38 protein-coding genes and 2 pseudogenes (1 of these 40 running past the window's edge) are annotated in these 57,671 nt (G+C 61.3%); 15 read left to right on the top strand and 25 right to left on the bottom strand.

Going from position 1 to position 57,671, the window contains the following annotated elements:
- The 6 genes from K7H91_RS20795 to K7H91_RS20770 form a co-directional block, all read right to left on the bottom strand.
- Positions 1-834, bottom strand: the start of a protein-coding gene (locus tag K7H91_RS20795; protein ID WP_230722122.1) for a hypothetical protein. It extends 1,587 nt beyond the left edge of the window; 834 of the gene's 2,421 nt are visible here — the first part of the coding sequence; it begins with the start codon at positions 832-834; its stop codon lies off the left edge, out of view.
- Positions 835-978: 144 nt separating this feature from the next.
- Positions 979-1,605, bottom strand: a complete 627-nt coding sequence (locus tag K7H91_RS20790; protein ID WP_230722121.1) for a hypothetical protein — start codon at positions 1,603-1,605, stop codon at positions 979-981.
- Between the two features lie 137 nt (positions 1,606-1,742).
- A complete protein-coding gene (locus K7H91_RS20785) occupies positions 1,743-3,887 on the bottom strand; it encodes a hypothetical protein (RefSeq protein WP_230722120.1) in 2,145 nt (714 codons plus the stop codon).
- A gap of 301 nt (positions 3,888-4,188) precedes the next feature.
- On the bottom strand, positions 4,189-6,603 hold the full coding sequence (locus K7H91_RS20780) for an Ig-like domain-containing protein (protein ID WP_230722119.1): 2,415 nt from the start codon (positions 6,601-6,603) through the stop codon (positions 4,189-4,191).
- 515 nt (positions 6,604-7,118) lie between these two features.
- Positions 7,119-8,726, bottom strand: a complete 1,608-nt coding sequence (locus tag K7H91_RS20775; RefSeq protein ID WP_230722118.1) for a hypothetical protein — start codon at positions 8,724-8,726, stop codon at positions 7,119-7,121.
- 374 nt (positions 8,727-9,100) lie between these two features.
- The gene (locus K7H91_RS20770) at positions 9,101-11,317 is read right to left on the bottom strand and encodes a hypothetical protein (protein WP_230722117.1); all 2,217 of its coding nucleotides are present in this window, start codon (positions 11,315-11,317) and stop codon (positions 9,101-9,103) included.
- A 901-nt stretch (positions 11,318-12,218) separates the two neighbouring features.
- Between K7H91_RS20770 and K7H91_RS20765 the strand changes: the two genes are divergently transcribed.
- Complete coding sequence (locus K7H91_RS20765) at positions 12,219-16,772, top strand: autotransporter outer membrane beta-barrel domain-containing protein (RefSeq protein ID WP_230722116.1); 4,554 nt, start codon at positions 12,219-12,221, stop codon at positions 16,770-16,772.
- 291 nt (positions 16,773-17,063) lie between these two features.
- Here the strand turns inward: K7H91_RS20765 and K7H91_RS20760 are convergent, their stop codons facing one another.
- Positions 17,064-18,557 (bottom strand): hypothetical protein, encoded by a 1,494-nt coding sequence (locus K7H91_RS20760; protein WP_230722115.1) that lies wholly within the window; start codon positions 18,555-18,557, stop codon positions 17,064-17,066.
- Positions 18,558-19,178: 621 nt separating this feature from the next.
- Here K7H91_RS20760 and K7H91_RS20755 point away from each other — a divergent pair.
- The 3 genes and pseudogenes from K7H91_RS20755 to K7H91_RS20745 all read left to right on the top strand — a co-directional run.
- Positions 19,179-19,335: pseudogene (locus K7H91_RS20755) on the top strand (IS6 family transposase); the annotation flags it as partial.
- Between the two features lie 185 nt (positions 19,336-19,520).
- Entirely contained in the window at positions 19,521-19,832 is a 312-nt protein-coding gene (gene scpB / locus K7H91_RS20750) for an SMC-Scp complex subunit ScpB (RefSeq protein WP_419197506.1), read from the top strand.
- A gap of 349 nt (positions 19,833-20,181) precedes the next feature.
- Entirely contained in the window at positions 20,182-22,854 is a 2,673-nt protein-coding gene (locus K7H91_RS20745; RefSeq protein ID WP_230722114.1) for a DNA translocase FtsK, read from the top strand.
- A 166-nt stretch (positions 22,855-23,020) separates the two neighbouring features.
- Here the strand turns inward: K7H91_RS20745 and K7H91_RS20740 are convergent, their stop codons facing one another.
- Both K7H91_RS20740 and K7H91_RS20735 read right to left on the bottom strand, forming a co-directional pair.
- Complete coding sequence (locus K7H91_RS20740) at positions 23,021-24,274, bottom strand: class II D-tagatose-bisphosphate aldolase, non-catalytic subunit (protein WP_230722113.1); 1,254 nt, start codon at positions 24,272-24,274, stop codon at positions 23,021-23,023.
- Positions 24,271-25,230, bottom strand: a complete 960-nt coding sequence (locus tag K7H91_RS20735; protein WP_230722112.1) for a carbohydrate kinase family protein — start codon at positions 25,228-25,230, stop codon at positions 24,271-24,273. The genes K7H91_RS20740 and K7H91_RS20735 overlap by 4 nt, the downstream gene beginning before the upstream one ends.
- Positions 25,231-25,300: 70 nt before the next feature.
- On the opposite strand from K7H91_RS20735, the gene K7H91_RS20730 reads away from it, so the two are divergent.
- Entirely contained in the window at positions 25,301-26,344 is a 1,044-nt protein-coding gene (locus K7H91_RS20730) for a LacI family DNA-binding transcriptional regulator (protein ID WP_230722111.1), read from the top strand.
- A gap of 86 nt (positions 26,345-26,430) precedes the next feature.
- On the top strand, positions 26,431-26,610 hold the full coding sequence (locus K7H91_RS20725; RefSeq protein ID WP_230722110.1) for a hypothetical protein: 180 nt from the start codon (positions 26,431-26,433) through the stop codon (positions 26,608-26,610).
- A gap of 10 nt (positions 26,611-26,620) precedes the next feature.
- Here K7H91_RS20725 and K7H91_RS20720 read toward each other — a convergent pair whose 3' ends face one another.
- From K7H91_RS20720 to K7H91_RS20675, 10 genes are all read right to left on the bottom strand, one after another.
- Positions 26,621-27,628: a TRAP transporter substrate-binding protein gene (locus K7H91_RS20720; protein WP_230722109.1), complete on the bottom strand. Its 1,008-nt coding sequence runs from the start codon at positions 27,626-27,628 to the stop codon at positions 26,621-26,623.
- Between the two features lie 14 nt (positions 27,629-27,642).
- Positions 27,643-28,908 (bottom strand): TRAP transporter large permease, encoded by a 1,266-nt coding sequence (locus K7H91_RS20715; protein WP_230722108.1) that lies wholly within the window; start codon positions 28,906-28,908, stop codon positions 27,643-27,645.
- The gene (locus K7H91_RS20710) at positions 28,905-29,438 is read right to left on the bottom strand and encodes a TRAP transporter small permease (RefSeq protein WP_230722107.1); all 534 of its coding nucleotides are present in this window, start codon (positions 29,436-29,438) and stop codon (positions 28,905-28,907) included. Before K7H91_RS20710 ends, K7H91_RS20715 begins: the two co-directional genes overlap by 4 nt.
- A complete protein-coding gene (fhmpcd1, locus tag K7H91_RS20705; RefSeq protein ID WP_230722106.1) occupies positions 29,435-30,355 on the bottom strand; it encodes a 5-formyl-3-hydroxy-2-methylpyridine 4-carboxylate 5-dehydrogenase in 921 nt (306 codons plus the stop codon). Before fhmpcd1 ends, K7H91_RS20710 begins: the two co-directional genes overlap by 4 nt.
- Before the next feature lie 482 nt (positions 30,356-30,837).
- The gene (locus tag K7H91_RS20700) at positions 30,838-32,451 is read right to left on the bottom strand and encodes a GMC family oxidoreductase (protein ID WP_230722105.1); all 1,614 of its coding nucleotides are present in this window, start codon (positions 32,449-32,451) and stop codon (positions 30,838-30,840) included.
- A 109-nt stretch (positions 32,452-32,560) separates the two neighbouring features.
- Entirely contained in the window at positions 32,561-33,295 is a 735-nt protein-coding gene (locus K7H91_RS20695) for a class II aldolase/adducin family protein (RefSeq protein WP_230722104.1), read from the bottom strand.
- A gap of 70 nt (positions 33,296-33,365) precedes the next feature.
- Entirely contained in the window at positions 33,366-33,821 is a 456-nt protein-coding gene (locus K7H91_RS20690; RefSeq protein WP_230722103.1) for a YbhB/YbcL family Raf kinase inhibitor-like protein, read from the bottom strand.
- Positions 33,822-33,847: 26 nt separating this feature from the next.
- Complete coding sequence (locus K7H91_RS20685) at positions 33,848-34,438, bottom strand: amino acid synthesis family protein (RefSeq protein ID WP_230722102.1); 591 nt, start codon at positions 34,436-34,438, stop codon at positions 33,848-33,850.
- Positions 34,439-34,471: 33 nt separating this feature from the next.
- Entirely contained in the window at positions 34,472-35,611 is a 1,140-nt protein-coding gene (locus tag K7H91_RS20680; protein ID WP_230722101.1) for an FAD-dependent oxidoreductase, read from the bottom strand.
- Positions 35,612-35,651: 40 nt separating this feature from the next.
- Positions 35,652-36,482, bottom strand: coding sequence for an alpha/beta fold hydrolase (locus K7H91_RS20675; RefSeq protein WP_230722100.1), 831 nt, complete (start codon positions 36,480-36,482; stop codon positions 35,652-35,654).
- A gap of 194 nt (positions 36,483-36,676) precedes the next feature.
- Between K7H91_RS20675 and K7H91_RS20670 the strand changes: the two genes are divergently transcribed.
- Complete coding sequence (locus K7H91_RS20670) at positions 36,677-37,348, top strand: GntR family transcriptional regulator (RefSeq protein ID WP_230722099.1); 672 nt, start codon at positions 36,677-36,679, stop codon at positions 37,346-37,348.
- Positions 37,349-37,449: 101 nt separating this feature from the next.
- On the opposite strand, the gene K7H91_RS20665 is transcribed toward K7H91_RS20670, so the two are convergent.
- The 4 genes from K7H91_RS20665 to K7H91_RS20650 form a co-directional block, all read right to left on the bottom strand.
- The gene (locus K7H91_RS20665; protein ID WP_230722098.1) at positions 37,450-37,830 is read right to left on the bottom strand and encodes a carboxymuconolactone decarboxylase family protein; all 381 of its coding nucleotides are present in this window, start codon (positions 37,828-37,830) and stop codon (positions 37,450-37,452) included.
- 18 nt (positions 37,831-37,848) lie between these two features.
- Entirely contained in the window at positions 37,849-39,384 is a 1,536-nt protein-coding gene (locus K7H91_RS20660; protein ID WP_230722097.1) for a GMC family oxidoreductase, read from the bottom strand.
- 205 nt (positions 39,385-39,589) lie between these two features.
- The gene (locus tag K7H91_RS20655) at positions 39,590-40,261 is read right to left on the bottom strand and encodes a GntR family transcriptional regulator (protein WP_230722096.1); all 672 of its coding nucleotides are present in this window, start codon (positions 40,259-40,261) and stop codon (positions 39,590-39,592) included.
- Positions 40,262-40,652: 391 nt separating this feature from the next.
- Positions 40,653-40,976, bottom strand: coding sequence for a hypothetical protein (locus K7H91_RS20650; RefSeq protein ID WP_230722095.1), 324 nt, complete (start codon positions 40,974-40,976; stop codon positions 40,653-40,655).
- A gap of 172 nt (positions 40,977-41,148) precedes the next feature.
- Here K7H91_RS20650 and K7H91_RS20645 point away from each other — a divergent pair, with 172 nt between their 5' ends.
- The 8 genes and pseudogenes from K7H91_RS20645 to K7H91_RS20610 all read left to right on the top strand — a co-directional run.
- Positions 41,149-42,165, top strand: a complete 1,017-nt coding sequence (locus K7H91_RS20645; protein WP_230722094.1) for a putative B6 ABC transporter substrate-binding protein — start codon at positions 41,149-41,151, stop codon at positions 42,163-42,165.
- 8 nt (positions 42,166-42,173) lie between these two features.
- Positions 42,174-43,775, top strand: a complete 1,602-nt coding sequence (locus K7H91_RS20640; protein WP_230722093.1) for a putative B6 ABC transporter ATP-binding protein — start codon at positions 42,174-42,176, stop codon at positions 43,773-43,775.
- Complete coding sequence (locus K7H91_RS20635; protein ID WP_230722092.1) at positions 43,772-44,881, top strand: putative B6 ABC transporter permease subunit 2; 1,110 nt, start codon at positions 43,772-43,774, stop codon at positions 44,879-44,881. Before K7H91_RS20640 ends, K7H91_RS20635 begins: the two co-directional genes overlap by 4 nt.
- A gap of 1 nt (position 44,882) precedes the next feature.
- Positions 44,883-45,818, top strand: a complete 936-nt coding sequence (locus tag K7H91_RS20630) for a putative B6 ABC transporter permease subunit 1 (protein WP_230722091.1) — start codon at positions 44,883-44,885, stop codon at positions 45,816-45,818.
- A gap of 61 nt (positions 45,819-45,879) precedes the next feature.
- Positions 45,880-46,686: a 4-pyridoxolactonase gene (pldA, locus tag K7H91_RS20625; protein ID WP_230722090.1), complete on the top strand. Its 807-nt coding sequence runs from the start codon at positions 45,880-45,882 to the stop codon at positions 46,684-46,686.
- Positions 46,687-46,696: 10 nt separating this feature from the next.
- On the top strand, positions 46,697-47,881 hold the full coding sequence (ppaT, locus tag K7H91_RS20620; RefSeq protein ID WP_230722089.1) for a pyridoxamine--pyruvate transaminase: 1,185 nt from the start codon (positions 46,697-46,699) through the stop codon (positions 47,879-47,881).
- A gap of 35 nt (positions 47,882-47,916) precedes the next feature.
- The gene (gene pldH, locus K7H91_RS20615) at positions 47,917-48,660 is read left to right on the top strand and encodes a pyridoxal 4-dehydrogenase, SDR-type (RefSeq protein WP_230722088.1); all 744 of its coding nucleotides are present in this window, start codon (positions 47,917-47,919) and stop codon (positions 48,658-48,660) included.
- Between the two features lie 312 nt (positions 48,661-48,972).
- Positions 48,973-49,114 (top strand): annotated as a pseudogene (locus tag K7H91_RS20610) (transposase); the annotation flags it as partial.
- A 5-nt stretch (positions 49,115-49,119) separates the two neighbouring features.
- Here the strand turns inward: K7H91_RS20610 and K7H91_RS20605 are convergent.
- Both K7H91_RS20605 and K7H91_RS20600 read right to left on the bottom strand, forming a co-directional pair.
- Positions 49,120-50,292: a TIGR03032 family protein gene (locus K7H91_RS20605; protein WP_230722087.1), complete on the bottom strand. Its 1,173-nt coding sequence runs from the start codon at positions 50,290-50,292 to the stop codon at positions 49,120-49,122.
- A 91-nt stretch (positions 50,293-50,383) separates the two neighbouring features.
- Positions 50,384-57,409: an autotransporter outer membrane beta-barrel domain-containing protein gene (locus K7H91_RS20600; protein WP_230722086.1), complete on the bottom strand. Its 7,026-nt coding sequence runs from the start codon at positions 57,407-57,409 to the stop codon at positions 50,384-50,386.
- Positions 57,410-57,671 lie beyond the last annotated feature (262 nt).

The raw sequence follows: 57,671 nt of genomic DNA, 5'->3' as shown, positions 1-57,671 counted from the left end.
TAATCCTGGCTGCGCCATGCCGCCCAGTTGGTTGCCCGAAAACGTCTCGATGATCGGAGCAAGGCAGTCGTTCCTGATGGCAGTGAAAATCGGGCCTTTGGACGTGTCGCCGTCAATATGGGTGCGTTGGATGACGACGCGCGTGCCAACTTCCAGCGGGTCCTGAAACGAGAGTGACCATGCCCCCGCGTCACTCGCCACAGTGCTGGCAAGCTCCTGCCCTGATCCGACATCGAATAACTGGATGTTGTCGTTCGGCCTGGCGCCGCAGCCGGCAACGCGGTCGACATTCCGGTCTTCGACCGAAAACGCTTCGGCTTTTGTGAAAAACGGCATCGAAGTGTTGCCAATGAGGGATTCCGCCATGACGCAGACTGTGTCGCCTGCTTCTACGGCATCGCCAAACCTGACAGTCCACACACCGTGCTTGCCGAAGACAAAGGACTGGCCGAGAACCCGGCCTGTGGGTCCAAAGACGATAACTTTCGTGCCGGGCCTGCTGTGACCGAAAGCCAGGGTTTTGCTGACATAGATATTGGCAAGCTCAGGGTTGTCTCCGCCATAAATGAACTTGACCGTAGCCGAACAGGCCTTCGTTTCGGGGTCGCAGGCCCGGATATCAAATTGAGTATAAAGACGCGGTGCGTCGTCGAGCGCAATCGCCCAACGGCCATTGATATCATCCGCCGTTGCGGAGAGCACGCGCTGATCAGCGTTGCTGGTCAGAAGAACCGTCTTGCCAGGTTCTGCCGTGCCGGAAAAAACTCCGGTGGCTGCGGTGAATTTCATTGCCGGCGGCAGCAGAGACGTGCTGCCTTTGAAATCCTGAGACATGGTGCTTCTCCGTAACGTTGTTATGATCTGTGTGCTCTGCGTCATTTCTCAACTAAAGAGCCTTGCTCCCCAGCAAATGCTACTATTACGTGCATCCATTGGTGCAATTCCGCCTGTCGGCAGGACGATCTCGGGGCTTCGTCTTTACTCGGTTGCTTCGCTTTTCGGCGCGATCGGCTCGTCGGGCTCAACGATCGTAAAAGGTCTCTCAGCCGATTTCGCGCCGGCATCGGTCTGGGCCCAGGCCACCATCGTTTCGCCAGGGGACCTGCTCGGTGATGGGGTAATGGCCCATGACTGGCCGGTGAGATGACCACTATTGCCAACCGGGGTGCGGCTGATATCCAGTTGAGGAGCGATATACACGGTGGTCATTGCCTGGAGTGAGGGTTGAAGTATGAATTCAGTGCCCTCGACATCATCTGGATAGCTCGTCATGATCTCAGGGCTGGGCGGTACAAATGCGCTGACCGTCTTGGGCTGGGACGGGTCAGAGGAGACCGTCAAATTGCCGTTTTCAACCATCCATGCAACTGCGGTGATTTCATCGCCATCCTTCGGAGTATCGGCGCCTGTTGGTTGGATCTGCCAGCTTCCAAAAAAGACGCTTGCGCCCCCCGGGTTGACATCTCGGCCTTGGGTCACGTTGTGAACGACCACAACCGTGCCTGGTGTCGCTTCCGTGCCGCCAATAACACTCGTCCTGTATGTTGTGATGGCAGGTGCGTCGGGCTTCGACGTTGACGCATTGCCGGTCGCTTGTTCAGACATGCTGCTTCTCCACCAAGTTTGGATTTTCTGTGCCTTTCGCCCCTCCGGTATTGCAGCTCGCACCGCTACGAAAAGGCAGTACATCCTAAAGCGGCAGACCGGCGCCAATCATCGCTGGCGCCGACGCCGGCAACCGGTTACATATCCGGGTTGACATAACCTTCCTGTTGGCGGTTGAAGGGCGTCATGCTTCCTTCGTCGGTATATCCGCAGACAAGCCAGAGCAAATCGCCGTCCTTGAGTTTCTCGCCATCTTCAAATTTAGCGGTGAAGGCGGGGTCGGAGCCCGGGATTGTATAATTGGTGACGATTTGCTTTCCGTCACTTCCGCGCCAGGCCTGGACAACCATCTCTGGCACCGGAGATATTCCGGTAACTTCGGTTTCCGTCACCGTGTTGATGATTACGCCTCCAAGAGTGCTGACGCCCACCTCCTTAATGTATGTCCCTGACGTATCGGTTGAATCCTGTTTATATTGCGCCGTTGCGAAAACCCTTGTCGTTGTCGGAAAGGAGTCCCCATACTCACTTGTCAAATCAATATTCCAGCTTGTGCCTTGTGTAGCTACCGGATCAAATGACTTAGGCTGCTTATTTGGCAGTTCCACGGTCACGACAACCCAGGTGTTAAGCTGCGCCTGCCCGAAAATTTTCGGCGTGGCCACATTCAGGATTTCCGGCGGACAGGGCACGCCCGCGGCCGGTGTCTTCTTCACGGTATAGGGCTCCGATTTATCCGAAGTTGCGCCAGGTGCGTCCGAGCCGATTTCCGTGGCTTGCGCATAGACCTTGTCGCCCACGCTCGGCGGATCGTCAGGAGCCACGATCCAGGAATTGTCGGAGTTAACCGGAACCGGCGTATCATTCACCGCCATGCCGTCTGATTGCTTATAGACGATGATCGTTGAATTCGCGTCTTCTTCGGTTCCGTAAAACGCTCCGTCCGAGTCCTGCCCCGTAATGACGGGCTTCGGCGGCTTTGACCCATCAGCATCAGCATAGCGGCCGGCATAATCTGAGGTCGGCGAGAAGGGATCGGTGTAGATGTTTTCAACCGATACGAAATAGACAACGGTTGTTTTCGGCAGCTGACCGTAGGTAGCGCCCCATTTGAGGTTCCAGGTGCCATCGGAGTCAACCTGCGCCTTGCCAATATAACCATGCTCCGCAGTTGACGCGATGACATATTTCAAAGGTTCCGCTGTGCCCGAAGCTTCACTCTGGTCGATAGACGTCACTTCGGGCGGAGCGAACCGCTCCTGACCGACTTGAATTATCGAACAAAAAAGCGAATCCGCCGTCTCATCCGTCGCCATGGATTTTGCGATGAGAAGATCTCCCGTTTTGACCGGTGTGTCGGTGAATTCGGTTCGCCATCTGCCACTCTCATCCGCTTGGACTGTGTGGCTCTCCATAATGCCTCCGTTGCGACGCAGTGAGCATTGGACAGAGAGCCCGGCCACGGCAAGTCCTGCCAATTCAGCCTCTCCAAGGTACTTGATGAATGGCATCAGGCTACGCTTGAGTGAAGCGGAGAAAGACGGGCCATGTGAGGTTACGCCTGATTTGTCGACGCGTCGGATGGTAATCGGTGTGCCGCGCTTAAGCAGTTTACAGAAAGACACCGACCAGGTGCCGAGGTCGGTCGCATCCGTGCTGGCCAGTAACTCTCCGTTCGAGCGATTGAACAGCTCAACCTTTTCACCCGGCTTGGCTCCGGAACCGGCAATATGCGCGACATTGCGGTCGTCTACCGAGAAGGTCTTGGCTTTTGCAAAGACCGGCAGGGATGTTGCACCAGCAGGTCCGCTCGCGATGACGCAGATCGTGTCACCGGCATTGAGCGGCGTGCGGAAATTCACAGCCCATGTACTCTGTCCGGCAATGACCAGATCGCGCCCGAGAAGTGCGCCGTCAGGTCCGTAAACGCTGATTTCAGCGCCGCCGGTGACTTCGCCGAAGGCGACGGTTTTGCTGGCATAAACATTGGTAGGCCTAGGCTGGCTCCCGCCATAAATGTATTTTACCTTGATCGACGAGATTCCAGTGTGCTGGTCACAAGCCCAGATTTCGAAAATGGTATAAAGCCGCGGCGTATTTCCGAGCGCGATTTTCCAACCACCATCTTGCCCGCTCATCGTCGAGAGCATTTGCTGGTCGACGCTGCTGGTCAGACGAACAGATACTCCGGGCGCGGCGGTTCCGCTAAAAATTCCGCTTGCCGCGTCAAAGTTGATTTCCGGGGGCAGCAGCGAAAGGCTGCCGACAGTCTTATGAGCCATGATCCTCTCCGTGACACTTGTTTGGACTGGTTGCTTCGCTTGGCTGGATAAAAAACCGAATGAGGCGAAGAAAACCAATTATGCATGTATAAGTTGTATAGATCGACGCGATCTGGTCGTAGGCGCGTTCGCGTCGTGTTATTTTTCATGCTGAACGGTCACACCCACCCACACACTCTGGTAGGCACGCCATCTCACCGCAGCGCAATCGCCAGTGTGGTGGCAGAGCGCTTCAGCTGAGGCGGACGACCGGCGGCGAAACGCCGGTTGTCCTGTTCTCATCGCAAGCGATGTTTTCTCGTCAACTGACCTGGTTCCCTTCATAAGTGGAGAAGCAGGCTTCCGGATCGCCGGTATCATTTTGCGAAACGAACCTGATGAAATCGCCGCTCTTGATGTTCGAATCGGCTATATATGTGGCATTGAACGAAGCCGTATTCGTAGGGTAGTCAACGACTTTCAGGCCATCTGATACGCGCCAACCCAGGATGATCTGCGGCAGGTTAGTGGTCGTGCCGCTGAACCCGCTGGTTGTTACTGAAGAATTATCAATTTTAAGCGTTGCGCGCGGTTGGTCGACGACGATGTAAAATGGATCGGACTCGGCGCCAGTCTTTGGGTCAGTGGCAGTGGCGCTCAACTTGGTGTCAGCTGGCGGCTTGTTTCCAATGTCGATTTTCCAGCTTCGGCTCTCCGCATCAACAACGGCGCTGCCTGCAAAGCCATCGTTGACAGTAAGCTTCACGGTTTGACCAGGCACGCCACTCCCTGTGATGATCTCGCTTGACCAGTTGCCGATACTCGGTGGGAGCGGTTTTTCGGCTGCATTAATCTTGAAAGGGCGGTAACCAGATATGGCGCCGGCATCGGTCACGGCCCAGGCAACCATCTCTTCGCCGGCGGTCCGGGGCGGCGCTGGGGAAATGGTCCATGTCTGACCGGTGAGATGACCACTATTGGCGACCGGTGTGTGGCTGATATCCAGTTCAGGAGCAATGTAGATCGTGGTCATTGTCAGGTTTGCGGGCTTGGATATTAGTTCAAGGCCCTCGATATCGTCCGGATAGCTTTTCGTGACCGAAGGCGTAGGCGGTACAAATGAGCTGACATTTTTGGGGACGGACTCGTCCGAAGCGGTTAACAGTATATTGTTCTTGGTAAGCCATGTGGTCGCGATGATTTCATCATTATCACCGGGGATCAGTGGGGATTTAGGTATGACCTGCCAGATTCCGTCAGCGACGAGTGCGCCGCCCGGATTGATATCCTGCCTTGTTGTGTTGTTGTGAACAATGACAACGAGGTCATAGCCGGGGACCGGCGTTTGGGTGCCTTCGATATCGGTTGTCATATATTTAACGATGACAGGTTTGGCGGGCTTTATCCCCGCGAGATCTGCAAAACTCGCGGTGATCATCGAAGTGGGTAACTTCTGGTTTTCCAGCAGTGTGTCATACGCCGCAAAGAACACAACCGTGGTGGTTGGAAGAGAACCGACGAAATCCTTCCAGCCGAGTTGCCAATAGCCATCGCGGCCTGCCTGCGCCAGGGCCACGACGCCGTCTTCTGCCGTCGAGGCGAGGATGAACTTGAATGGCTCTGCCCAGCCGTTGGCGCCATCTGAGTCAATTTTCTCGACCAGCGGCGTGCCGGGCCTTGTACCGTCGACCTTGACATTGGAGGAAAACACCGATTCTTTCGTTCCGTCGGCGCTCTGCGTCGTTGCGAAAATGATGTCACCTTTCTGGAAATCGAAGGCGTAGGGCTCGGTTGCGGCGTCGCTCGACCAGAGACCGTTTTCGGGCACGGTCACAGTGTCGCTGTGGACCATGTTTCCGTCGCGAAGCTGCGTGTAGGTCACCTTCAGTCCGGGATCGGCCCTGCCCGTGATCGTCGTGCCGGAAAATGACGCGATGGCCGGAGACAGGCATTGATTGCGCAGTGCAGTGAATACCGGCCCTGTCGACGTCTCCCCATTCCTGTGAATACGCTCAACGGAGATGCGCAAACCAGCTTCGATCGGGTCGCAGAAAGAGAATTCGAAGCGGCCATCCTCAGCGGCAATGGTCGAGGCGATGACTTGCCCCGCCGCAATGTCATAGAGCTCGACTTGATCGCCCGGCTCGGCGCCTGTGCCGGCGATGTGACCGACATTGTGGTCGTTAAGCGAAAATTCTTTCGCTTCGACAAAGCAAGGCATGGAAGTATTGCCGCTTAAGGCTTCCGCGAGAACACAGATCTTGTCGCCTGCTTCGACGGCATTGCCAAAGCGGATGACCCAGGCGCCATGTTCGCCCAACGCCAGCGCACGGCCGAGGAGCTGACCTTCCGGTCCGAAGGCGCTAACCTTGGTACCGGGGGTGCTACGACCGAAGGCCAGGGTTTTGCTGGCATAAATATCGGAAAGCTTCGGATTATCGCCTCCATAGGTGAATTTGACCTTGTCGGAGCTTTCTCCCTCCGGCCCGTCGCAGACCCAGATCTCGAACGTGGTGTAGAGGCGTGGAGGCTTGCGGAGTTCGAGCGTCCAACTGCCATTGGCATCAGCGGTCGCGGTGAGCATGCGCTGATCGTCGCTGCCGGTCAGACGGACCGTCTTGCCGGGCTCAGCCGTGCCGGTGAAAGTGTGCGTCGCTGCGTTGAACTTCAATGCCGGCGGCAGCGGCCGCGAGGCGGCGGATGCGGGAGCCGTCGGGCTCCCTGTCTCGATAGACATGGTGCTTCTCCGTAAAATAGTGTGCTCTGAAATTCTACCGGCGGCGGCTCTCTCCGGCGCCAGTTCAAGATTAGCCCATGCTATCCTAGGTTGTCTAGATAAAAATACAACCTAAGATTTAATTTTTAGAAGTAAGGCCGTTTGTGATCAACTCGGAAATATCAGATTAACGCTACTTCGCCTCATGAACTGCAGGTCATGGCATTAGTTAAAGGTTTATAAATAGCAATATATTGTCCTGGCGCGGGTCGCAGATGTGCCCTGATCGAAATAGTCTGATTTCTTGCTGGACGTGAGCACAGAAGAGATGAATTACAATTAAAGGTTGCGCTCGACTCCCACAAAAAAACATTCCAGCACGGTCCTTCTTGCTCCGGCTCTGCGTGAATGGGAGATTGCCAAGGTCGAAACAACTGAGAGCTGATCCGGCATTTCAGCCGGAACATTCCCGGCGCAGAAGCTTTCGCATCGGCGCCGGGCTTTATGCATCAGAGGCTTTTTTTGAATTGATGCGCTCATTGAACGTAGTAATACGGCCCCGGATTTGAATTTGTTCCGATGTCACCGCCATCCGTCGGCCTGTTCGCAATTCCATAGCATTGACTGCCGACGGAAACGGCCGAGTAGCTTTCCGCCACCCAGTTCTGGTTTGAAGTGGGCGGGCTGCTTGGACCAACAGGATATCCGGTGGTGTTGTTCACGACGAGAATCGTTGTGCCATCCTCGGTATCTGTACCACTGAATGTTGCATTATTCGCCCCGTTAGGGGGCGTGTAGTCGGTGATCGTGGGCTCCGGCACCGGATCAGCCGCATCATCGGCGTAGCGCATGGCAAAACAGGATGAGGGATTATTGACGCCGGAGCCGGTCAGAGACAGGTAGGTTGTAAACTGGACCAGCATGACTTCATCGCTCCAGTCGGGCATTGCCTGCCAGTTCAATGTCCAGCTTCCGTCTTCGGCGACTCTGGCCCAGGAAAGCACACCGCGGTTGACAGACGAAGCCACAACGAACTCACTGGGATTGGCGAAGCCGGTCGCGCCACTCTTTCCCGATGTCTCGATGTAGGGCATTCCCGGCCTGTATTCGCCGATCGTCAAGGAGGCATGGAGCTGTGATGCCTTTGTTCCATCCTGGCTCGCGGTGGTCACGACAATGCCGTCACCGGACCGAAGGTCGAGGTCGCCAACCTCCCAGGCTGCCGACTTGTCTGACACGGCACTTCCCGAGGCGATGGGCTCATGATTGCGGATCAGGGTGTAGTTGATCTTCAGGCCCGGATTGGCTCTGCCCCGAATATACGTGTCTTCAACCATGTCGATAACCGGGGAAAGGCAATTGTCCGGGGTCACGGAAAATGTCAGATCCTTCGTTGCCATGCCATTCTTGTCGACCCTCATGACTTCGATGCGGGCGCCGGCCTCGAGCAGCTTACGCGGCGAGGTCGACCATGCACCGTCTTCCCCCACCGTGGCGTCTGCAATGAGATTCTGACTTTCTGCGTCGAGCAGCAAGATCCTCTCTCCGCTTTTGGCGCCTGAGCCGCTGATCCTGCCGACATTTCGCTCGTCGATCGAGAATGTCTGGGCTTTCTGAAAAATCGGCATGGCGTGAAGGCCGGTGAACTGCTTTGCGGTAATGCAGACCTTGTCACCGGCGTTGAGCGTTTCGTCGAACGTCACCGACCATGGGCCGTCATCGCCGAAGATAAAGGCCTTTCCGAGGGTCTGTCCCGCCGGCCCGTAAGCGGTGATTTCCGTGCCAGCCTTTCCACGGCCGAATGCCGTGGTCGTACTGGTATAGACATCGTCAAGCTTCAGGCTTTTGCGATCATGCATGAACTTGATCTTTTCCGACTCTGCATTGGTATCGGGATCGCTGGTCCAGACCTCGTAAATCGTGAACCATTTCGCAGGTCCGTCGCCGGATAGCTGCCATCTGCCTTCGTCAGTGGAAAAGCACTGCCGCAACTTCGAGTCGACGCTGCTTTTCATGTTTACGATCAGTCCAGGCTCGGCCGTGCCGGATAACAGCCCCTGGAAGGAATCGAAATTTATCTCGGGCGGCAGTGGTCGTTGGGTATTGGACTTGAGAAACGACCGGTCCTGTGCTTCCTGCGACATTGTGCTCTCCATAAGAATATTTGGGTTGAAGCTGCTCGATAAACCCATGGTGTGGTGCGAACAGGATTTATAATCCCAGGTTGTATTTCGTCGGGCAGTCGTGCCGGGGGCTGCCCGGTGCGCGCCCGTTGCTGTTCCATTGATGACCCGCAGCAGAAGGTCTGTTCGCTGGTCAGCAGATTGACCGGACGGCCCGGTGTGAAAGACAGCCGGCATTCGTGCCGGCTGCTGCCCGAAACGGCGGGCGGTTTTGCTGAACCGCCCGACGCTTTGATCTGTTGGGGTTGCGCATCGGCCCTCAGGTCGATTCTGATGTTCGGGTCGGTGCGCAGGGCCGCAACGGCGGCAGAAGACTGCCGTTGGTCCACATTCGTCTACGCGCCGCGAGGCGGTGCGTCGGGATTAATGTATCCCTCGTCCTGCCGGTTGAAGGGCCCGAAGTTACCCGTTGGGGCGAGGGCCGAAACGACATTGATCTGGTCGTTGGCATCCAGGGTCAGGCTATTCTCGTAATTGAACGTGAAACTTTCGCTACTGCCCGTTTGCTGACTGACGAGCTGCATGCCATCACTGGTGCGCCAGGCCAGAATCCACAGTCCCGCTCTTCCTGCCCTGCCCTTGACGTAACTGGTGGTGACTTCATCAACATAAAGCGGGCCGCCATTCTTGTCCCCGACTGTACGATAATATGTGTCCGATTGGTTCGAAGAACCGGCAAATTCTGCGGTCGCCCACACCTTGCTACCCCCGGACAGAGGGTGCCCGGGTAGATTGTATCTCCAGTTTGTCTTGCTCTGGCCTGCCTGTGTCGCAACGCCGATTTTGGGCGGGTCCTTCTGCTGATTATCATAGCTGTCTACATAGTGCAGGTAGACATAGGTGTTGATCTGAGACACGCCATAGATCGATGAACCGTCGCAGCTGGTGATTTGCGGCGGGACCGGCTTCTTGGTATTGCTTTGGGGCATGCCGACAATGGCAGGGTCTCCCGGCTGTGAGGTCGGCCCCAACCCGTCCCCAATTGTCGGGTCCGAGTAGGTCGCTTGACCATAGACTTTGTGTCCGTTCTCGACCGTATCTTCGATCGTAGTGTTATTTGAATTCCAGGTGTTGTCTGACTGAACAACGATTTCGGGGTCCATAAGGCCTTGGCCGGTGCTCTCGTCGTAGATCTGTACCACTGTCGGCAACGTTGCCTCGGTACCCTCAAACAGAGTGGTTTCAGCAGTGGTGATGACCGGCGGCTCGACGTAGAGCACATTACTTTGATTTCTTCCCGTGAAAGGTGAAGTCACCGCCCACGGCGTGTCATAGTCAGTTGCTGCTTCGGCAACGTTGAAAAGAGCAGTCTCGTTCCTGGGTATACCCAGAGTAGCCGGATCGGGAAAAATGAACGAACCGTCATAATTTGTGCCTGTAAAGGCCTGAACCCCGTTCTGCGGGGATGAAATGAGCACAATACTGCCTGGGCTGGCAAAACCTTTGTACTGCCCATTTTCGAGACCGCCGACCAGAGGCGGGAGAGGGACCGGAGTGCCATATTCGATGCCGGAGTGATAATTGGATGCCGGGCCTATTCCTGATGGTTGCTGAGTTGCCGTGAAAGTGTAACCCGACTGAGGGGGCATCGGCGGTGGAGCTTGCCAGTTACCTCTCGAATCAGCGGTCGCCTGCGAGTACTTACCAGAGAGCGCTGAGTGGCTGTTCTTGGGAAAGACCATAACCATTATCCGGCCGTAGGGTAGCCCGGTGCCCCAAATCTTGTCATATTTGAGGCCGACGATTGTCGGCGCCACGGTACCAGAAGTCAGATAGATTCTGCCCGGCCCGCGGGAAATCGTGCCGTCCTTGTGGATGCGCTGAATCCGCGTGAGCGCATCGGATTCGATCTGATTGGCGAGCTTGAGGGTCCATTTGCCATCATCGTTGGCTTCAACCGTCTCGATCAACGCGCCGCTTTCTTCCTCAAGCAGCTGGATCAGGTCGCCAGGTCGGGCGCCGGAGCCCGCAAACTGGTAATTGCTGGCCTCGCGGACCGAAAATGCGTGCACCTCGGTAAAATGCGGCATGGATGTATTGCCGTTGGGATGTTTCGCGATAATGCAAACGCGGTCCCCCGCCTGCGGCATGTTCTCCTCGAGAAATTTGACGCGCCAGAAACCGCGGCCGAACATTGCCTTCGCACGCGCGAACAGTTTGCCGTTCGAAGCGTAAATGGCAATGTCGCTGTCCTTCGATGCATGGCCGCAAGCCGCGGTTTCGCCGACATAAACATCTTCGAGCTTCGGATTGTAGCCGCCAAGGGTGAACTGTACCTTGTCGGATTCCTGACCGCTTTTGCTGTCGCAGGACCAGATCTTGAAGATCGTGTACCAGCGCGCCTCTTCGCCCAGCACGATCTTCCATTTGCCGTCCTTGCCGACGGTGACGGAAGAGGCCTGCCCGTCGACATTGCTGCTCAGCTTAATCGTCAGGCCAGGCGCAGCCGTTCCGCTGAACGTTGCTGTTGAGGTGGTGAAATTCACCTCAGGTGGAAGAGGCCGATCAGGCCCTGCGAGAGTGGACGCTTTGTCCGGGACGTTCACATTCATGTTGGATCTCCGTAAATTAAAATGTCTGAAAACTTTCAACGGCGGCATGGGGGCCGGCGCATCTACAGAATAGCGATATAAACCTATGGTTGTCTATATTACATTGCAACCTTTGGTATACTTGTCAGTTTTTCAGCCTATAAAGTGTAGAAATATCAGCAGAAATTCCGGGAAATATTGTCATACGAAATAAAATAATACGCATATCAAACAGTATATTATGGGGACGGCGCAGAGATTCCGGGAAATCCTGGATAAATTCTGAAATTGCATGCCATAGTTTTTTTCGGACGACCGACGTGCAGACTGGCCAGCCGCGGCCTGCAGGGAGCGCAACCGTCCCCGGACTCGCTTTTCCGCCGGCTGCGAGACGCCAGAAGCCATGGCGGTCAAAAATGAAACGACATTCTTAAATGGCGCCACCCACTGACACAGGCAGACACCTCCTGACGTTCCCCGCTCCGCCAAGGGCGACGCTGTTGCGCTATAGGCTGTGTTTTTTGTGATCCACCTTCGAAAACTCACAGCCCGCGATTCCCGCAGGAGGGCCCTGCTTCTTTGGAGAGGGGCTCTGGATCGAGCGCCCTTCAAGCCCCGGCAATCGCCAAGCCAAAGCTTTCAGTCATCCAAGCTTTGCGACACGCGCTGGACAAGCCGCCGGAAACTGACGTTTAAAGTCCACCACGAAGCAATATTTATTAGTAAAAACAAGAATTATATTAACATTCTAAATTATTAATATCTAAATTTCTTAAGTATAATAACTAAATATAAAGTATAGTTAAATGCTTGTTAACCAAAAAAGGAGATTGTTGAAATATAAATCCGATAAACATTCAGGAGAAACGGAATGTTGACCTATAATAGAAACCTAATCCTCCTTGGACGAAGGCACGTTTCGATGGCATCGTCCGTTTCCGCCCGGGCGATCATCGCTGCCGCGCTTGCGGCCGGCCTTCCCGCCGGTGCGGCCTATGCTGACAATGAGTGCGGGACAGGCCCGACGGTGAGTTGCAATAGCGGACCTTATGCGTCGGGCATTACTTATACAGGCGTCACCAATCTGGAGCTTTCCGTTACCGACAACACCAGCGTGACGGACGGCGTAAACATCACGCCTAGCAATTCGGGAAGCGGTGCGATCGATGTGAAGGTCGATACGGGGACAGGGACGATAACGTCCAAGCCCAGCACTTTGCTTATTGACAACAAATACCACGCCGCGATCGCCGTTGATCTTACGGGCCAGGCCTATGAGGGCAAAGTCAGCGCCAGTCTGGACAGTGGGACGCTCAAGGCAAATGGCGCTTTGACCGGCGGCGTTTTCATTGGCTCCCAGGACGGCGCTCCCACAGCAGATTACGAATTCGACATGTCGGGAGGGACAATCGACATCAACGGCGATATGTCATTTGGCGCATTCCTGTTCAACGAGGGCAGCGGCTCCTCAACAATCAAGATGACGGGTGGCACGATCACCGGCAATGCCGGCATCGGCGTTTCGCAACAAACCGGCCTTTGGGCGAATTCGTTTCACGATGCCGCCGCCATCACAGCATCGGGCGGCTCGATTACAATGAATGCGGATAACTCCGCCGCGGTCTTTGCCATTTCCGGCGGATCACACGATGCCACGGTCACCGTGTCCGACATGTCAATCTCGACCACCGGGGACGCCTCTGCCACTGGTGCTGACGGAAGTGATGGCACCGGATCGGCCGTAGTTGCCATGAATGACGGCAGCGGGAATGCCTCTGTCACGATGCAATCCGGGAACGTTACAACTTCAGGCGACTACGCCAACGCACTTCAGTCGATCATATTTCCTGTCGACAACACCGTGACCAGCACATCGACCGTAAACCTGCAAGGTGGAACGGTTACGACTACAGGGGCGTCAGCCGCGGGCGTTTTCGCCTATGGTAACTCCGCAGGGCAGGCCTATGCCGACATCGACGGTGGCACCGTAACAACCGAAGGAGACGGAAGCCACGCTGTTATGGCGAAAATGGGAGGATCTGACCAGGCACATATCGATATGAGCGCGGGAACGGTAACAACAAAAGGCGACAACGCCTACGGCCTCTATGCTCAGATCAGGGCTGCCGACAATGCCAACAAGGCAAACATCTACCTTCACGGCGGATCGGTGACGACTGGAGATTCAGGAGATCCGACCAAGGGAACAGGTTCTCACGCCGTCTACGCCACCACCAATGCCGTGGGGAGTCAAGCTTATGCTTTTGTCAGCAAGGAGAATATACCGCTAACCATTAATACCTATGGTGCAAACGCATATGGCATTTACGCAGAAGCCGCCCTATCCGGGGCAACTGCCTTCGCCGGGTTCCAGGGCGGTACGATCGCAACCGAAGGCGCCGGTTCCATCGGCATGGCGGCAACGGCAGTTGATAGCGACGTGACCGCCAAATACTACCAGGGTACCTTGACAACCCTTGGCGACGGCGCACATGGCGTTTACGCCACGACTGGCGGCGCAGGCAATATCAGCATGCTGCTTCAGAATAACGGGGCGGCGAGCGGACAGGAGCTTTCGACCTCGGGAGACGGCGCTCATGGCGGCTATGCCTATTCCAATGGCTCTGGCTCCATTGACCTGTCGGTTAACGCCGGCACGTTCAAAACAAGCGGCGCTGGCTCCTACGGCGCAGCCGCCCTGCTCGACAATGCGAGCAATACGTCGGATATCACAGTCACGGCGAGTGCGGACGTCACCACCACCGGTGATGCTTCTCACGCCATCTACGCGCAAAACGATGGCAAAGGCGATGTAACAGCAACCTTCTCCGGTGAAGAGGTGAACGGGAGCAATATCACCACTTCGGGCCAGGGCGCGCACGGTGTTTACCTTGTGGCTTCACAGGGCGGCTCCGCAACCTTCAAAGGCGATGTTGCGACCTTGCAAACCAGCGGCGACAATTCGCACGGCATTTACGTGACCAATCAGGACGCGGCAAATGCCGGCAACGCCGAGATCACCTATCAGAGCGGCCATCTTACCGTGTCCGGCGACAATTCCTATGGCCTTTATGCCGAAGCGCTTGGGTCTGGCACTGCGAGCGTGACGACGAGCAACAATGCTTTCGCCAACACGATCAACGTCTCCGGTTCCGATGCCTTCGGCGTCAGCGCCTACAGCCAGGGGGGCGAGACCAAGGTTTCACTTGATGCCGTGAAGATCACCGCGACGGGCAACGCCAAGGCGGCGGTCGGCTTTGCCGAGCGCTGGAGCGCCGGTCAGGCGGCGACCCAGGCCACGATCACCTTCGGCGGCGGTCTGGTCATCGATGCTTCCGCTGCCGCCGGCCAGCATGCCTTCTACAATGCCGACGATCAGGCCGGCACCAATATGAACCTCACCACCTGGGGCAACGTCACCGGCTCGGCAAATATGGGCGGCGGCAACTCCACCTTCACGCTGGCGGGCGGTTCCTGGACGGGCGACATTTACGGCGATTTCGATCCGGCGGAAGCGCCGGCCGCCAACCAGGGCGCCGACAACTTCATCTGGTCCGGCGGCACGCTCAACAGCGGGTTCTACGGCCAGGGCGGCAATGATACGGCCACGATCTATGTGCCGGGTTCCGCCAATTTCGCCGCGGCCATTCTGGATGGCGGCGAGGATGGCGGCGCTCCGGAAAGTCAGATCAAAACCGATGTCGACCAGGTCACCTTCGCCGCCAATAACGACAGCGTTGCCGGTCGCAACATCAACAATTGGGAGAAATTCACCGTCAACGAGAATGTCGCGATCAAGTTCATCGATGACGGCATGACGCTCGACGGCTATGACGGCGGCAACGCCAACGGCAAGGGCGACCTCTACATGCTTGCCGGTTCGAGTGTGATGGGCGGCACCCGCACCGGGCAGAGCTTCACCCTCAACGGCAACCTCTCGAACAAGGGCCTGTTGACGATGCAGGATGGCGCCTATGGCGGCAATTTCATCGTCGAGGGCGATTACACCAGCGATGGCGGCAGGCTTGGCCTGGACGTCGACTTCGGCGATCTGAAGGCGGACGTGCTGACCGTCGGGAAGGATCTCGGCGGCGTCACGCAGCTCGAGATCGCCGATATCGGTGCGAACGCCAGTCCCGGCGCGATCCTGATCGTCGACACGACCACGGGGACCGGTATCGACAAGAACGAGTTCACGCTCGACAAGAAGCAGATGACGGCATCGGGCATCTATGCCTATGGGCTGGTCTACAGCCTCGAGGGCGACCCCGGCAACGGCTATCCGCCCGGCGTCTACCTTTCGGCGACCGGCGCTCCGGGACCGACGCCTCCGGGGCCGACACCACCGGGACCGAATCCCCGGCTCCAGCCCTTCGTGCCGCTTTACGAAGGCTATCAGTCGGCGCTGCTGGACATGAACACACTGCCGACCATGCGCCAGCGCGTCGGCAAACGGGCCTGGCTCGGCAGAGAAGTGATTGTTCCGCCGCCGGCGCCGGTGCTGACGCCCAAGGACCCCGGCTACTATTCGCAGGCGAGCGTCTCCGTTGACGGCGACGGCACGCCCAACTTGGATCAGAACGAAAGCGAGACCACCTTCACGATCCCGCTCCAGCAGTCCGCGCCGGCTCTGGAAAACGTCTGGGGACGCATCAGCGGCGACTTCTCGCACCTCGATCCCACAAGTTCCACGACCGGCTACAAGTACGATCTCTCCACCTTCGAGATGCAGGCCGGCGTGGACGGGCTGTTCTATGATGACGGGCCGGGCGCTCTGGTCGGCGGGCTGACGGTGCATTACCGCACGGGTGAGGCCAAGTTCGACTCCGTCCATGGCGACAGCAAGGTCCATCCGGATGGCTACGGCTTCGGCGGCACGCTGACATGGTATGGCGACAATGGCTTCTACACCGACGGCCAGGTCCAGGCGACCTGGTACACAAGCGAGCTCAAGGCGGACGACCTCTACAAGGGGGTCGAGAATTCCGACGCCTTCGGTTACGCGGTGTCGGTGGAAGCCGGTCAGCAGTTCCTGCTGGACAGCAAAGATCTGATCCTGACGCCGCAGGGCCAGCTCGCCTGGTCGTCGGTCGACATCGACAGCTTCACCGGCGCCTATAACGACGATGCGACCTTCGACAATGGCGACAGCCTGAAGGCGCGCCTCGGCCTGGCGGTGGAAAAGGAGTTCATATCGACGGATGCGAATGGCCTCGCCCGTCGCGGCAATGTCTACGGCATCGCCAATATCTACCATGAGTTCATGGGCGAGACGAAAGCGGTGATCGAGCAGTCCTTCACGGCATCGTCCGAACTTGACCCCTGGACCGGCGAGATCGGGTTCGGCGGAACCTATGACTGGACCGACACCAACAACGTCAACTACGGCGTCTACGGCGAAGTCACCGCCGCCACCGGCCTCAGCGGCGGCTCCTACTCCTACGGCGGCAATCTCGGCTTCCGCGTGAAGTGGTAGGCCTGATATCAACCAGGAAAGGCGAGGCATAGGCTCCGGCCCAGATAGTCGCAAAACCCGTCGATTTTCTCGACGGGTTTTGTGTTTGTATGATGAGACGTTTGAGCAGTATTCAGACGAAGACAGGAATATCTGTCCCATTTTAGCGGAACACGTCACCGCGACATCGTCGACAATGTGCCGCTCGACAACGCTCGCGGACCATCTCACGTCTTGTCGTGTGCGAAGACTCGATTGCTGCCATCCTGCCTGCACCCGCTGCGGCGCAGGCAGGAAAAGCGAAATGCCGGCTCAAGACCCTGGATAGCCCTCATATTGCCTGTTGAACGGGGTCATGGTTCCGTCCTTCGGGAATTGCGAGACCACACAAAGCAGGTCGCCGGCGGCCAATTTCATGTCTCTGACATAGGGGGCGGTAAATGTTTTCCCATCGGACGTCGGTGATGCCGCTGGCACCGGGTAAAGGACCATCAGCGCCCCATCGCTTAATCTCCAGGCCTTGATGACCTGCCCGGTGTCCGGCGCCACCCCCGAAACCTGATCCGTTTCGACACTGGTGATCCTCAACGGGCCGGTTTGAAACTGGCCGATCACCTTGACATAGGCATCGGATGCAGTGCTGTCCTTATCCTTGGACGTAACAGCCTGAACCGTCATGCCCTGGGTCAAGGTGTAATCGAGCGTGTAGGCCCAACTGCCGTTGGACTTGGCCTGTGTTTGAACATTCGTGAGCTGATCACCCTCACTGGAGGTGACAATTATGGTCACGTAATAGTTGTACCCGGTAACGCCCGATACATTATTTTGATCCGCGTTATCAATTTCCGGCGGGACCGGGCGATCAGTGGTTGGCGGCGGCGGTGGCGGCGTGGGCTGGCTGGAAGCAAGAGTACTCGTAACAAGGTTACTGTGGCCGTATGGCGTCCACACAGCCCGAAAACCTGTTGAATCCCCACAGAGGGCCGGTGAGTCGTTCCTTGTCTTCATCCCCGATGCGGTTCCTGCCGCCGGCGTCCAAGTCGGGCTATCGGCATCGGCAAGAGTCGATGTCATCAAGTTCCCACTAGGATAGTCCGCCCACATCAGCAACAGTTTTTGGCCGTCGCTTGCCAGTGCGGGCCCGTAATAATTCTGCGCGCCGGGCACCGAACCCGCATTGACCCATTCACTATTGGCATATCGCAACGGAACAAGTCCCGGGGCGGAGAGAGTGGCAATGGCGCCATAAAGCGTATTGTCGAATACGCCCAGAGCCGGCCTGTCCCGAAGCGAATAACTGGTCTTCCGCGGCTTATACCAGTTTTTCCCATCGAACCAGGAATAGCTTAGCGTGTTATCTGTGTATGAATTCCACGCCACATAAAGCTTGCCGTTCCAGCTTGCGGCTGCCGGGCCATAGTACGTATCGGTTCCCGAGAGATGATATCCTGGACCAGTCGTCCACCCGAATCCATCATGAGTTGCATAATTGATACGTCCCCCTCCTATGGCGCTCCAAAATAGGTAAAGCTTGCCGTCATATACCGTGATCGCAGGTGACGCGTTGGTCGAGACGTCATACCCGATTTCCATACCCCAGCCGCTACCGTTGTCAGTGTTATACCAGACATAACCGTCTGAGCTTGCCCGCCAGACGGCCCAGTCGGTGCCGTTAAAGCGGGCGCAACTTGGTGAGAAAGGTGTCCCCATCTCCGTGACCGTGGTGACTGGAGTCCAGTTCGGGGCAGAGACATCGGCGCCGCGGCCAACCGCGCCATGAACTTTATCATCATTACTTTTATTCATTTCACCAATCCTTCAAATTTTACTTATCAATCTACGTGTTATAGATGTGTTAAAAATAACATTGTTTTGAAAATCATGTCTATATTACATATGAAGTATTCTTACATCAATGTAAACTACTTCTGAGGCCTATTGTTATTTATTGTGCTGGGAAATTGCTGTCGGCGAACGCCCGCTGAGAGCACAACTCGAAAAGAACTGAGCAGTTTTAGTGTTTTGTGATTTAGCTTTAGACCGCTCGCCATGCGCATCGCAGGATGACGCCATCCTGCCTGCACCCGTTGCGGCGCAGGCAGGAAAAGCGAAATGCCGGCTCAAGCCCCTGGATAGCCCTCATATTGCCTGTTGAACGGGGTCATGGTTCCGTCCTTCGGGAATTGCGAGACCACACAAAGCTGGTCGCCGGCGGCCAATTTCATGTCTCTGACATAGGGGGCGGTAAATGTTTTCCCATCGGACGTCGGTGATGCCGCTGGCACCGGGTAAAGTACCATCAGTGCTCCATCGCTTTGTCTCCAGGCCTTGATGACCTGCCCGGTGTCGGGCGCCACCCCCGAAACCTTATCCGTTTCGACACTGGTGACCCTTGCCTGCGTTTTAGGTTAGGCGCAAATTTCGACGATTCAGACAGCCGATATCAGTTTCAAGCGTCATCGTTTTCCGCCACAGATCGTTGCTCACGCGGTTTGCTTACCTTTGGTTCAATCTGAGCCTGCGTGAAGTTGAGGAAATGCTACTCGAGCGTGGGATCGACGTTTCCTATGAGACGGTCCGCCGCTGAATCGCCTGGCCGCGTCGTTTCCCGACGATCTGCGCTGGTATCTCGACGGTGCCGGACACCACCTGCTTGAACCGGTCCTTCTTGCGCTAGACTTCACGGCCTTTCTTCAGATGATCGAGCCAAAGTTTGCAGCATCGACCTGCTGATCGACGATCTTCAGCAGGAGCTCGCCGGCCGGCCCTATGGTGCTGATGGCCGTCGCCTACTTCCAGCCCATCACCCGCGCCGAACTGTCAAAGATCTTTGGCAAAGAGGTCAGCCGCGACACCATCGCGTCCCTCCGCAGCGCTGCCCTCATCGCTTCCCGCCGCCGCAGTCCGACGCCCGGCGCGCCGTATACCTATGTAACAACCAGACATTTCCTCGCGGCGTTCGGGATGGAGACGCTGCGCGATTTGCTGGATATCGAGGCGCTCGAGGATGCGGGACTGCTCAGCAGGGCCGCAGCCCAGGTGGAGGCGATCCAGGCGGAGGCGGAAAGCGAGGAGGAATAAGAGCATTGCCACGGGCTTGGGGAAACCGGCGGTCATGCCTCTGCATGGGCTCCGGCTTTTCTCAGTCCGATCGTGTGCAGGTCGCGCCGTCTTCTCTGCGATCCACGATATGCAGCCCACGACTTGCCGCCGTTTCCGGCAAGGTCTTTGTGATGGCTTCGCCTTGGTCTTCGCCACATCGCGCGTGAAGATCGACGGAAGCTCGGCAAGTCCGTCAGCTTTCAGCAAAAGATCGGTGGAAACACCGGCCGAGTTTACGATGCCAAATGTCGCCGGAGGAAACGACTGGTTAAGGTTTCTTTTCTATCAATCTGGCTGAGTGACAGCTCTCAGATTGGTCTTCATCAGCATGCCCTTTTCGCGTTATCCAAGCCTTCAATCGAAACCCGCCGGATCGCTGCGGACGGACGGTGATCAGACAAAAGGTGACGACCGGATCACGGAACCGTCGCGGCGCAATCCGGATGCGGCGATCCTCGATCCCGACCGGCTTCCGACCTGGCAGCGCCCCTTCGTGCTGGGACCGAATGTGCGGTTCACCCGCACGCCGCACAGGAAACACCCCGAATCGCCGGCGTCGGCCGCAAAGCCGGAGGCGCTTGACGACCTGCCGCCGCAATCGCCCGCCGCAGCGCTACAGAATCGCATTGCCGAAGAGCTGCCGGCGGAACGGGGGGAGGGCACCTTACAACATCCGGCGGCAGAGCCGTTCCAGGACGAACCGCCGGTGCTGGTGGATTTCCTGTTCCACCCGCTCGGCGCGCAGCAGCATGACGCAGCGCAGCCGGCCTTTCTCGAGCCCGAAACTGATCCAGAGCCCGTCACGCAAACGACGACGCAACAGACTTCAACAAACAATGACAAAAGCCAAGTGAACATTCCGCAAGTCCCCGCGATCTCTGAAATGCATGATGCCCCAAACGCAGCAACGGCGGATGAAACCCGCCAGGCACAGGCCGGGGCAGGGGCGCTCGCCTTCATTCCGGACGGGCTCGCCTTCGAGATGATGGAACTCGGGCTGTTCGACGATGCAACGCCGGCGCCCAAGGCCGCGACGTCCGCGGAAGACGACAGTGACGATGAGGCGAGCGCCTGCGAAGACCTCATGCCTTGCACCTCCGCCTCCGACGCGGTGGAAACCGCCGCCGATGAGCCGACGGCGAGCGCGGAGGAGGGGGCCTCGGCGGTTGCGCTTTACCGGCAGGTACTGCTCTACAGCCCGACCCGGCGCGCGGCAGACGATTACATTGAGGCAGAGCCCGCTCAGGCGCAGGAAACCCCTCTCGACGCGAGCGATGCCATTGATGACAACAACCTCACGGACGAACGTGACGAGGCCTTCGCCGAGATAGACGAAGATGCGTGGGAAGACGAAGCGGAAGCCGACATTGCCGATTTCGGCGACGCGCAACCACACCAACCCGTACCGGCGGAGAACGATGCGTCGGACAATGTCGCCGGGCCCCTGAACGTTCTGGCGAAGCACGAACAGACCGATTTCCTGTTCCCTTCGATCGAGCTCTTACAAGCGCCGCTTGCAGACGAGACCAGCGATCTGAGCCAGGAAGTGCTGGAACAGAGCGCTGGCCTGCTGGAAAGCATTCTGGAGGATTTTGGCGTCAAGGGCGAGATCATCGATGTCCGCCCCGGCCCAGTCGTCACGCTTTACGAATTCGAGCCGGCGCCGGGCGTCAAGTCATCGCGGGTGATCAACCTCTCGGACGACATCGCTCGCTCCATGTCGGCGCTTTCGGCGCGCGTCGCGGTCATCCCCGGCCGCAATGTGATCGGCATCGAGCTTCCGAACGAGGAGCGCGAGACGGTCTATCTGAGAGAGCTTCTCGAAAACCGCCTCTACATGACGACGGATTTCCGCCTGCCGCTTTGCCTCGGCAAGAATATCGGCGGCGAGCCGGTGGTCGCGGAACTGGCGAAAATGCCGCATCTTCTCGTGGCCGGCACCACCGGTTCGGGCAAGTCGGTCGCCATCAACACCATGATCCTGTCGCTGCTCTATCACCTCCGTCCGGAAGAATGCCGGCTGATCATGGTCGATCCGAAAATGCTGGAACTGTCCGTCTATGACGGTATTCCGCATCTGCTCACCCCGGTCGTGACCGATCCGAAGAAGGCGGTTCTGGCGCTGAAATGGGCCGTGCGCGAGATGGAGGATCGCTACCGCAAGATGTCGCGGCTCGGCGTGCGCAATATCGACGGTTTCAACAAGCGCGTCGCCGAGGCGCGCACGACCGGCGAGACCATCATGGTGTCGGTGCCTACCGGTTTTGACCGCACCACCGGCGAGCAGATTTTCGAGGAACAGGAACTCGATCTCTCCGCATTGCCCTATATCGTCGTCATCGTCGATGAGATGGCCGATCTGATGATGGTCGCCGGCAAGGAGATCGAGGGCACGATCCAGCGTCTGGCGCAGATGGCGCGCGCCGCCGGCATCCACCTGATCATGGCGACGCAACGACCCTCGGTCGATGTCATCACCGGCACGATCAAGGCCAATTTCCCGACGCGCATCTCCTTCCAGGTGACCTCGAAGATCGACAGCCGCACGATCCTTGGCGAGCAGGGCGCGGAATATCTGCTGGGGCAGGGGGACATGCTGCACATGAAGGGCGGCGGACGGATCGCCCGCGTCCACGGTCCGTTCGTTTCCGACCACGAGGTCGAAAAGGTCGTCGCCCATCTGAAAACACAAGGCACGCCCACCTATCTCGGCAGCGTCGTGGTTGACGAGGAAGAGGAAGACGAGGGCGACGAGGATACCGCCGTCTTCGACGCCACCGATATGGGCAGCGAGGACGACGATGCCGACGATCTCTTCGCCAAGGCGGTGAAGATCGTGCAGCGCGACAAGAAGTGCTCGACTTCCTATATCCAGCGCCGCCTGTCGATCGGCTACAACCGCGCCGCCTCGCTGGTGGAGCGCATGGAGAAGGAAGGGCTTGTCGGCCCCGCCAACCATGTCGGCAAGCGCGAGATCCTCGATAGCGCCGCGCCGGGCTGATCCATGGAATCGGCGTTGGGCTGATATCGCAAACGCTACGGTATGTGGAAATCGATATGTGATGAAGGGGACCGGTATCCCCTTTTTCATTGCCCTGAAGTGGTTTCACGCCTACGTTCCGCAAAGAAGTCCGGCCATTCGGTTTATCCGAAGAGCGGATGCGGCCTTAATTCGTGTAGCCGCAGGCGGCGAAATAGCGCCGGACGCTGGTTTGCACATGATGGTGGAGAATCTCGGTGGCGTCCGTGGGGATATGGCCAAAGGGGAAGCCGTTGAAATATTGGGATACCAACGTTTCCGTCAGCCCGGCCTTGGAGAGGTTGCTGAACAGGCGCGAGAGGGCGGCGATGACCGCGCTATCGCCCCAATAGTAGCGGATGCGGTCGCTGTAGCTGAAGTTTCGCAGCCGCCTCATCTCGACCTCGCTGCCCTTGTAATAGTCCTGCCAGTGGCCGGGTTCGGCAGACATCCGCTCCTCGATTATCTCCCTGATCCGGCTTGGCGATGGCGGATCGATGAGCTCTTCGATCCCGGCCAGCGCGAAGATCGCCTCACGGAAACGGAAGGTAAGTTCCGGGCCCACTTTCAGAAAGAAGAAATGCTGTTCGACGAGCTGGGCCAGCGCCTCGTCCGGTTGATAGTCGGTCGAATGCGCCTCGAAGGTCAGGCCGGGAAAATCGAGGATAGCGGCACTGAGGTCCTTGGAGGCGAGCGGGTCGAAGCGATAGAGCGCGCTATGCCCGAAATCGACGCCCGGCTGGGTCACCACAGAAGCAATGCGCGACCATGCCGACTGCAGCCCCCGCGCCTTAAAGGCGACCCGATGGGTTTCGATGGTTTTTTCAAGCCGCGCGACCGACGTCACGTCGAGTGCGTCCGGCTCGGTCGTTTCGCCGCCCGGCACGGGAACCTCCGTGCCGATCACATAGATCAGTTCGGAAGGGTCGGCGGCGGCGTCTTCGGCGACGGCGCAAAGATCGGCGGCGCGTTCCGCGACAAGCTCGAAGCTCGGATGGGCCTCGCCGCCGAGCGCCATGCTGGCGTCGAGATGGATTTTGCGAAATCCGCTCGCGACATAGTCGCGCACCAGATCGCGCGCCTTGGCCATGGCGTTTTCCGGGCTTTGCCGGCGCCAGGGATTGGGTCCGAGATGATCGCCACCGATGAGCAGGTCGTCACGATCGGCGCCGGCGCTATCGGCAAGCGCGTGTAGCCAGCCGATGAAATCGGCGGGCGTCATGCCGGTATATCCGCCGTCCTGATTGACCTGATTGCAGGTCGCCTCGATTACGGTCGGAAACCGCGTTTCGGCAGTTACGGAAAGGATCGCCTTCAGGACAAGTTCGTTGGCGGTGCAGAAGCTCGGCAGGCCGGTCGGCTCGCCGCCGCGATTGGTTTCGATCAGTGCTTGAAGGTTCATGTCTTCCGGTCCTTTTCGCTCTCTGCGTTCAGAAAGGCGCAAATTTCCTGCGGCGTGGAATTGCCTTCCATCGGTCCCCTGCGCGTGACCGCGATCGCCCCGGCTGCATTGGCCATCCGACCCGCTTCTTCCAGCGGCCGGCCCTGAAGCAGCAACGCCATCAGCGTGCCGCAGAAACCGTCTCCGGCTCCGGTGGGGTCGACCTCCTCGACCGCGTGCGGGGCGTAGAGGTGGCGCTCGCCGCGATCGACCAGCAACGCGCCCTCCGCGCCCTTCTTGACGGCCACGATTTCCGCCTGCATCGCCAGCAGCCTGTCGATCGCCGCCTCCGTGGAAAGACCAGGAAACAGGAAATCGAGGTCGCTGACGCTCGGCATCAGGAAATGGCTGCGGGCAAGAAGGTTCTCAAGCGCCTCGCGGCTTTCGCGATCGCGCATCAGTTCGGGTCTTGCATTGGGGTCGAGCGAGAGCCTGCCGCCGCGGGCGAGCACCGATTCCGTCGCCTGCATGATCGCCCTGCGTAGCGGGGCCGAGCCCAGCGAGGAGGCGGAAACGTGCAGGACGATCTCGCCTTTGGGCAGCATGGCTTCGTCGAAGCGGCTCGCATCCGCGGCCGTTCCGGCCAGATGGAATATGAAAGTTCGCGTTCCATCATCATAGTAGGAGACGAAGGCGGTTCCGGTCGTCAGCGTTTCGCTTTCGCCGATGTGACGAGTGTCGACGCCGTCCGCCTCAAGCCGCGCCTTCAGGTTGCGGCCGAACCCGTCGCGGCCGACCGCGCCGATCATGCGGGTCGGCGCGCCCATGCGGGCGGCCTGATCGAGAAAGATTGCCGGCGCGCCGCTTGGAAACGGGCCGTCGAAGGCGGTGACCCTTTCGAGACCGCACCCCTTCTCACGCGATACGAACTCGACCAGCAATTCGCCGATCGTCAGCAGGGTCGGAATTGTGTTCACGTCGATCTCCTGTAAGGATACAGCGTGTTCTAACGTTAAACTTTACGCGCGTCAATTTTAGGGTGACTGCTTGTCGAAGAAGCGCCGGATCAAAACCATGGAAGAGCTGGCCAGGACCATCGAGGTATCCAGACCGACCTTGTCGCGCTTTTTCCGCGACCCTGAAAGCGTGCGCGCCGGCACGGCCGCGAAAATCCGCGCGCGGCTTGCGGATGTCGATTATGTGCCGAATTTCTTTGCAACCCGGATGAACCGGCAGTCCACGGGGCTGATCGGGGTCGTCATTCCGCATTACAACGATCTTTTCTACACCAGTCTGCTGCAGGCGATCGAAGACTCAGCGCTTGCGGGTGGCGGGACCGTCATCACCCAATGTTCGCATGGTTCGCCCGAACGGGAAGCGCGCGCGATCGACCGACTGCTGTCGATGAATGTCGATGGCGCGCTCGTGGCGCCGCTGGGCGGGGAGGCGTCCGCGACCGCCATCACGCGGCTTGCCGAAATGCTGCCGACGATCATGCTCGATGCTCGCCTCGGCGGCGATGCCCCGGCGCTGGATTTCGTGGGCACCGACAATTTCGCGACGGTGGATCTGATGGTTGACTACCTCTGCCGCACCGGGGAGCCGCCGGTGTTTTTCGCCATGCCACAATTGAACTCCAACAGTGCGGAGCGGGAGGCGGCCTTTCGCGCAGCCATGGAAAGGCGCGGGCTGAAGGCTGCCAGTGTCCCTGTCCCTTCGGAGAAGTCCGCCCGCTTTGGATGGGATTTCGAAGCTTATGCCTTTGATGCCATGAGCGACCATTTTGCCAGCGGGCGATATCGAACGGCAACGATCCTGTGCGCCAATGACCGGCTCGCCTTTGGCGCCTCGCGCGCGGCCCATCTTTTCGGCCTGTGGGATCAGCGCGGCGGTGAACGATTGCGCATCGCCGGCCATGACGACCATCCGCTGAGCCAGTACATTTCGCCGCCGCTGACCACGGTCGCGCAGAATGTCGAAGGCATTGCGGAGCGGGCGATCGCGCTGCTTGAACGCCGGACCGGCGACCCGCAATCGGCTTTCGAGGCAAGCGTCCTTCCGGGAACCCTGAAGGTCCGTCAGTCGGCGTAAAGTGATTTATTTACGCGTGTAAAGATTAATGTAGGGTTGAAGGCGAAAGCACCGTCACAGGCGCCGGCGTAGCACGAGGAGAAAGCATGAACCGTCTACAGGGCAAAACCGCCTTCATTACCGGCGCTGCGCGACGGCGCAAGCTGGGCCTCGATATAGGTATCGAAGACGGGACCTCGAAAATGACGCCTGATCGTGCAGGCGCGCAACAAAAAGCCCCGAGCACGGCTTGCATGCTCGGGGCGCGGAAACGGTCGGTTCCTTGAGGCAGGCGTTTTACTGGGCCTTGGATGCCTCGACCAGGGCGTGGAGCCGCTCATATTCGGCCTTCACTTCCGGCTGGCCTTCCAGCAGTTCGGATGCAAGCGCGGCGAAGCCCTCTTCCATCTGCGCTTGCTCTTCCGGGGGAAGCTGGGTGATCACGCCGCCGTTTTCGGTCCAGGTGGCATAGGAGCGGTCGACATTCTCGACGCCCCAGGGGTAGACCGCTTCTTCGGCGGCGCGGCCGGCAGCGATGATGGCGGCCTTGGTGTCTTCGCTCTGCATCTGGAACCAGTCCTCGTTCACCACGGTGACGGAGACCACTTCGGCGAAATGCAGGTCGAGGATATATTTGCCGACGTCATAATATTTGAACGCAGTGAGGATCGGCACGCCGACCAGCATGCCGTCAAGGCCGCCGGACTGGAGCTGCGGGATCACCTCGGACAGCGCCAGCGGCAGCGGGATCGCGCCGAGCTGTTCCATCGGCTTGATCTGCAGCGGCGAGGCGAAGGTGCGGATTTTGAGACCCTTGACGTCCTCCAGCGTCTTGGCGTCTTCCATGGTGAACAGCACGGTCGGCGAGTTGTAGATCGCGCCGATCACGCGCAGCCCCTTTTCCAGGAACATGGTTTCCAGGTGATCGCGGTATTCCGGGTCGTGAAGCGCCGCATGCACATCTTCCGGCGAGGTGAACAGGCCCGGCACGTCGAAGGCCTGGAAGCGCGGATCAACGTTGGACATGAACGAGGTCGGCGTGGTGAAGGCCTCGATCGTGCCCAGAAGCACGCCTTCCGACATGCGCGGGATCGCGCCGAGCTGGGAGGCCGGGTAAATCTCGGTCGTCACGGCGCCCGGCGCGCGCTCGGCGAGCTCGTCGGCGAAGACCTTGATCCATTCATGCTGCACGTCGTTGATGGTCGCGGTCGCGAGCTTCATCGTAGTTTGGGCCTGGGCGATGAGGAAGGTGCTCACCGTCAGAGCGGTGGCAAAGGCTGCCGTTTTGAGAAGATTGGAGATCATGGAAAGCGTCCTTTTCAGTGGGCGAGGGTCAGGGATAGAGCGGGAACATAGGTGATCGCGATGAGCGCGATGATGAGCACCGCCACGAAGGGGGCAACGCCCCGGTAGAGCGTGTGCGCGGGCAGGCCGGTCACCTGTTGCGCCACGAAGATGTTCAGCCCGAAGGGCGGCGTGAACATGCCGATCGCAAGATTGACGGTCATGATGATGCCGAAATGGATCGGGTCGATGCCGAGCGACATCGCGATCGGCGCCAGAAGCGGCGCGAAGACGAGGATCGCGGAGGTCGGATCGAGGAAGGCGCCGATGGCCAGGAGCAGCAGGTTGATCGCCAAGAGGAAGGCGAAGGCGGAGAGCTCCATCGCGTTGATCCAGGCGATGATGGCCTGCGGGACGCCCTGTGTCGTCACGATCCAGGTGATGACGCTTGCAGCGGCGACGAGGATCAGGATCTGGCCCGAGAGCATGGCCGCGCTGCCGGCCGCGTTGACGATGTCGCGCAGGGTCATGGTGCGGTAGACGAAGAGCCCGATCACGATCGCATAGAAACAGGCAAAGCCGCCCGCCTCGGAGGGGGAAAATACGCCGAGATAGATGCCCCCGAGGACGAAAACCGGCATCAGGATCGCCCAGAACGCATCCTTTGTGGCCTTGGCGGCGGCCTTGAAGGAGAAGGCGTGATCCGAAGGGATGCCGCGGCGCATCGAATCCGCGACCACGAACAGCGAAAGAAGCGCCGCCATGAGGATCGCCGGCAGGATCCCGGCGATGAACAGCCGGGGAATGGATTGCTCGGCTGCCATGCCATAGAGGATCATGGCGATGCTGGGCGGGATGACGATGTCGATCGCCCCGGACGAGGCCAGAAGGCCGCCCGCGTGGCGTTGCCCGTAGCCCGCCGCAATCAGTTTCGGATAGAGCGTCTGGCCGAGCGCGGCGACGGCGGCGACCGACGACCCGGAGATCGCGCCGAGCGCCGTGGAGGCCGCGACGGTGGAGACCCCGAGACTGCCCGGAACCCGTCCCACCATGGCCATGGCCCAGGCGATCAGCCGGTTGGCGATGCCGCTGGAGCTCATGAGCTGGCCCGCGAAGACGAAGAACGGGATGGCCAGGAGGGCGAAATTGTCCAGCCCGCCGAACATCACCTGCTGCAGCGCCACGGGCGGTATGTTCAGGAAGAACAGCATGGCGACGGCGACCACCGTCAGGAAGACGAGGAAGATCGGCGTGCCGATGGCGACCAGCAGAATGGGCAGGACGATATAGGCGAAGATCATGGGCGGCTCTCCGAAGCCGGGGCTTTTCGCAGCAGGGCCATGATGTCGAAGACGAGCTTGACGGCGCCTGCCACGGTCAGCCCCGCGAAACCGAAGAGCAGGGCTGCATGCGGTATCGTCATCGGGATGCCGAGCCCCATGCTGCTTACGCCGATGCGGTTGATTTTCACAATGAAGAGCCAGGACGCATGGGTCGCGAAGGCGCAGGCGAAGATGGCGATGAGATCATGCAGGATATACCAGAGATACCGGGCGCGCCCGGGGGTATAGAGCGGCACCAGATCCACGCTGATATGGCTGCGGGCGAAGAATGACAGGACCGCCGCAATCATCGTGATCCAGATGATCAGATAGATCATCAGCTCGTCGGCGCCGACGGGAGAGATGCCGAAGAGATAGCGACTGCCGGCGTTGAGCACATTGATAGCGACCACGACGAGCAGCACAATGCCGAGGCCGGTGTGGAGCGCGCGGGTGACAAAATTGCCCGCGCCCTTCGGTTTTTCGGCGGCCTTGCCTTCCTCGCTCATGAGCGCTCCTCCAGGATACGGCGGATCGCGACCAGTTTTTGGGCGCGGCTCTTCTGCAGTTCGGCGATCTTCTCGGGCGTATAATCATAGATGCCGCTGCCCGATTTCAGGCCCAGCGTGCCGGCCTCGATCTTCTCCTTGACCAGTTCCGGCACGTCCTTACGGTCGGCGAGGTCGGCGTTGAGGAAGCTCGAAACGGAGTTGTAGATGTCGAGCCCGGCCATATCCAGAAGCGCCATCGGGCCGATTACCGCAAGCTTGTAGCCGATCCCCCAGGATACGCAGGTGTCGATATCCTCTGGGTCGACCACGTCCTGCTCGACCAGATCGATCACTTCGCGCAGAAGCGCGTAAAGCACGCGGTTTTCGACGAAGCCCGGCACATCCTTCTTGACGGTGACGGGCAGGAGGCCGAGCGAGCGGATCAGCGTCTTGATCGCCTCGCTCGTCTCCGGCGCGGTCTGCGCGCCGGCAATCACCTCGATCATCGGAATGATGTGCGGCGGGTTCGACCAGTGCATGCCGACCATGCGGGCGGGGTTGGAGATGTGTTCCTGAAGGCTGGTGATCGGAATGCCCGACGTGTCGGAAGCGACGATGACGTCAGGGCCGATCAGGGCATCAATCTGGCGATAGACGCCGGCCTTGATATCAGCCTTTTCCGGAACATTCTCGATCACGAGGTCGGCATCCGCGACCGCCTCGGCGAGGTCGCTCGTCAGCTTGATGGGGTTATCCGCCGTTCCCTCAATGCCGAGCGTATCGAGCACGGCATTGGCCGTCGCGATCATGGCCGAGGCGCGTTCCAGTGCTGCCGGCGCGATGTCATAGGCCGTGACCGCGATGCCGCCGCGCGCCAGCCGCGCCGCCATGCCCGGCCCCATGGTTCCCAACCCGATGATTGCAATTTTCTTCATGGTTTTCTCTTTCCTGGTTGAGTGGTCAGGGCCGGGGTGCCCGGCCTTGGTGGCTGCAGACGGAATCGTCTCGGCAAGACGGGTATTCTGCGGGCGGAGCGACGAGCACGACAGCAGCGATAGTGTTGAAAATGGTGGACATGCGGCCCAGCGCGTGCGGCAACATCAGGCAGAAACCGACAGCAATGCGTGAGGCCCGGGCGCATTTGGGCGCCTTGAAGCCGCTAGACCACATATTGGCCCCGTCGAGACTGGCCGCGGTGATCGAGGTCAGCGCCACCGGTGGGGTCAGCATCGACATCACCCCAAGAGAGGGGCTGGAGGGAGGAGCATGTCCCGGGCCGGAGCCGCAGGCTTGGCCGAGCTCTCCATAAGCAGCACGCCGGCTGCGAAAGTTCTGAATTTCATTTTTGTTCACCTCTGTGTTTTGCTACCGGACCGGCGTTTTCGCTTCTTGTCCCTTGGTCGTTGGTTCTAGTGGATCATGTCTGGCTGGCCTTGATGAGGTCTGCCGCCTTCTCGGCGATCATGATGACGGCGGCGTTGATGTTGCCGCAGGGCAGATCCGGCATTACCGAGGCATCGACGACGCGCAGCCCGGCAACGCCGCGAACCTTCAGTTCCGGGTCAACGACGGAGGCTTCGTCCGCGCCCATGCGGCAGGTGCCGGCCGGGTGGTGCACGGTGATGGAGGTCTTGCGGATATGCTCGTCGATCTCCTCGTCGCTCTGGCATTTGGCGCCGGGGAAGAACTCGGTCTCGATAAAATTGGCCATGGCCGGCTGGGCGGCGAGCGTGCGTCCGACGCGGAAGCCTGCGCGCAGCGACTTCCAGTCGTTCTCGGCGGCCAGGAAATTCTGGTGAATGAGCGGGGCTGCGAAGGGATCGGCGGAGGCGAGCTTGACCGAGCCCCGGCTTTCCGGCTGCACCGCGACGATGCGGGTGGCAAAGCCATCGCGAAACGGCTGCTTGAACGGCTTGAACCACGGCCATGCCGCAAGCGGGGCGGCGGTGAAGAGGAGCTGGATATCGGGCAGAGGGCGGGTTTCATCGCTCTTCAGGAAAGCCACCACGCCGCCGGGCACGTCGCCGGAAAAGCCCTTGCCCGTCAGATAGGTCCTGGCGAAATCGATCGCGATCCTGTCGGCACGCATCTTGTGCAGGAAGGGGCCGGGCGTCTTGCGGTGATGCATGATCAGGACCGAAACGTGATCCTGAAGGTTCTTGCCGACGGCGGGAAGATTGACCCGGGTCTCGATCCCCTGCGCCTGCAGCTCGTCGCCCGCGCCGAGGCCCGAGAGCATCATCAGTTGCGGTGTGTTGATGACGCCACCCGAAAGCAGCACTTCGCGCTTTGCGATGACGCGGCGCTCATTGCCATTGTGGTCGAAGACGAGGCCGGTGGCGCGGCTGCCCTCGAAGGTGATGTGTTTCGCCATGGCATGGGTCAGAACGGTGAGGTTCTTCCGTTTCATGGCGGGCCGCAGATAGGCGTTGGCGGTGGAGGCGCGGCGACCCTTGTCGATGGTCATCTGCAGACGGCTGAACCCCTCCTGGGTCTCGCCGTTGTAATCCTCGATCTGGGGATAACCCGCCGCGCGGCTGGCTTCGGCCACCGCATCCGTCAGCGGGTCCTGGTAGCGGCAGCGCTGCGTCGAGACCGGGCCGGAGCCGCCGCGAAACGCCGTTTCCCCGCCTTCCCAGCTTTCCGTCTTCTTGAAATAGGGCAGGGTCTTTTCATAGGACCATTCCGAAAGTCCCGAAGCCGCCCAGCGGTCGTAATCGCCGCGATTGCCGCGGACATAGGCCATGGCATTGGTGGACGACGAGCCGCCGATCACCTTGCCGCGGGCGCATTCCACGGCACGGCCGCCGACATTGTCCTCCGGCTCGCAGAAATACATCCAGTCGTGACGCCGCTCGGTGAGGATCTTACCCCAGCCGAGCGGAATATGGATCATCGGATCGCGGTCCCAGCCGCCGGCTTCGAGCAGCAGGACGGTAACGGAGGGGTCTTCGGTCAGTCGATTGGCCAGCACGCAGCCCGCGGAGCCGGCTCCGACGATGACGTAGTCATAGGTTTCAGCGTGCGACATGGCGTTCTTCCTTGCGATCGGCGCGACCGGTCCGATCCGTCTTGCGTATGTTGAGGAGCGGGAGGCGCAGGGACTTCAGGCCCTTGATTGCGCCTTCCGTGGGCGTGTCTTAGTCGAGGTCTTCGGCAAGGCCCTTGTGGCGGACAGCCGCCGACCAGTGATCCCAGCCGCGATTGATCTGCGCGCCGACCAGATTGCCGGCGGCCTCGAGCTCGCCATCGGTCATGAACTTGATCTTCCCGATCTGGAGGCCGAGCGTATAGGCCTTGGCTTCCTGTTCCATATAGAAGGCGCGGAAGGTCGTCTGCCGGATCGAGTTGCCGACGTTCACGACGCCGTGGCGGGCCATGATCACGGCAGCCGACTGGCCGAGGCTTTCGGCGATTTCGGCGCAGACTTCGGGGCTGCCGCCGAACAGATCGGTGTTCTCGCCCTGCTTGTCGCGGATTTCATAAACCGGCACGGATTCGCCGAGGAAGGCGCCCATATGGGTGACCGGCCGCAGCGGGGTGTCGATGAAGCAGAAGGGCAGAACGGCGGGCGAATGCGTGTGAAGAACGCACATCACATCCGGCCGGGCCTTGTAGATCTCGCTGTGGATATAGCGCTCCAAATAGGAGGGGCGGTTGTCCGTCGTCTCGCCATCGAGCGTCAGGGTCTGGATATCGGAGGGCGTGATCGTATTGGGCGCGAGTTTCTGCGGCAGCAGGAACTGGTCCGGGTTTTCCGGGTCGCGGGCGCTGATATGGCCGAAGACATCCATGATGCCCTCGTTCACCAGAATGCGGGTGGCCATCACCAGCTCCTGGATCGCGGTTTCGCGCGCTGTTCTCGTATCAGACATTGTTCAGGTCTCCTCTGGAGGGGCGGCCCCGGCGTGACCCCGAAGGGAATCACGCCGGGAAAAACATCGGTTAGTTGGAGTAGAGACCGACGATCCGGTTCTGCTCAATGATATTGTCCGCATATTTGTCGAGAAACTCTTCGCGCGTCGGCGTGCCCTCGACATTGGTGTCCAGTGCGTAGACCCAGAAGTAATAATGATGGTCGCCATGGCCGGCCGGCGGCTGCGGTCCATAATACTGCATGTCTCCGGCGCCATTGGGGCCGACGCGGTACTTTTCCTGCGCGTCCGAAAGATCGGTGGCCTTGGGGTCGATGGCATAGACCGTCCAGTGGGTGAAGCCATGGGCCAGGGGCGCGTCCGGATCATGGCAGATCACGGCCAGCTCCTTGGTGCCTTCCGGCACGCCGCTGACCGTCAGTTTCGGCAGGGCGTTGCCCTTGTCGCCGGCATGCTTGTCGGCGAGGCGCGAAAGCGGCGCGAAATCGGAGGAGGTGATTTTCAGGTCTTTGATGTTCAGAGGCATGTCGTCTCCTTGGTGTTCGTTTTGTTTCAGGCCGTTGCCTTGAGGTCGGCAACGCTCATTCCGCCCACGCGCTGATGCACGCGGCCGCCGGTGGCCACCGCAACACATATCAGGATTTCGTCAGGACGCGGGCCGTCCGGCACGACGAAGGTGAAGGCGTCGTAATGGGACCGGATATAGAGCTCGTCCTTGTGGGCGAGCGGAATATCGATGGCGGTGCCGGCCGAAGCGACCTTGCTGGCGGAGGAAATCCATGCGGCCCCGCCGCCGATGGCTTCGCGCAGCGGATCGCCGAAGGTGGTGGTGACGCAGGCCACCACATGCTCCTGCTCGCCGGCAACGCCGGCGATGCCGCCCTTGCCGTAGCTTTCTGCCGGGCGGCCGCCCAGCAGGGCCACCGCGCGTTCGCCCAGCGCATAGCCGATGGCGGCCGAAGGCGCGGTCAGCGCGGAAAGGTCTGCCACGAACTTGCCCGCAAAGGGGTTCTTGATGATGACGCCTGCCGCCGCTTTGATCAGCGGGGCCGTTGCGCTGCCGCCATCATGCAGCACTTCCTGTGTCGCACCGTACCAGCCGCGGACCTCGTAGTCCTTTTCGACCTGGCTAGAGTAATTCATGAATGTCTCCTGTAGAGATGAAAGGGATAGTGCTTACTGCGGCCACGAATAGACGCGGTTGATCGGGTCGAAGCGGGCGGCGGTCAGCGCTTCCGGGGTGAAGCCGTTGCCATAGGACATGGTGCGGTTCGCGGCGTGATCGGCGGACAGCTTCTGGGTCAGGTCGGTGATCGGACGCACCGATTTTTCCCAGTCGGCGAGTGCTTCTTCGAGCGATGCGCCCTTCTCTACGTCCTGCGCGAGCGTGAAGGCGTTCACCATGCCGCAGCCGGCGCCCTGCGCCAACGCCGGGCACATGGCATGGGCGGCATCGCCGACGAGGGCGACCTTGCCGCGCGACCAGGTGTTGAGCTTGGTGGTCTGATAGGTGTCGTAGCGCGCGTCCTCGATCTTCGCGGCATCGACCAGGCAGGGCTCCAGGAAGGGGAACATTTCCATCCAGACCTCGAGGTCGAGCGGCACCTTGGAGCCGCGCGGATCGGCAGACGGCGCCATCAGGCCGAGATAGAGTTCCCTGTCGTTGCAGGGCGAATAGAGAATGCGCTGCACCCGCGGCCAGTGGTTCCACATGTCGATGGTGTTGTCCCATTCGCCATGGCCGAGCTTGTCCTTGTGGCGCGGTACGATGAGGCGGATGATGCCGTCGGTCGCGCCCCAGCGCTCCTGCTCGAAGCCGAGCGAATCGCGCACCTTGGAGCCGACGCCGTCAGCGCCGACGATCAGATCGCCTTCAACAACCTCGCCGGAGGCCAGTTTCAGCGTGCCGGAGGCCTCCGCGCCGACCGCCTCGGAATTGGTGCGGATTTCAACGCCGACTTCACGGGCGCGGTTGGCGAGCGCATCGTGCAGATGCGCGCGGGTCATGATGCGCCACGGCAGACCGTTGAATGTCTCCTTCGACACGGACTTGTTGTGCATCCAGGTCTCATAGGCCGGCGGCGTGAAGGAATCTTCCAGCACTTCATTCAGGCAGCCGATGCCTTCGAGCACCCGGAGGCCGTTGTGCCAGAGATAGATGCCCGCGCCAAAGGCGCGCAGTTCGGGGCTCTTTTCGTGCAGGACGACGTCCCAGCCGTTCTGGCGGAGCGCGATCGCGGCCGTGAGGCCGGAAAACCCGCCGCCCGCAACCTGCGCAACCCGTGTCTTGTCCGAGGTTTTGTTGATGCTGACCATTTCTCTGTTCCTGTTGATTTTTATTGGGGACGCCGGCCGCTCAGCCGTCGATGAAATTGCGGATCGCGTTGATCGTGACGTCCGGATTGGTCTCGTTGACGTAGTGGTCGGCGCCGGGCACGACGACGATGGGCAGATCGGGACGCAGATCGTGGGTCTTTTCAAGCGCCGCCGCGGAGACCAGCTTGCTGTCGGCGCCGCGCATGATCAGAACCGGACGGGTCACCGCGCGGTAGGCGGGCGCCAGATCGGCGCGCAGGCCCTCGGCCGTCTGGGCCATGGCGGACGCCGAGGCGAGGGGGCGCAGTCCGTCATGGGCCTGGGCGTAGCCGCTTTCCGCACGGATTCGGATCGCTGGCGCCGGAATATTCGGATAGCGATTGGCGAGATAGGCGATAACGGCCTCGGTATCGGCGAAGGCCTGATCGCCGGCATTCACTCTTGCGGAAAGCGAGGCGAAGACCGCGTCCTCGATATAGGGTGTGAAGTCGATGGCGACGACTGAGCGGACAAGTTCGGGATGGCGCGCTGCGGCGGTGACGGAATTGCGCGATCCGAGCGAATGCCCGACCAGGATGGCGGGTCCCATATCGAGCGTCTTGATGAGCGCGGCGATATCGTCTGCAAAGTCGGCAGCATCGTATCCGGTTTGCGGCTTGTCCGAATGCCCGTGGCCGCGCTGGTCCACCGCCACCGTTGTGAACCGGTCGGAAAAGGCGTCCATGAGCGGGCCGAACACGGCGGAATTCGCGGTGATCCCGTGGTAGAACAGCATGAGCGGGCCATTGCCCCCGATGCGCACGTTCAATGTAATGCGGCCGGTATCGATCCGACGTGCTTCATACCGGCTGTGGGTGGGGCTGTCCGCCATTTCATTGTTCCCTTGACGTTTCTGTCTGTTTTTTATGTTGGCAGGGAACCACGCCCGTTATTAGCTGTCAATAAGATTGTAAGACATTCTTGCGTTAATTATTGCAGACAGCGGAGGGCCTCATGCTATCCTCTGCGCGGTCGTTCGTGTAGAAAAGTCGTGAAATATAATTTGAAGAGCCTTGAGGAAACACCATGAATCCTGGCCTGGACCTCCGGATCACGCCGAGAACTGTGCAGCAGCAGACGATCGAGAAGCTGAGACTGGCGATCATTGCCGGCGTGTTCCCGCCGGGCAGCCGGCTGGTTGAAAGCCAGCTTTGCGCCCAGCTCGGGGTCAGTCGCCCGTCGCTCCGCGAGGCGCTGCGCAGCCTGCAGGCGGAGCGGCTGATCGAGATCATCCCCAACCGAGGCCCCTTCGTTCCCAAGCTTTCCTGGGAGGAGGCGACCGAGATCTACGACGTGCGCGAACTTCTGGAGGTCGCCGCGGTGGGCCGTTGCGCCGCGCGGATCACGCCCGAACAGGTCAAGGAGCTTGAACGGGCGCTGAAGGCTTTCGAGCGCGCCCAGAAAAGCGCTGACAGCCTCGAACTGGTAACCACGGCGGCTGAATTCTATGCGATCATTCTGGCCAATTGCGGTAACGCCATTCTCGAGGAAGTCCATCGCGGGCTGGTGGCGCGGATCAGTTTTTTCCGCGGTCGGTCCATGTCGCTTGAGGGGCGCGCAGAGGACAGCCTTCAGGAGATGCGCGACATCTACGATGCGATTGCCGCGGGCGATGAAAAGCGCGCGCGGGAGGCGGCGCAGCGCCATCTCGACCAGGCCAAGGCGGCGGCCAGGCACGCGATGGAAGACGAGGCCTGATTGCGCCGGCCTGTCTCAGCCAGGCGGACGGTGGCGCGAAAACATGCGTCATGCCCGATTTGCAGGCATACTCGCTCCACGTCGCGCCTGGACAATGCGGCTCACTGATCCTCCAGAACCTTGCGCGCGGCGCGGAAGCATTCAAGCGCCTGCGGCACGCCGCAATAGATCGCGACGACATGGATAATGGCGCGGATTTCCTCCTTGGAGACGCCGTTGTTGATGGCGCCCTGACAGTGCAGTTCCCACTCATGCATCTTGCCGAGCGCCCCGATCATGGCGAGGTTCATCATTGAACGCGTCTTCGGGGGGATCACATCGTCGCCCCAGCCAAATCCCCAGCACCACGCCGTCATCGCCTCCTGAAACGGGCGGGTGAAATCATCGGCCGCCGCAAGGTTTTGCTCGACATAGTCCGCGCCGAGCGTGCTCTTGCGCTGTTCAAGGCCCTTGAGGAACAGATCTTCGTCAAAAACGCTCATTTCATGTCCTTTCCTGTGTCAATCGCCGGCGGTCATCGTGCGGGCAAAGGTCTCGGCAATTGCCAGAACGGCGGCGTGGATGGGTCCCGCCGTCAGGCTGGGTATGACGGAAGCGTCCACCACATGGAGATTGTCGAGCGATTTGAGCCTGAGGTTCGGATCGACAACCGCATCGTCGTCCTTGCCCATTCGGCAGGTGCCAGAGGGATGGTGATGGGTGATGACGGCCTTCGCGATGAATTCGTCGATCTCGGCCCTGCTGCCGAGCGGGCCGGGGGCGAGTTCGCGATCCCGCCATTCGGCAAGCCCGTCCGCATGCCCGATCGTCCGCGCGGCCTCCAGCGCGCTTCTGAACATGGCGCGGTCATGTTCGGTTTGCAGATAGGCCGGGTCGATGATCAGCCGGTCATCCAGGTTCGGTCCGCTGAGGCTGAGGCTCCCGCGGCTGGTCGGGTGGGTGACGCCGAACAGGAACGAATAGGCCGTGCCCGCCTCGGGCGCCAGGAGCCATTCGGAGACGATCGGCGCCACGCCGCAGCCGACCACGATCTCGGGCCGCCCAGTGGCGGTGAATTCGCCGGCCCGCATATAGGCCATCGATTCGGAGTGTTGAAGGCGCGATGCCGGCAGATGTTTGCGGGTGGCGTAGAGATTGCCGGCGCCCAGCAGATGGTCTTGCAAATTGCGGCCGATGCCCGGCATGTCGATCCGGCAATCGACCGATGCAGCCTTGAGCACGTCCTCGGGTCCGATCCCGGAGCGCATCAGGAGGGCCGGGCTTTCCAGCGCGCCTGCGGAAAGGACGATCTCATCCGCAGATATGCCGATCGGGCCGTGCGGGCCAATGGCCTCGATCCGGTGTGCCCGATTGCCATCCATGACCAGCCGGTGCACCCGGATTTCGGTGACAATCCGAAGGTTTTCCCGTGCCCGAACCTCCGGCGTCAACCAGGCCTCGGCGACCGTGACGCGGCGCCCGTCGCGGATGTTCAGCGAATTGGGCGTGACGCCGACCATGCGGCCGTCATTGTGGTTTGGAAGGCGCGAAAGGCCGAGCGAGACGCCGGTTTCGATGAATGCGCGGGTGAGGGGGCTCACCTCCTCGTCGGGCATGTAGATGGGCATCGGGCCGCTGCCGTCCGGACGGTCTTCGATCGCGTCGAAGACGGGCAGAAGTGATTCCCAGCTCCAGCGGGCATCGCCGGTGGCATCGACCCAGGCCTGATAGTCTTCGGGGTGTCCGCGCATGTAACCCATGGCATGCAGGCAGCTCGATCCGCCGATCAGCCGGCCCCGCGCCCAATGGTGAACCCGCCCATAGGTCCCGGCCTGCGGTTCCGTCAGATAATCCCAGTCGTAGGCGCGGCCCTGAAGCGCGGGCCAGGCCGAGGGCGTCCAGATATCGGGGTCGGAGGGCTCCTCGCCGGCTTCGATCAGCAGAACACGGCGCGCCGGATTCGCGCTCAGCCGGGCGGCCAGCAGGCTGCCGGCTGAACCGCCGCCGATGATGACCACGTCCGCGATCATCTGTTCGGCCGGATGAGCGCCGGTCATCGCCATGTCTCCATGGCGGCCGCGGGCGTGAGGCTACGGCCCGCGCGCTGTCTGATCTGAAATGTCATGATGATCCCCTTCTTTGTGGGCCGGAGCGATGGCCCTGAAGGCCGGATTAATGCCGGCGGAAACCGGATCGTGCTCCTGCTGCCTGTTGTTCCGCGCGTCCGGGCGGAAACCGGTGTCCACTTTGCGTCAACGCGCTTCAGCTCCCGCTGTCCATCGACCTCTTCGTCGCCGCCATCGCCTCCAGGATGTGCTTTCCGGCAGCTTTCCGGGCCGCTTTTTCATCACCTGCGGCAATGGCGTCGTAAATTTCCTTCATCTCCGCCAGACTGCTGACGGCGCGCCCTTCCAGAGACATCGAGCGTGAGCGGAAAAGGCTGATCCTGGCGACCAGACCCCGGTGGATTTCCTCCAGGATCGGATTCCCGCAATTTGCGAGAATGACGGAATAGAAGTCCGCGGCAGTGGTCACCCGCGCCAGACTGTCCTTGCTTGAGGCGGCCTTTTCGAAGGCATGAAGCGTGTTCTCAAGCGCTTGCAGTTGCTCAGCGGAGATCCTCTGCGAACAGCGCCCGGCGGCCTCGACTTCCAGCAGTTCGCGCACCTCGTAGATGGCGGTGACCTCTTCCCATGTGAGGGTGGGTATCGAAGGGCCGCGGTTGGGCACGATGTCGATGAGCCGTTCCGCCGCCAGGCTGCGCAAGGCTTCACGCAAAGAGGGGCGGCTGATGCCGAGCTGCACGCAGAGCTGACTCTCGATCAGGCGGCTTCCGGGTTCGAAAACGCCGGAGAAAATCGCAAGCCGCAGCTTCTCGACCGTTTCCTGCTGCACCGTGCGCGGGAGTATGCGTAAGTTCAGGTCTGGCGGCATTGTTTGAAACCTCGTGCGCCCGGCGGCGGCCAGCAGGGATAAGGGTAATTGCAAGCAAATTTGATCGCGTGAATGCCTTCTTGTCAACTCATAAGAATGAAAGAATGACAGACAATCTGCTTGACGTGTGTCTGGTTTATGTCATCCTTCCCTCCAAACAAAGACACCAAGGCAGAGGGCTTGGGACATGGCGACAATCGCCTCTATCGCAGATATGGATATGCGCCGTGGCGTAGCGGGGCGCATGATTGCGGGCCTTGATATGGCCGCCGGTGGCGCGCTTGAGGGCGCGCGCGGCATGCGCCAGGCGTTCGGCATTGCCGCGTCCGCCGGCGAAGCCCGCGCCCGGACCGTGCCGGAGCGCGAAGCGCTTACTCGGAAAAAATCGAGCCTAGTCGTCCGTGGTAACGCAGCTCAGCCCGGAAGCCTCTTCGGTCTTGCAGGAAAAGTGCAGCGCGGCAGCCGCCTTGCCGGTCTTCATCGGCAGGTCGAGGCGCGCGCGGGCGGTATCGCTCGTGCACCAGATGGCCTCGACGGGCATGCGGTCGTCGGTGGCGTTCATCAGGTTGAGAACGCCGGTCTTGCTGTCGTGCCAGAGAGTCAACGTCAACTGTTGGCCGGGCGCGATGCGGCCCAGTTCATCGGAATACCAGTGGGCCAGCGCCGCGCGGCAATCGAGCGAGGTGTCGGTCTCATTGGCAACTGAGATTTCCACGGGATTGGCGCCTTCGGTGCCATGAATAATGCCCGAATAGGGCACATAAGCTTCACTTTCGGCCTTGGCCGGAGATGAGAAAACCCAAGCAGACAGGGCAACAAGAACAACAAGTCTGCCAATCGCTTCCGTCTTGTGACGGGAAACTGACAACCAATTAGGGAACAGCATGATGAAAAACCTACTTGCTTCTGTTGCGCTTAGCGTGGTGCTGGGGACTCCGGCGGCATTTGCCGCGGAGGTTGATACCATAGCCATCCTCACTCCGGAACAAGGGAGTGACTATGGCTGGAACCAGCAGGGCGTCGAAGCGGCCAAGGCCGCCGCCGAGGCAACCGGCGTCGAAATCATCGTCGCCGAAGGTCTGGGCTACGGCGATGTTCGCGCGCCGATGCGGGAACTCGCGGCCGACGGCGCCGACCTCATGATCGCGCATGCCAGCGGCTACAATACCGCCGGCCCGGAGATCGCCGAGGAAACCGGCGTGCCGGTCGCGATCGTCGACAGCCCTGACGCTCTGGTGAAGGGGCTGGTCGCCGACTACACGCTTTCCGGCCATGAGGGCGCCTATCTTGCCGGCCGTCTGGCCGCAAAGATGACGACCACGGGCACCGTCGGCATCGTCGTCTCCGGCGAGCCGCCCTCATGGAACTCGCAGTCGGCCGGTTTCGCCGAGGGCGTTCATGCCGAGAACCCGGACGTCAAGATCCTGTATTCGGTCATCGGCCCGGCAGCCTATTCCGATGCCGCAGGCGGTAACCGCGTGACGACGTCGGTCATCGCGGCCGGCGCCGACATCATCTTCGGTCAGGGCAACGGCTCGAGCTTCGGCATGATCCAGGCCGTTGAATCCAACAAGGCGACCGACGGTTCGGACGTGCTCTTCATCGACGTAATCGGCGACAAGTCCGAGCTGGACAAGGGCCATCTGCTGACCTCGGTTCTATGGGATATGACGCCCGTCTACACCGCCATGATCGAAGACTTGAAGGCCGACCAGTTCGGCACCCATGGCTACGCGATCAGCCTGGCGGATGATTCCGTCAAGCTCGTCAAGACGCCGCAGGTCGACGAGGCCGCCTGGACCGAGGTGATGGCGCTGCGCGACCAGATCATCGCGGGCGAGATCACGGTCGAGCCGAAGTTCGATGCGGAAGATGTCCGCGCCCTGGTTACCGTGACCGAGTGAGCGTATCCGTGGCAAATGCAGCGGCAACCCCGACAAACCTGTCCCCGGCAACGGGGGCAGGCGTCATTGGCGTACATGGCGTAACCAAGCGCTTTCCCGGCGTGATTGCGGTCAACAACGTGTCGCTCACATTTCATCCCGGTGAGGTTCATGTCCTTCTGGGCGAGAACGGCGCCGGCAAATCGACGCTGGTCGGCATTCTCTCCGGCCTTCAGCAGCCGGACGAGGGCTACCTCTCGCTCAATGGCGAGAAAACCCGGCTGGCCAGCCCCTCCGCCAGCCTTGATGCCGGCATCAGCACGGTCTTCCAGCATTCCATGCTGGTGCCGACGTTGACGGTTCTGGAAAACCTGACGCTGGGCGCGCCCTGGTATCAGCGTCCGCCCCGCGCCCGGATCACGGCGCGGATGGAGGAGTTGAAGCGGCAATTCGCGCTTTCCCTCCCGCTCGATGCCATGACCGGCGAGCTTTCGCTCGGACAGCAGCAGCAGATCGAGATCGCCCGAGCGCTTTTGCGCGACAGCAAGGTGCTGATCCTCGACGAAGCGACCTCCATGCTCACGCCACAGGGCGCGCAGGAGCTTGGCGAGCGGATGCAGCAGCTCGTCAAAAGCGGGCTGGCGGTGATCTTCATCACCCACAAGCTTGCCGAGGCCTATCGCTATGGCAATCGCATTTCCGTGCTGAAACAGGGCGCGCTTGCCGGCGAAATGGGCCCGGAACAATTGAAATCCATGTCCGAGGACCAGGCTGTGGACGAGATCGTCCGCCTGATGTTCGGCCGCGAGGCCGGGGCCACGTCCACCGAGCACAGGAAAAGCACGGTCCGCGACAATGTCGCTCTCAGGGTCGAAAATCTTTCGACCGAGGGCGATGCCGATGTCATGGGCCTTTACGACATTTCCCTGAGCCTCAGAGCTGGCGAAATCGTCGGCGTGGCCGGGATCGACGGCAATGGTCAGAAGCAACTGGCCGAGGCCATGGCGGGCCAGCGGCCTCTCAAGTCCGGGCGCGTCGAACTCGATGGCGAGGACATTACCCGCGCCTCCATCGCCCAGCGCCGCCGCAAGGGGCTACGTTACCTGACGGATGACCGTTTGTCCGAAGGCTCGGTCGCCGCCTTTCCGATCTCGGAAAACACGGTGCTCAAGGATATCGGCCAGCCGCCCTTCTGGGTGAACGGCATGGAGCGTCCGCACCGCATTGCCGAGCATGCACGCGAACTCATCGCACGGTTTTCGGTGAGCACGCCGAGCGAGACCACCCCGATCGGGCGGCTTTCGGGCGGCAATATCCAGAAGGTCCTGCTGGGGCGCGAGCTTTCGGGCGAGGCCCGCGTCGTGGTGTTCAACAAACCCACCTACGGGCTGGACCTTCAGAACATCGACACATCGCGCCAGCGCATCGCCGATATCGCCGAACGCGGCCTTGGCGTGCTGCTGATCTCGACAGACCTCGACGAGTTGATGGCGCTGTCGGACCGCATCGCGGTGATGGAAGGCGGCCGTATCCGCGGGATCGTCGAAAATGACGGCAGCGGCGAGGCCCTGCGCCTGCGCATCGGCCGGATGATGGCCGGCGAGGAAGAAGTGAGACAGGCGACGGCATGAGCATGCAAGACGACATCAACACCGTATCGGCGGATACGAAGACCGAAGCGGCCAGCAGCGCGCGCCCCGTGACCGAGCGCAGCGCGTTCCAGCGTATCCTGACGCTGACGGTCGGCCCGATCATCGCCGCCTTCCTGCTGTCGGCGATCATTCTGATGCTGGTGGGCGTCAATCCGCTGACCTATTACGGCTACATCCTCGATCGCTCGCTGTTTTCGGGACTGGGCCTGCAGCAGACGGCAACCCGCATGGCGCCGCTTCTGTTTCTCGCCGCCGGGCTGATCGTCGCGTTTCGCGCCGGGATATGGAATCTCGGAACGGACGGACAGTTCCTGCTCGGCGCTGTCGCCGCCGCGGCGACCGCGCCCCTCCTGGTCGGCATCCTGCCCGGCTGGGCGGTGCTTCTGGTCGGCTTCCTGCTGGCGGCCCTCGTCGGCGCGCTGTGGTCGGTCATACCGGCGCTGCTCAAGGCCTATCAGGGCGTGAACGAAATCATCACGACGCTGATGATGTCGTTTCTCGGCGTGCTGCTGGCCGCGACTCTGGTCAAGCTCATCTTCCGGGACCCGGCGACCACAGTGCCGCAGACGCGCACCCTTCCGGTGGCCGATCGTTTGCCGCGGCTGTTCGATACCTCGATTTCCAGCGGGTTGATCTGGGGGTTGATCGCGGTTCTGGCGGTCCACTTGATGATGACCCGCACCTCCTTCGGTCTGCGGTTGCGGATGGTGGGCGCCAACCCTGTCGCCGCCACCCATGCTGGCCTTTCGGTGCCGCTCCTGACCATGGCGACGTTTGCGTTGTCGGCAGGTCTGGCCGGGCTCGCGGGCGCCTCCGAAATCCTCGGCGTTGCCGGGAATGTGCCCGCCAACTGGAATCCGGCCTATGGACTGATGGTCATTCCGCTGGTGTTTCTTGCCCGCTTCAACGGGTTTGGCGCGATCGTGCTCGTCTTCTTCTACTCCGCGCTGATGATCGGCAGCGAGAGCGCCGCCCGCCGTCTCGGCGTGCCGCAGAACTTCACCCTCGTGCTGGTCGCCAGCCTCCTGATCTGCCTTGGGCTTGGCGAGTATATCGATCAGCACAAACGCAAGAAGGAGCGTTGAGATGAGCGGATTGCTGACCGAGGCGTTCCTGTCGTCTCTTCTCACGGGCGCGATCATTGCCGCCATCCCGATGCTTCTGGCCGGTCTTGGCGAGCAGATGTCGGAGAAGGCGGGCGTGCTCAATATCGGCATCGAGGGCATGATGCTGATGGGGGCCTATATGGGCTTTCTCGTCGCCTTCAGGACAGAATCCCTGTGGCTGGGCTTTCTGGGCGGCATACTTGGCGGCGTATTGGTTGCCATCGTCATGGCCGTGCTGTGCGTGCGTCTCGGGCTGAACCAGATCGTGATCGGCATCGGTCTGACGCTCGGGGTGGAGGGGCTGACCGCGCTGCTGCACCATTTCCAGTTCTCGCGCACCTATCCGCGCCTGCCGGCACCCGAGCGGCTGAGCATTCCGGGGTTGACCGATCTGCCTGTGATCGGGCCATCGTTGTTCGGCCGTCATCTGATCGTCTATTTCGCGCTTCTGGCGGTCGTGGTGCTGGCGGTTCTCTACCGGCGCACCAATCTCGGCATGACGCTCCGGGCAGCCGGCGAGCGGCCGGCCGCACTCGACGTGGCCGGCGGCAATGTGCTCGGCATCCGCGTTTTCGCGGTTCTGTTCACCGGCGCGATGGCGGGGCTCGGCGGGGCCTATCTCGCCAATATCGGGGCGGGGCTGTTCCTTCCCTTCATGACCGGCGGCGCGGGTTTCATCGGCATCGTGCTTGCCATGCTGGCGCGCGGCCGGCCGCTGTGGGTGCTGGTCGGCTCGCTGATCTTCGGCGCGGCGCTGTCGCTGACCACGGCACTGCAGGTCGCGGGCTCGAACATTCCGACCGACGTCATCCAGATGCTGCCCTTCGCGGCGGTGATGCTGGTCCTCGTGCTTTTCGGACGCCGGGCAAAGCTGCCTGCAGCACTCGGCGCTGCCTACGAACGCGGCGCCCGGTAAAGGGCGTCATCCACCAATTCCGGGTCCGGGAGAAGCCGGACAAACCTATAGGAGAAGTGACATGGCAGATACCAAGGTCTTCCTGCTCGACGGCGGTTCGCTGGTGCTCGACGGTTTTCATATCTGGTGGAACAAGGGGCCGGGCGGCGAGGTTCGTTTTCCCGTCTATTCCGTGCTCGTCGATCACCCCAAGGGCAAGTTCCTGATCGATACCGGCTATGATTTCGACCACGTGCAGAAGGTGCTGCCCTTCGAAAAGCCGCAACAGACCAAGGAGCAGACCATTCCCGGCGCGCTCAAGCTCCTGGGGCTGGAGCCCAAGGACATCGATGTCCTGTTCAACTCGCATTTCCACTTCGATCATGTCGGCGGCAACAAGTTCTTCCCCGACGCCAAGAAGATCTGCCACAAGGACGAGCTCCCCCAGGCTGCCAAATGCCAGCCGTTCGAGGTGCTGGGCTATTCCGACCTCGCCTTTTCCACGGATGTGGCGGAAGCGCGCGGCATGAGCGATCAACTCGGAGCCGGGCAGACGGCGGCCAACACCAAGTTCGAACTGATCGAGGGCGATGTCGAACTCGCGCCGGGCGTGACGCTGCTCTACACGCCGGGCCATACCGTCGGGCATTATTCGCTGCTGGTGGAATTCGACACGCGCCGTCCGCTTCTGCTCACGCTCGACGCCGCCTATACCCGCAAGAATTACGACAATGACATCAATGCGGGCTTCCACATCGATCCCGTGGCAGGCGTCAATTCCATGCGCCGCCTGAAGGAGATCGAGAAGGCGAAAAACGCCGAGGTTCTGTTCAGCCACGATCCCGAGAGCTTCAAGGACTACAAGACCGGCGTCAATTTCTACGGCTGAGGAGGACCAGATGAGATATCCTGAAACCAAACCGCCGGTCTTCACCCTGACGGCCGGTCCCGTGGATGCCTATCCTGAAGTGCTGCGTGCGCTCGGCACCACGGTGCTCTACGATTACGATCCGGCCTTCCAGGCCTTCTTCGAGGATCTCACCCTCAAGGCGCAGGAGGCGCTAGGCTGCGACCTGCCGCCGCTGATCCTGCAGGGCGAGCCGGTGCTGGCGCTCGAGGGCGCTGCCGCCTCGCTGATCGCAAAGGATGATGTGGTCCTCAACCTCGCTTCCGGCGTTTATGGCAAGGGCTTCGGCTACTGGGCCGCACGCTATGCCAAAAAGGTCGAGGAGATCGAGGTGCCCTATAACACCGCGATCGACCCTGAAGACGTCCGCGCCTTCCTCAAGGCGCATCCCGAGGTCAAGATCGTCTGCGTCTGCAATCACGACACGCCGTCGGGCACGCTCAACGATATCGACGCGATTGGCGCGGTCGTCGCCGACGCGGGCGCGCTTCTTCTGGTCGATGCGGTCTCCTCCTGGGCCGGCATGCCCACGAGCCCGACATCCAGCCAGGCGGCGATCTACGTCACCGGCCCGAACAAATGCCTCGGCTGCCCGCCGTCGCTCTCGCTGGTGGCCGTATCCGAAGCGGCATGGGCCAAGATCGAGGCCAATCCCGACGCCCCGTTTGCCTCCATGCTGAGCTTCACCGACTGGAAAAACGCCTGGAAGAAGACCGAACCCTTCCCGTTCACCCCTTCGGTGGCGGAATTGAACGGCCTGAGCGCAGCACTCGACCGCTACCTCGAAGAGGGACCGGAAGCCGTGTGGAAGCGTCACGCGGTGACGGCGAGGGTCTGCCGGGAAGGCGTCAAGGCCATGGGGATCGACCTCTGGCCGGTTTCCGAAGACATCGCCTCGCCGACAGCGACCGCGGTGAAGATGCCCGATGGCATCGACGCCGGTCCGGTGCTGGCGGAGGCGCGGGCGCGCTACGGCATCTCCATGTCCGCTGGCCGGGCGGAAACGCTCGGCAAGCTGATCCGCATCGGCCATATGGGTCCGACGGCTCAGCCGGCCTACGCGCTGCTGGCCGTTGCCGCGATGGGCGGGGCGCTGAAGGCATTGGGCGCCAAGGTCGATGTGGCGGCGGGACTTGCCGCCGCACAGGCCGCCTGGGACGCAGCAATCGACGCATAGAGCCGGGAACGGCGACAAAAGAAAGGAACGAGGGAATGAGTACCAGTCTTGAAGGCCGCAAGGCCGTTGTAACCGGCGCCGCACAGGGCATCGGCAAGGCCATCGCCAGGGCGCTGGCCGAAGCGGGCGCGAAGGTGGTGATCTCCGATATCAACGGCGAGGGCGCGAAGGCCGCCGCCGCGGAGATCGGTCACGGCGCGGTGGGTGTGACCTGCGATTCCACCGAGGTGGATGAGGTCAACACGATGCTGGAGGCCGCCGCCGAGAACGGCGCTATCGATATTCTCGTCAACAACGCCTCCATCGTCCCCTATATTGCCTGGGACGATGTCGATTTGGCGCATTGGCAGAAGATCATCGACACCAATCTGACGAGCGTGTTCATCGCCAGCCGCAAGGCGACCGACATGATGCGCGCCGCCGGCCGCAAGGGCACAGTGCTCAACATCGCCTCGAATGCGTTCTATGCCGGTACGCCGAACATGTCCGCCTATGTGGCGGCAAAGGGCGGCGTGGTCGGCTTCACCCGCGCGCTGGCGACGGAAGTGGGCAAATACGGCATCCGCGTCAACGCGGTCACGCCGGGGCTGATCGAGTCCGACGGCGTGAAGGCGAGCCCGCATGCCGAAAGCTTCGGCTTCGTCGAGATGCTGCAGGCCATGCCCGGCAAGGGCCAGCCCGCCGATATCGCCAAGGTCGTGGCATTCCTCGTCTCCGACGACGCCGGCTGGATGACCGGCCAGTGCGTCAACGTCGACGCCGGCATGATCCGCCTTTAAGGCACTGCGCGGTCGAAAGGGGCTAGCCGACGTCCGCGCGAATGCGTCAGAACAAAAAGATGGATCGGCCGGGCTTCGCGACGATGCAAGGGGCCGGCCGTTTTTTAATGGCATGTTCTGGTCGACATGCTGGTCGTGAAGTTCCCTCGGCGGATCGTCAGGGCGTTGCTTGTCGGGATTTGGTCGCCGCTTGCCGCGGCACTTCCGCCGCCCGCCACGCCACCGCCACCGTCGATCAACCGCGCGAGAATGCACTGCGCGCCGGGCTCGTTTTGACTTGCGCAGCTTAGCTGCTAATGCGAGCGCGATTAGGAAACGCGGGTAGGGACGGTAAGTTGCGCATCCCGAAGCTTCGCATAGGCAGCTATTCTCCGGTTTCCCTGAGCCGCGCCGCATGGCGAAAAAGGCGCTGACCGTCGTTATCCAGGAGGCCTATATCCAAGGTGTGTCGACGTAAAACTAGGCCGGTTTCCAGCCGCGCTCGGACAAGGGCTGGTCCGGCGCTTCGATGGTGATGAAGCTGGCGAGTTCGGGGCCGAAGGTCGGCAGCGCCATCGGGCAGCGGACGCCCGGCAGGACTCGCACGTCGAAGAGTTCCTTGATCCCGCCCTCGAGGCGCAGCCATTCGACGATATCGCCATTGGCGGTGTTGACGATCTGCAGTCCGCACCAGGCCTCGGCCTTGCGGCGCTCCAGTTCGTCCTGGAGATTGAGCCCGGAAAACACGCCCTCGCGCCGCGCCAGCGAAAGCCCGACCAGGGCATGGCCGTCATGGAAGGACAGGCCGCGCAGGAAGCCGGGGCAGAAGGCGACGCGTTCGCGCGCCCTGCTTTCAAGGTCCAGCCGGGTGAGAAAGCCATTGCCGGAATCGAGAAACCACAGAGCGCCGTCGTGCAGGCGCGGGGAATGCGGCATCGACAGGCCTTCGGCGACAATCTCGTCCGTTTCGATATCAACGACCACGCCGCCATCGCGACGATGCTCGCGCCAGCCGTCGACGATGTCCGAGGTCGAGACCGAGGTGACAAAGCGCGGAACACCGTTTTCCATCGCAAGGCCGTTCAGGTGGCAGCGATCTTCCGGGGCCAGCCGGGAGATGAAGGGCGGGCGCCAGACCGGCTTGAACGAATGGGCGACGCTGTCGGTCGCCAGACACGAATATTTGGTGTTGACGAAAAGCAGCCGACCGGCGGCGTCGATGCCCAGCTCGTGAACATCGAGATCGGACACGGTCTGGCCGCGGCGCGGCACGTAGAGCCTGTCGAAATGCTCGTTGGCGCGCTCATTGGGCGCCAGCACATTCTCAAAGCGCCAGATCTGGGCAAGGCCGGCCAGCAGCAGGCGCTGGGCGTCGCCGATCAGCCCCATGGCCCGGACGAAATTGCGCTGGTGCAGCGAGAGCGACCCGTTGGGCAGGGTGCCGACAAGAAAAAGCTGGCCGGTCTGGTAGGAGGTAAACGCCAGCGCGCAATTGTGCATGGCAAGCCACTGCGGAAAGCCGCGCGAACAGGTCACGTTGGTCTGCAGCACCGCGGGGTCCACCCGCGCCTCGGGCGCATCCGCGCGGTCCGGCACGGGCGGCGCGGCGATGCCCTCGGCGGCATTGTTGTCTTCGGACGGATCGGCGGGCATGCGGTATTCCTGTGCGTTGGGTAGGCTGGGGAGAGCGGCAATGGCTTGCCGCGCTCCAGCGTTTTTCGGCAGGTCGTGACCTGCTGCTTGATCAGAACCGGTAGCCGAACCGCACGGAGCCGACATGCGATTGATAGTCGTCGGCGAACGAGCCGTCATACTGGAACTTCAGCTCCATGCCCTGGCGTTGCGCAAGGTCGAGCCCGAGCGAGACATGGCCCACCGTATCGGCGATCGGCGTGAAGGTCGAGAAGCTGTCCATCGAGGAGAGGCCCGCAAACCGCGCCGTCGTCTCCCATTCATCCGATGTCAGGAAGGTCACGCCGAGATCGCCGTAAAGCCGCGCCGGCCAGTTTTCCTTGAATGGTATCCGCGCGCCGAACTCGATGCCCGGCGTGACCCCGAACGCGGTGTCGGAATTGCCGTCGACCATCAGGTTCACCGCGCCCGCGCCGGTTTCGGTATAGCCGAACTGGTGCATGTTGATGACATCGAAATCCACCTTGGGGCGCATGTAATACTCATCGCCGAGGGCTATTTCATAGGATGCGCGGAACCGGGCGAAGAACATTGCCGAATCCGGTTCGCCCCGCGCCGTGGCCGAGAGCGTGTCGAGATTGATATAGCGCTTGGAATCGCCCCAGTTGTAACCGGCGCCGCCGACGAGGCCGAAGAGCCACGGCCCCATCTCCCGCTTCAGCGCGACCGCGCCGGTGAAGGATTGCTGATCCAGCTTCTCCGAACCGCTGTCATTGCGGAACCAGCTGTTTTCATAGGTAAGCCCCGAGCCCAGGAACCAGCCATCGCTGAGCTCCGTCTGGCCGCCGATCTGTAGGCCGCCGACGGATTGGGTGTAGCCGGAAGCATCGCCATGGGCGTCCTGCGTCGTCTCGCCGCCAAGCACGCGGCTCCATACGCATGAGCCCTCATCCATCATCACGCCGGTCGTTTCGAAGGCCGGGCAAGACAGCACGCTGTTGGCCGCGGAAATCGCCGCCGAGGGCGAATCCGCCAGCGGCGCCGCCGCCGTCTGCGAGGCAAGTTCCAGCAACATGTCGGAGAAGGTATCGGGTTCGGACTGATGGAAGGCGCCGAAGGCCTGCCCGAGCGAAATCTCGTCCTCGGCGAACTTCACCTCCGTGGCGCTGCCATCGGCAACCTTGTCCCAGGCCTGCTGCATCGCCTTCGAAACCTCGCCGGCATTCTTGCCGAGCGAAACGCCGTTGCCGGTGAAATACGCGTCATCGACCGAGAAACCGTACCAGCCTTCGGCCGATTTCGTAACGTCGGTGAAATCGAAGACCAGCGAGGAAAGTGCCGTGAGCGACGAGGTGTCGCTGCCCTCGGCCTTCAGGAACTCGCTGCGCGTGTTCGGCAGCAGGGCGTTGGCGTTGATATCGACGCCCCAGGTCCCGGCGAAGTCGCCTTCGATCGTCAGCCGGTCGGCCGTGCCGTGCTCCATGTCGACATCGAGATTGGTGAACAGCCCGCCCTTGCTGGCGCTTTCCGTGCGCCAGTCGATCCGGTTGCTGCGTTTGAAATAGCTGAACGGCGAGAACGCGGGCGAAAGGCTGAGATCGGCGACATCATAGGCGCTGCCCGATGAGCCGACGCCGGCCAAATCGCCGGTGAAAGTCGTGGCAATCGTGTTCCACGCCCCGCCCGGATCGATGCTGCCGGCATTGAGCACAGCGTCGACATCGGCGATCGCGCCGGTCACGAACGTGCCCGTTCCCTGATTGAGGAAAAGGCTTGTGCCACCGAGAGCGGCCATCTGCACCGCGCCGTTCGCCGCAGAAGACGATGGTGTATCGAAGGCGTGGTGCACGACATTGCCGGTCAGCGTGCCGTAATTGTTGTGTGTGATGCTGGTTCGCTTGGCTGCCGATGCGTAGACTGCGCCGCCCTGATAGGCTCCGTTTGCGGCGGAGGCCGTGGAGCCCGTCAGCGACCCGCCCTTGTCGAGCGTCAACGTCATCGTCTCGCCGGTCGTCTGGGCCCAGACCCCCCAGGCTGTCGGGTCCGTCACGGTAACCGATCCGCCGATCGTCACGGCAAGCGAGCCGGACTGCGTGTTGCCGTCGGCCTCGCCGTTCTTGATGTTGTTGAAACGGCCGAGTGTGCCGGCATAGGTCTTGCCGTTCTGGGTGAAGATACCGCCAGAACCGCCGATTGCCTGCGCCACGATGCCGTGTGCGTATTTGCCGCTGGTCTTGATCGATGCGCCGGAGGCGATGGTGACGCCAACGGTGCCGGCGCTGTCGGCATTGCCGTTGTCGGTGTAGTAGAAGTTCGAGCCGCTCGAGAAACTGTCGTAATAGCCGTAGGAGGCATTGAGCTTCTGCGCCAGATCGGCCGCCACGCCGCCGCCGCCGGAAACCGCCTGCGCCAGTATGCCGAAAGCGCCGTCGCCGGAGGTAACGATGGCGGCGCCATTATCGAGATCGACCGTCACCTGATCGGCGCTGTTGGGCGCCTGTTCCTGGACGAAGGAGATTTCGTCGAGCACGGTCAAAGCCGCCGTCAGGAAGCCGCCGCCGCCGCTGATCGACTGGCCGACGATGCCGACCGAGCGCGCACCGTAGGTGGTGATCGCGCCGCTGTGGCTGATCGCCACCTTGCCGCCATGGGCGGTGCCGGGATTGCTGCCGGAGCCCATGGTCACGCTCAGAACCTTGGAGATGCTGTCATCATTGACGGCGCTCGCGGTGCCCAGCGCCGCACCGACGAGGCCGCCGCCGCCGCCGATGGACTGGGCGATGATGCCCTGCGAGGTATCGCCCTTGGTGACGATTTTGGTATCGGCGAGGGTCTTGACCGTAACGGTGCCGGCGGTTCCGGCATTGCCGTCCGCCTTGCCGCCGAGGCCGATCTTGACCTTGGAAACGGCAAGCCCCGAGGAAAAGCCGATCCCGCCCCCGCCGGCGATCGACTGGGCAACGATGCCGTGCGAGGCGAAGCCGCCGGTATAGATGTTGCCGGCGTAAACCGAGACGTTGCCGCCATCACCGCCGCTGCCGCCTTCCGAGCCGATGGTGAGCGTGGCGCAGCTATCCTTGTCGTCGGAGCTGGAATCGTCGCTGCTGGAACTGCTTGAGGAATCGCAACTGCTGGAGGAATCGCTGTCGTCGGAATCATCGCTGCCCGACGAGATCGCCACCGCGCCGCCGCCGCCGCCAACCGATTGGGCGACGATGCCGGCCGACATCGTGCCATAGGTGTGGATCGTGCCGGTGCCGACGATCGTGCCCGAACTGTTCTGGCCGATGGTCACCGCGCCGCCGGCCCCTCCCGCGCCGCCGGTCGAGCCGACGGTCACGCCGAATGTGAGGGTCTTGTCGTCGTCGTCAGCGCCATCATCGCCGCCGTCATCATCATCGTCATCCGAGGATGACACCATGGCGAGCGACGTTTCCGTCGCTTCGGCGTCGTCCCCGCCATCATCGTCGTCGTCGTCCTCGTCCTCCTTGATGGAAAGCGAGCTCTTGCCGGAACCCGCCGCGCCGCCGCCGCCGCCGATCGATTGCGCCAGTATCGCATCCGACCAGTCGCCCTTGGTGGTGATCGCGCCTTCGCTCGAAACGCTGACCGCGCCGCCATCGCCGCCCGCTGAACCCTGAGCGCCGAGACCGATGGTGATGTCCCAGTCCGCGTCGCCGCTGCCGCCGCCCCCGGAGGAGGAGCCGCCGCCGCCGCCGATCGACTGGGCGAAGATACCGCGCGAAACATGCCCGCCGGTGTAGATCGAGGCGCCGGCGTCATCCATGTGCACGTCGACGCTGCCGCCATCGGTGCCCGCGCCGCCATAGGCGCCGAGCCCGATATTCAACGCGGCCGACTTGATGCCGTCTGCCGCCTTGGTCGAACCGGAGCCGGTGCCGGCATTGCCGCCGCCGCCGCCGATCGAATGCGCCAGAATGCCGTCGGCATAGCCGCCCGTCGTGCTGATCGCGCCGTAATGGCTGACGCTGACCGTGCCGCCGATGCCGCCCACGCCGCCATAGCCGCCGACATAGGAATTCACCGCGACCGCGAAATCCGTGCCCGCGTCGACTTTCTCCTCGTCTTCGGCCAGCCAGGAGGTGATCGACTTGGCGACGGAACTGGCGGTCGCATCCCCGCCATTGCCGCCGCCGCCGCCGATGGACTGGACCACGAGGCCGGCTGCGCCGTCGCCGGAGGTCTGGATTCTGGAGGTCTTGTAGACATGCGCCTCGGCCGCGCCGCCATCGCCGCCCGCGCCGCCGATCCCGCCATGGGCGATCGAAACGGAAAATGAGATCGTGTTGCCGTCCTCATCGAACGGCACGCCGGCGGCAATCGCCTTGGAGGAGGCCTGACCGCCCGAACCGCCGCCGCCGCCGATCGACTGGACGACGATTCCCTGTGCATCCGTGCCGCTGGTGGCAACAACGCCGTTGGTATAGACCTTCGCGTCGCCGCCGCTGCCGCCGTAAGCGCCCGAGCCGCCATGGGCGATCGAGATGTCGATGCCGAAGCCGGCGCTGGTTGACTTGCCATTGCCGCCGATGCCGCCGCCGCCGCCGATCGACTGCACCAGTATGCCGGTGCCGTGGTCGCCCTTGGTCGAAAGCGTGCTGTAATCGCTGGCGCCCTTCGTGCCGGAGCCGAACTGCGTGACTTTTGCCGTGCCGCCCGCGCCGCCGGCGCCGCCCTTGCCGCCGGTCGCACTCGAAACAAACAGGCCCCAGGACGTTGCCTGGCCGCCCGCACCGCCGCCGCCGCCCACCGACTGCGCAACCATGCCCATGGCGTAATCGCCGGTCGTCGCAATCGCCGTCGCGGACTCGGTTATGACGGTTGCTTTTCCGCCGGTGCCACCGGGCCCGCCCGCGCCACCGACCGTATGAAACAGGCCCTTCTTGTTGCGGCCCTGACCGCCGCCGCCGCCGATCGACTGGGCGACGATGCCGTGCGCCTCCGAGCCGGTTGTGGTCAGATTGCCGTAATTGTGAACATCAACCGTGCCGCCATTGCTGCCGCTGCCGGATGACGACCCCGTTCCCGCGCCGATCGCCCCCGTCGCGCCGGTGCCGGTATTGACGCCGCCGCCGCCGCCGATCGATTGCGCCAGGATCGCGATCCCGCCGCCAAGCGCGGTCTGGTCGGAACTGCTGGCCGATGTCTTCGCGCCGGCATAGCCGCCATAGGTGGAAATATTGCCCTTGTTGGTGACGGTCACCTGAGCGGCGAGCGAGCCGGCGGTCTGTCCGCCGATCGTCTGGCCGCCGCTCGGATCGGAAACGGCCGAGCCCGTGGCATAGCTCTTCGTCGCTATCGTTCCGGTGGACTGCAGAAGCCCGCCGCCGCCGCCGATCGATTGCGCCACGATGCCGTGCGAATCGATGCCGTAGACGGTGATATTGCCGGAATTGGTTACTGTCACATCGCTGCTCGTCGACCCGCTGGCGCTGGTGTCCCCCCAGGTGAGCGTGCCGGTGCCGGCATTGGTGTAAATGCCATCGCCATCCGCGGCCGAGGCCGATTGCGCGATGATGCCGTGCGAATGATCGCCGGAGGTGACGATGGAAAAATCGCTGGAGACATAGACCGCGCCCGCCGGCGCGCCCATCCCCTTGGACTGCTTGAAGGTCGACGTGCCGCCGCCGCCCAGCGACTGGGCGATGATGCCCGTCGCGTTGCTGCCGCCGGTCGAGATCGAGCCGCCGCCGGTCACGGTCACGTGAACCGCCGAGCCATATCCGCCCGGCCGCTCATTGTCGTCCTTGTCGGTCTCGTAGGACGTGCCGCCCTGGCTGAGCGCGAAAATCCCGGGCGATTGCGAGCCGCTCGTCTTGATGGTTGTCGCCGACGTGCCATAGACGTAGATTTTCGACTGCACCGCGGAACCGCCGAACATCGCCTGCTTGCCGCCTTCGGCAAGGCCGTTGCCGCCGCGCGCGATCGCCGCGATTGCAGCACCTGTCTCGCGCGTCAGCTGGATATTCTGGTTATTGAGCCAGAGATTGACCGCCCCTGCGGATTGCGTGCTGATCGTTCCGGCCATCAGCTTGGAACTGCTGCCGACGACAACCTTGGCCGCCGTGTAGGCCGGGCGATCCTGCCAGTCGGGTGCACTCTGGTCGAAGCTGTTTCCGCCATTGCCGCCCTGAACGCCATCGCCGAAGCTGTTGACGTTGTAGGGCGTATTGCCGCCATAGGATGCGGCGAGGACCGCCGGCCCGCTCGTGGTGGCGTAAACCGACCCGCCGGCATAGACGGAGACATAGTCACCGTCCCCCGATCCGGAAAAATCGCTGTCGCTGCTGTAGGTCGAGGGCCCGCCTATGCTGAGCGCCGCGATCCCGAAACGGGAGCCGGAGACCGTACCGTAGGATTTGACGGTAACGGCGGATCCGGAACCGGCATATTGTTCTCCCATGTCGTCGGCATGCTTGTTGGTGCCGCCCTGCGAGAGCGCGAAGATGCCGCCGCCGACCGTGCTCGACACATCGCCGGAGCTTATGATCGTCACCGCGCCGCCATTGCCGCCGCCGGTCTTCATGTTGTCATCGGAGCCGCTCCAGTTGAGCGCGCCAAGCGAGACCGCGCCGAGCGCGTTGTACTGTGTGCCCGATGTGCGCAGATCGCCGAGCGTAATGTTCCCGCCCGGCGAAAACAGCAATTGCGTGCTGCCAGCCTCGGTGACCGTGATCGCGGCATTGTTCGTGACGCTGACGCCGAAGCCCGACCAGGCCCAGTTGGAGTGCACGTTATAGGTCTGGCCGCGATAGGTGTCACTGCCGCCGGCGCCGACATTGTAGAGCGCCATATAGGGGCCGCCATAGGCATATTGCGGGCCCGTCAGTGTTCCTGAACCGATGGTGCAGCTGATCGTCTGGCCCGCGACATCAGTGTTTCGCTGCTGGAACTGGTCTGCATCGATATTCGACGCCGTTTCCGTCTTCACCGCAGAAGGACTGCAGCTCACCGCCGCATAGGCCCGCGTATAGCCGCGCGAATAGAGTGGCAGCGGAACGCCGGCAAGCGTTCCGGCAAGGGCGGTGGACTGGAACAGAATCGAGGACGCAACAGTCCTGATCCGCAACCGTCCATCTGAGCGCTCGATTGGTTTCGTAGATCTGAAACGAAGCATGCCCCCTCCGATCGCCAGCAGTAAACGCCGGCAATTCATAGATTTCTAGTTATAGCCAGTGCCGCACTCCAATGTCATTTTCAAAGTTGCGATGCGCCAGACCAATTCTGGTACTGAACCGCGCCGGGCTTGCCGGAGAGTGGGCGCCAACGGAGATCTCCGTCCGGCGGCTGCGGTCGAACATGCCCTTGAGAGAATACATATCATCATCATGGATATCGCTAAGAGGCCGATTTAAAAGTTATTGAGTGATATCAGAAGG

The sequence above is a fragment of the Martelella mediterranea genome, from assembly GCF_021021415.1.
Lineage (GTDB): Bacteria > Pseudomonadota > Alphaproteobacteria > Rhizobiales > Rhizobiaceae > Martelella > Martelella mediterranea_C.
This window is presented reverse-complemented; position numbering and strand designations above follow the sequence as displayed.

Coding starts and splice junctions, on each gene's coding strand:
- K7H91_RS20790 (WP_230722121.1), bottom strand. CDS start 1,605: ATGTCTGAACAAGCGACCGGCAATGCGTCAACGTCGAAGCCCGACGCA.
- K7H91_RS20785 (WP_230722120.1), bottom strand. CDS start 3,887: ATGGCTCATAAGACTGTCGGCAGCCTTTCGCTGCTGCCCCCGGAAATC.
- K7H91_RS20780 (WP_230722119.1), bottom strand. CDS start 6,603: ATGTCTATCGAGACAGGGAGCCCGACGGCTCCCGCATCCGCCGCCTCG.
- K7H91_RS20775 (WP_230722118.1), bottom strand. CDS start 8,726: ATGTCGCAGGAAGCACAGGACCGGTCGTTTCTCAAGTCCAATACCCAA.
- K7H91_RS20770 (WP_230722117.1), bottom strand. CDS start 11,317: ATGAATGTGAACGTCCCGGACAAAGCGTCCACTCTCGCAGGGCCTGAT.
- K7H91_RS20765 (WP_230722116.1), top strand. CDS start 12,219: ATGGCATCGTCCGTTTCCGCCCGGGCGATCATCGCTGCCGCGCTTGCG.
- K7H91_RS20760 (WP_230722115.1), bottom strand. CDS start 18,557: ATGAATAAAAGTAATGATGATAAAGTTCATGGCGCGGTTGGCCGCGGC.
- scpB (WP_419197506.1), top strand. CDS start 19,521: ATGGTGCTGATGGCCGTCGCCTACTTCCAGCCCATCACCCGCGCCGAA.
- K7H91_RS20745 (WP_230722114.1), top strand. CDS start 20,182: ATGCCCTTTTCGCGTTATCCAAGCCTTCAATCGAAACCCGCCGGATCG.
- K7H91_RS20740 (WP_230722113.1), bottom strand. CDS start 24,274: ATGAACCTTCAAGCACTGATCGAAACCAATCGCGGCGGCGAGCCGACC.
- K7H91_RS20725 (WP_230722110.1), top strand. CDS start 26,431: ATGAACCGTCTACAGGGCAAAACCGCCTTCATTACCGGCGCTGCGCGA.
- K7H91_RS20720 (WP_230722109.1), bottom strand. CDS start 27,628: ATGATCTCCAATCTTCTCAAAACGGCAGCCTTTGCCACCGCTCTGACG.
- K7H91_RS20715 (WP_230722108.1), bottom strand. CDS start 28,908: ATGATCTTCGCCTATATCGTCCTGCCCATTCTGCTGGTCGCCATCGGC.
- K7H91_RS20710 (WP_230722107.1), bottom strand. CDS start 29,438: ATGAGCGAGGAAGGCAAGGCCGCCGAAAAACCGAAGGGCGCGGGCAAT.
- fhmpcd1 (WP_230722106.1), bottom strand. CDS start 30,355: ATGAAGAAAATTGCAATCATCGGGTTGGGAACCATGGGGCCGGGCATG.
- K7H91_RS20700 (WP_230722105.1), bottom strand. CDS start 32,451: ATGTCGCACGCTGAAACCTATGACTACGTCATCGTCGGAGCCGGCTCC.
- K7H91_RS20695 (WP_230722104.1), bottom strand. CDS start 33,295: ATGTCTGATACGAGAACAGCGCGCGAAACCGCGATCCAGGAGCTGGTG.
- K7H91_RS20690 (WP_230722103.1), bottom strand. CDS start 33,821: ATGCCTCTGAACATCAAAGACCTGAAAATCACCTCCTCCGATTTCGCG.
- K7H91_RS20685 (WP_230722102.1), bottom strand. CDS start 34,438: ATGAATTACTCTAGCCAGGTCGAAAAGGACTACGAGGTCCGCGGCTGG.
- K7H91_RS20680 (WP_230722101.1), bottom strand. CDS start 35,611: ATGGTCAGCATCAACAAAACCTCGGACAAGACACGGGTTGCGCAGGTT.
- K7H91_RS20675 (WP_230722100.1), bottom strand. CDS start 36,482: ATGGCGGACAGCCCCACCCACAGCCGGTATGAAGCACGTCGGATCGAT.
- K7H91_RS20670 (WP_230722099.1), top strand. CDS start 36,677: ATGAATCCTGGCCTGGACCTCCGGATCACGCCGAGAACTGTGCAGCAG.
- K7H91_RS20665 (WP_230722098.1), bottom strand. CDS start 37,830: ATGAGCGTTTTTGACGAAGATCTGTTCCTCAAGGGCCTTGAACAGCGC.
- K7H91_RS20660 (WP_230722097.1), bottom strand. CDS start 39,384: ATGACCGGCGCTCATCCGGCCGAACAGATGATCGCGGACGTGGTCATC.
- K7H91_RS20655 (WP_230722096.1), bottom strand. CDS start 40,261: ATGCCGCCAGACCTGAACTTACGCATACTCCCGCGCACGGTGCAGCAG.
- K7H91_RS20645 (WP_230722094.1), top strand. CDS start 41,149: ATGAAAAACCTACTTGCTTCTGTTGCGCTTAGCGTGGTGCTGGGGACT.
- K7H91_RS20635 (WP_230722092.1), top strand. CDS start 43,772: ATGAGCATGCAAGACGACATCAACACCGTATCGGCGGATACGAAGACC.
- K7H91_RS20630 (WP_230722091.1), top strand. CDS start 44,883: ATGAGCGGATTGCTGACCGAGGCGTTCCTGTCGTCTCTTCTCACGGGC.
- pldA (WP_230722090.1), top strand. CDS start 45,880: ATGGCAGATACCAAGGTCTTCCTGCTCGACGGCGGTTCGCTGGTGCTC.
- ppaT (WP_230722089.1), top strand. CDS start 46,697: ATGAGATATCCTGAAACCAAACCGCCGGTCTTCACCCTGACGGCCGGT.
- pldH (WP_230722088.1), top strand. CDS start 47,917: ATGAGTACCAGTCTTGAAGGCCGCAAGGCCGTTGTAACCGGCGCCGCA.
- K7H91_RS20605 (WP_230722087.1), bottom strand. CDS start 50,292: ATGCCCGCCGATCCGTCCGAAGACAACAATGCCGCCGAGGGCATCGCC.
- K7H91_RS20600 (WP_230722086.1), bottom strand. CDS start 57,409: ATGCTTCGTTTCAGATCTACGAAACCAATCGAGCGCTCAGATGGACGG.